Annotated in this window: 49 protein-coding genes and 1 pseudogene (2 of these 50 running past the window's edge); 16 read left to right on the plus strand and 34 right to left on the minus strand. The window is 67.2% G+C overall.

Annotated elements, in window-relative coordinates:
* Nucleotides 1-156 carry the end of a cardiolipin synthase gene (cls, locus tag ACTWJ5_RS31665; protein ID WP_444437214.1) on the plus strand. 1269 nt of this gene lie to the left of the window's left edge, so only the last 156 of its 1425 coding nucleotides appear in the window; its start codon lies beyond the left edge, outside the window; it ends in the stop codon at nt 154-156.
* Between the two features lie 424 nt (nt 157-580).
* Here the strand turns inward: cls and ahpF are convergent, their stop codons facing one another.
* The 5 genes from ahpF to ACTWJ5_RS31690 all read right to left on the minus strand — a co-directional run bounded on the left by ahpF (nt 581) and on the right by ACTWJ5_RS31690 (nt 6879).
* The gene (gene ahpF / locus ACTWJ5_RS31670) at nt 581-2146 is read right to left on the minus strand and encodes an alkyl hydroperoxide reductase subunit F (protein WP_444437215.1); all 1566 of its coding nucleotides are present in this window, start codon (nt 2144-2146) and stop codon (nt 581-583) included.
* A 135-nt stretch (nt 2147-2281) separates the two neighbouring features.
* A complete protein-coding gene (ahpC, locus tag ACTWJ5_RS31675; protein WP_037016170.1) occupies nt 2282-2845 on the minus strand; it encodes an alkyl hydroperoxide reductase subunit C in 564 nt (187 codons plus the stop codon).
* 213 nt (nt 2846-3058) lie between these two features.
* Complete coding sequence (locus ACTWJ5_RS31680) at nt 3059-3985, minus strand: ABC transporter permease (RefSeq protein ID WP_116425806.1); 927 nt, start codon at nt 3983-3985, stop codon at nt 3059-3061.
* Nucleotides 3986-4235: 250 nt separating this feature from the next.
* Nucleotides 4236-5339 (minus strand): ABC transporter permease, encoded by a 1104-nt coding sequence (locus ACTWJ5_RS31685; protein WP_253407569.1) that lies wholly within the window; start codon nt 5337-5339, stop codon nt 4236-4238.
* Nucleotides 5340-5349: 10 nt separating this feature from the next.
* Entirely contained in the window at nt 5350-6879 is a 1530-nt protein-coding gene (locus ACTWJ5_RS31690; protein ID WP_444437216.1) for an ABC transporter ATP-binding protein, read from the minus strand.
* A 212-nt stretch (nt 6880-7091) separates the two neighbouring features.
* Here ACTWJ5_RS31690 and xdhA point away from each other — a divergent pair, with 212 nt between their 5' ends.
* The 5 genes and pseudogenes from xdhA to ACTWJ5_RS31715 all read left to right on the plus strand — a co-directional run bounded on the left by xdhA (nt 7092) and on the right by ACTWJ5_RS31715 (nt 14000).
* Nucleotides 7092-8516, plus strand: coding sequence for a xanthine dehydrogenase small subunit (gene xdhA / locus ACTWJ5_RS31695; RefSeq protein WP_444437217.1), 1425 nt, complete (start codon nt 7092-7094; stop codon nt 8514-8516).
* The gene (gene xdhB, locus ACTWJ5_RS31700; RefSeq protein ID WP_444437218.1) at nt 8509-11097 is read left to right on the plus strand and encodes a xanthine dehydrogenase molybdopterin binding subunit; all 2589 of its coding nucleotides are present in this window, start codon (nt 8509-8511) and stop codon (nt 11095-11097) included. Before xdhA ends, xdhB begins: the two co-directional genes overlap by 8 nt.
* Nucleotides 11094-11960 carry a xanthine dehydrogenase accessory protein XdhC gene (gene xdhC / locus ACTWJ5_RS31705; RefSeq protein ID WP_301501839.1) on the plus strand — a complete coding sequence of 289 codons (867 nt, stop codon included), beginning with the start codon at nt 11094-11096 and terminating at the stop codon, nt 11958-11960. Before xdhB ends, xdhC begins: the two co-directional genes overlap by 4 nt.
* A 150-nt stretch (nt 11961-12110) precedes the next feature.
* Nucleotides 12111-13085, plus strand: a pseudogene (locus ACTWJ5_RS31710) (cache domain-containing protein); the annotation flags it as partial.
* Nucleotides 13086-13295: 210 nt separating this feature from the next.
* Nucleotides 13296-14000: a methyl-accepting chemotaxis protein gene (locus ACTWJ5_RS31715; protein ID WP_444439695.1), complete on the plus strand. Its 705-nt coding sequence runs from the start codon at nt 13296-13298 to the stop codon at nt 13998-14000.
* An 808-nt stretch (nt 14001-14808) separates the two neighbouring features.
* On the opposite strand, the gene ACTWJ5_RS31720 is transcribed toward ACTWJ5_RS31715, so the two are convergent.
* On the minus strand, nt 14809-15399 hold the full coding sequence (locus ACTWJ5_RS31720; RefSeq protein ID WP_301501842.1) for an IMPACT family protein: 591 nt from the start codon (nt 15397-15399) through the stop codon (nt 14809-14811).
* Nucleotides 15396-16064 carry a TetR/AcrR family transcriptional regulator gene (locus ACTWJ5_RS31725; protein ID WP_249918322.1) on the minus strand — a complete coding sequence of 223 codons (669 nt, stop codon included), beginning with the start codon at nt 16062-16064 and terminating at the stop codon, nt 15396-15398. Before ACTWJ5_RS31725 ends, ACTWJ5_RS31720 begins: the two co-directional genes overlap by 4 nt.
* Nucleotides 16065-16513: 449 nt before the next feature.
* On the opposite strand from ACTWJ5_RS31725, the gene ACTWJ5_RS31730 reads away from it, so the two are divergent.
* Nucleotides 16514-17818 carry a CitMHS family transporter gene (locus tag ACTWJ5_RS31730; RefSeq protein ID WP_074980739.1) on the plus strand — a complete coding sequence of 435 codons (1305 nt, stop codon included), beginning with the start codon at nt 16514-16516 and terminating at the stop codon, nt 17816-17818.
* Between the two features lie 18 nt (nt 17819-17836).
* The gene (locus ACTWJ5_RS31735; RefSeq protein WP_043316039.1) at nt 17837-18598 is read left to right on the plus strand and encodes a TerC family protein; all 762 of its coding nucleotides are present in this window, start codon (nt 17837-17839) and stop codon (nt 18596-18598) included.
* Between the two features lie 4 nt (nt 18599-18602).
* Here ACTWJ5_RS31735 and ACTWJ5_RS31740 read toward each other — a convergent pair whose 3' ends face one another.
* On the minus strand, nt 18603-19094 hold the full coding sequence (locus tag ACTWJ5_RS31740; RefSeq protein ID WP_043270180.1) for an LEA type 2 family protein: 492 nt from the start codon (nt 19092-19094) through the stop codon (nt 18603-18605).
* A 581-nt stretch (nt 19095-19675) separates the two neighbouring features.
* On the opposite strand from ACTWJ5_RS31740, the gene ACTWJ5_RS31745 reads away from it, so the two are divergent.
* The 4 genes from ACTWJ5_RS31745 to ACTWJ5_RS31760 all read left to right on the plus strand — a co-directional run bounded on the left by ACTWJ5_RS31745 (nt 19676) and on the right by ACTWJ5_RS31760 (nt 25722).
* Nucleotides 19676-21391: a Na/Pi cotransporter family protein gene (locus tag ACTWJ5_RS31745; protein WP_043316042.1), complete on the plus strand. Its 1716-nt coding sequence runs from the start codon at nt 19676-19678 to the stop codon at nt 21389-21391.
* 114 nt (nt 21392-21505) lie between these two features.
* Nucleotides 21506-21829 carry a hypothetical protein gene (locus ACTWJ5_RS31750; RefSeq protein ID WP_061563167.1) on the plus strand — a complete coding sequence of 108 codons (324 nt, stop codon included), beginning with the start codon at nt 21506-21508 and terminating at the stop codon, nt 21827-21829.
* Between the two features lie 153 nt (nt 21830-21982).
* Nucleotides 21983-24163: a putative bifunctional diguanylate cyclase/phosphodiesterase gene (locus tag ACTWJ5_RS31755; protein ID WP_444437219.1), complete on the plus strand. Its 2181-nt coding sequence runs from the start codon at nt 21983-21985 to the stop codon at nt 24161-24163.
* Complete coding sequence (locus ACTWJ5_RS31760) at nt 24160-25722, plus strand: methyl-accepting chemotaxis protein (protein WP_444437220.1); 1563 nt, start codon at nt 24160-24162, stop codon at nt 25720-25722. Before ACTWJ5_RS31755 ends, ACTWJ5_RS31760 begins: the two co-directional genes overlap by 4 nt.
* Before the next feature lie 333 nt (nt 25723-26055).
* Here the strand turns inward: ACTWJ5_RS31760 and ACTWJ5_RS31765 are convergent, their stop codons facing one another.
* Nucleotides 26056-27015 carry an NAD-dependent epimerase/dehydratase family protein gene (locus ACTWJ5_RS31765; RefSeq protein WP_444437221.1) on the minus strand — a complete coding sequence of 320 codons (960 nt, stop codon included), beginning with the start codon at nt 27013-27015 and terminating at the stop codon, nt 26056-26058.
* 196 nt (nt 27016-27211) lie between these two features.
* Between ACTWJ5_RS31765 and ACTWJ5_RS31770 the strand changes: the two genes are divergently transcribed.
* Nucleotides 27212-28594: a M16 family metallopeptidase gene (locus ACTWJ5_RS31770; protein WP_116425815.1), complete on the plus strand. Its 1383-nt coding sequence runs from the start codon at nt 27212-27214 to the stop codon at nt 28592-28594.
* A gap of 3 nt (nt 28595-28597) precedes the next feature.
* On the opposite strand, the gene ACTWJ5_RS31775 is transcribed toward ACTWJ5_RS31770, so the two are convergent.
* The 8 genes from ACTWJ5_RS31775 to ACTWJ5_RS31810 form a co-directional block, all read right to left on the minus strand.
* Nucleotides 28598-29149 carry a GNAT family N-acetyltransferase gene (locus ACTWJ5_RS31775; RefSeq protein ID WP_074980745.1) on the minus strand — a complete coding sequence of 184 codons (552 nt, stop codon included), beginning with the start codon at nt 29147-29149 and terminating at the stop codon, nt 28598-28600.
* 122 nt (nt 29150-29271) lie between these two features.
* Nucleotides 29272-30564: an MFS transporter gene (locus tag ACTWJ5_RS31780; RefSeq protein ID WP_253390949.1), complete on the minus strand. Its 1293-nt coding sequence runs from the start codon at nt 30562-30564 to the stop codon at nt 29272-29274.
* A 222-nt stretch (nt 30565-30786) separates the two neighbouring features.
* Entirely contained in the window at nt 30787-31458 is a 672-nt protein-coding gene (locus ACTWJ5_RS31785) for a S1C family serine protease (protein WP_253390950.1), read from the minus strand.
* Between the two features lie 191 nt (nt 31459-31649).
* Nucleotides 31650-32879 (minus strand): nucleoside recognition domain-containing protein, encoded by a 1230-nt coding sequence (locus tag ACTWJ5_RS31790; RefSeq protein ID WP_249918315.1) that lies wholly within the window; start codon nt 32877-32879, stop codon nt 31650-31652.
* A gap of 188 nt (nt 32880-33067) precedes the next feature.
* The gene (gene gltP / locus ACTWJ5_RS31795) at nt 33068-34402 is read right to left on the minus strand and encodes a glutamate/aspartate:proton symporter GltP (protein ID WP_069862885.1); all 1335 of its coding nucleotides are present in this window, start codon (nt 34400-34402) and stop codon (nt 33068-33070) included.
* Between the two features lie 784 nt (nt 34403-35186).
* Nucleotides 35187-35669 carry an inhibitor of vertebrate lysozyme family protein gene (locus ACTWJ5_RS31800; RefSeq protein ID WP_444437222.1) on the minus strand — a complete coding sequence of 161 codons (483 nt, stop codon included), beginning with the start codon at nt 35667-35669 and terminating at the stop codon, nt 35187-35189.
* Nucleotides 35662-35823: a DUF1328 domain-containing protein gene (locus ACTWJ5_RS31805; RefSeq protein ID WP_009614390.1), complete on the minus strand. Its 162-nt coding sequence runs from the start codon at nt 35821-35823 to the stop codon at nt 35662-35664. Before ACTWJ5_RS31805 ends, ACTWJ5_RS31800 begins: the two co-directional genes overlap by 8 nt.
* 39 nt (nt 35824-35862) lie before the next feature.
* Nucleotides 35863-36111: a hypothetical protein gene (locus ACTWJ5_RS31810; protein ID WP_116425821.1), complete on the minus strand. Its 249-nt coding sequence runs from the start codon at nt 36109-36111 to the stop codon at nt 35863-35865.
* A gap of 351 nt (nt 36112-36462) precedes the next feature.
* On the opposite strand from ACTWJ5_RS31810, the gene algB reads away from it, so the two are divergent.
* Nucleotides 36463-37812: a sigma-54-dependent response regulator transcription factor AlgB gene (algB, locus tag ACTWJ5_RS31815; RefSeq protein ID WP_444437223.1), complete on the plus strand. Its 1350-nt coding sequence runs from the start codon at nt 36463-36465 to the stop codon at nt 37810-37812.
* Nucleotides 37809-39599, plus strand: coding sequence for an ATP-binding protein (locus tag ACTWJ5_RS31820; protein ID WP_261747292.1), 1791 nt, complete (start codon nt 37809-37811; stop codon nt 39597-39599). The genes algB and ACTWJ5_RS31820 overlap by 4 nt, the downstream gene beginning before the upstream one ends.
* Here ACTWJ5_RS31820 and ACTWJ5_RS31825 read toward each other — a convergent pair.
* The 16 genes from ACTWJ5_RS31825 to mnmG form a co-directional block, all read right to left on the minus strand.
* Complete coding sequence (locus ACTWJ5_RS31825; protein ID WP_444437224.1) at nt 39578-40393, minus strand: N-acetylmuramoyl-L-alanine amidase; 816 nt, start codon at nt 40391-40393, stop codon at nt 39578-39580. The genes ACTWJ5_RS31820 and ACTWJ5_RS31825 overlap by 22 nt on opposite strands.
* Before the next feature lie 13 nt (nt 40394-40406).
* Nucleotides 40407-41000: a MarC family protein gene (locus tag ACTWJ5_RS31830; protein ID WP_444439697.1), complete on the minus strand. Its 594-nt coding sequence runs from the start codon at nt 40998-41000 to the stop codon at nt 40407-40409.
* Between the two features lie 150 nt (nt 41001-41150).
* Complete coding sequence (glmU, locus tag ACTWJ5_RS31835) at nt 41151-42518, minus strand: bifunctional UDP-N-acetylglucosamine diphosphorylase/glucosamine-1-phosphate N-acetyltransferase GlmU (RefSeq protein ID WP_043270156.1); 1368 nt, start codon at nt 42516-42518, stop codon at nt 41151-41153.
* 137 nt (nt 42519-42655) lie between these two features.
* Complete coding sequence (locus tag ACTWJ5_RS31840; protein WP_444437225.1) at nt 42656-43081, minus strand: F0F1 ATP synthase subunit epsilon; 426 nt, start codon at nt 43079-43081, stop codon at nt 42656-42658.
* Nucleotides 43082-43121: 40 nt separating this feature from the next.
* On the minus strand, nt 43122-44498 hold the full coding sequence (gene atpD, locus ACTWJ5_RS31845) for a F0F1 ATP synthase subunit beta (RefSeq protein WP_074980753.1): 1377 nt from the start codon (nt 44496-44498) through the stop codon (nt 43122-43124).
* Between the two features lie 30 nt (nt 44499-44528).
* Complete coding sequence (atpG, locus tag ACTWJ5_RS31850) at nt 44529-45389, minus strand: F0F1 ATP synthase subunit gamma (protein WP_009614400.1); 861 nt, start codon at nt 45387-45389, stop codon at nt 44529-44531.
* Nucleotides 45390-45441: 52 nt separating this feature from the next.
* Complete coding sequence (gene atpA / locus ACTWJ5_RS31855; RefSeq protein ID WP_043270154.1) at nt 45442-46986, minus strand: F0F1 ATP synthase subunit alpha; 1545 nt, start codon at nt 46984-46986, stop codon at nt 45442-45444.
* Between the two features lie 18 nt (nt 46987-47004).
* On the minus strand, nt 47005-47541 hold the full coding sequence (locus ACTWJ5_RS31860) for a F0F1 ATP synthase subunit delta (RefSeq protein ID WP_009614408.1): 537 nt from the start codon (nt 47539-47541) through the stop codon (nt 47005-47007).
* Nucleotides 47542-47552: 11 nt separating this feature from the next.
* Entirely contained in the window at nt 47553-48023 is a 471-nt protein-coding gene (locus ACTWJ5_RS31865) for a F0F1 ATP synthase subunit B (protein WP_009614410.1), read from the minus strand.
* 51 nt (nt 48024-48074) lie between these two features.
* The gene (gene atpE / locus ACTWJ5_RS31870) at nt 48075-48332 is read right to left on the minus strand and encodes a F0F1 ATP synthase subunit C (protein ID WP_043256731.1); all 258 of its coding nucleotides are present in this window, start codon (nt 48330-48332) and stop codon (nt 48075-48077) included.
* Between the two features lie 109 nt (nt 48333-48441).
* Nucleotides 48442-49311, minus strand: a complete 870-nt coding sequence (gene atpB, locus ACTWJ5_RS31875) for a F0F1 ATP synthase subunit A (protein WP_009614414.1) — start codon at nt 49309-49311, stop codon at nt 48442-48444.
* 16 nt (nt 49312-49327) lie between these two features.
* Nucleotides 49328-49735, minus strand: a complete 408-nt coding sequence (locus tag ACTWJ5_RS31880) for a F0F1 ATP synthase subunit I (protein ID WP_009614423.1) — start codon at nt 49733-49735, stop codon at nt 49328-49330.
* A gap of 149 nt (nt 49736-49884) precedes the next feature.
* On the minus strand, nt 49885-50757 hold the full coding sequence (locus ACTWJ5_RS31885; protein WP_074980754.1) for a ParB/RepB/Spo0J family partition protein: 873 nt from the start codon (nt 50755-50757) through the stop codon (nt 49885-49887).
* A 17-nt stretch (nt 50758-50774) separates the two neighbouring features.
* Entirely contained in the window at nt 50775-51563 is a 789-nt protein-coding gene (locus tag ACTWJ5_RS31890) for a ParA family protein (RefSeq protein WP_009614427.1), read from the minus strand.
* A complete protein-coding gene (rsmG, locus tag ACTWJ5_RS31895) occupies nt 51556-52230 on the minus strand; it encodes a 16S rRNA (guanine(527)-N(7))-methyltransferase RsmG (RefSeq protein WP_256513537.1) in 675 nt (224 codons plus the stop codon). The genes ACTWJ5_RS31890 and rsmG overlap by 8 nt, the downstream gene beginning before the upstream one ends.
* Nucleotides 52230-54122: a tRNA uridine-5-carboxymethylaminomethyl(34) synthesis enzyme MnmG gene (gene mnmG, locus ACTWJ5_RS31900; RefSeq protein WP_444437226.1), complete on the minus strand. Its 1893-nt coding sequence runs from the start codon at nt 54120-54122 to the stop codon at nt 52230-52232. Before mnmG ends, rsmG begins: the two co-directional genes overlap by 1 nt.
* A gap of 670 nt (nt 54123-54792) precedes the next feature.
* On the opposite strand from mnmG, the gene ACTWJ5_RS31905 reads away from it, so the two are divergent.
* Nucleotides 54793-55461 carry a hypothetical protein gene (locus ACTWJ5_RS31905; protein ID WP_052267674.1) on the plus strand — a complete coding sequence of 223 codons (669 nt, stop codon included), beginning with the start codon at nt 54793-54795 and terminating at the stop codon, nt 55459-55461.
* Between the two features lie 298 nt (nt 55462-55759).
* On the opposite strand, the gene ACTWJ5_RS31910 is transcribed toward ACTWJ5_RS31905, so the two are convergent.
* Nucleotides 55760-56123 carry the 3' portion of a virulence RhuM family protein gene (locus ACTWJ5_RS31910; protein WP_444437227.1) on the minus strand. 680 nt of this gene lie beyond the right edge of the window, so 364 of the gene's 1044 nt are visible here — the last part of the coding sequence; the start codon falls outside the window, past its right edge; it ends in the stop codon at nt 55760-55762.

Consider the following 56123-nt stretch of genomic DNA (forward strand, 5'->3'; position numbering starts at 1 on the left):
ATCATGCTGGTAACGGTGGACGAAGCCTTCGCCCGCGACGTGGAGAGCATGCTGCTGGCGGATTTCGAGCAGGCGGTGGAGCTGGGTACGGAGCGCAGCGGGCAATTGCAGCAGTTGGGGATGCGGGTGGCGCGGTTGGTTTCGCCGATTCTTTGAAGATTACGGGCTTGAGGCTGGAGGCTTTTCGTAGGAGCGAGCTTGCTCGCGAACCTGTCGGGGCCCGGTGCCAAGCCGTTCGCGAGCAAGCTCGCTCCTACGAGGAGAAGGTGTTCGCCGGTGGTTGCTGGTGTGGTGGGGATACCGCTGCCCTCTCCCTAACCCTCTCCCTGAAGGGAGAGGGGACCGTTCGGAGTGCGCTGATGTTTCGGCGTTAGCCGGCTTGCACCGAGCACCCGGCTGACAGCAAATCCCCTCTCGGCACGGACAAGCCCCCTCTCCCTTCAGGGCGGGGCGCGCAGCCGAGGGCTGGGGAGAGGGAACCCAACTCCCCCCGAACCCCATCGACCCCCGGCAAAACACCCACAAAGAAAAACGCCCAGCTCACTCAAGTGAACCGGGCGCCTTCACCAGCACTAGCCCATCAAGCCGGCGCAGAACTACGGATCAGGTGATCGAAGGCCGACAACGAAGCCTTCGCCCCCTCACCCACCGCAATCACGATCTGCTTGTACGGCACCGTGGTCACGTCACCGGCAGCGAAGATACCCGGCAGCGAAGTCTCGCCGCGCGCATCGACGATGATCTCGCCGCGCGGGGTCAGCTCGACGCTGCCCTTGAGCCACTCGGTGTTCGGCAGCAGGCCGATCTGCACGAAGATGCCTTCCAGCTCCACCGACTTGAACTCTTCCGAGTTGCGGTCCTTGTAGACCAGGCCGGTGACCTTCTGGCCGTCGCCCTTCACTTCGCTGGTCAGCGCGCTGGTGATCACGTCCACGTTGGGCAGGCTGTACAGCTTGCGTTGCAGCACGGCGTCGGCGCGCAGCTTGCTGTCGAACTCCAGCAGGGTCACGTGGGCGACGATGCCGGCCAGGTCGATGGCCGCCTCGACGCCGGAGTTGCCGCCGCCGATCACCGCCACGCGCTTGCCCTTGAACAGCGGGCCGTCGCAGTGCGGGCAGAAGCACACGCCCTTGGCCTTGTATTCCTGCTCGCCGGGCACGCCCATCTCGCGCCAGCGGGCGCCGGTGGCGAGGATCACGGTCTTGGCCTTGAGGCTGCCGCCGCCCTCGAACTTCACTTCGTGCAGCTCGCCGGCATTCTTCGCCGGGACCAGCGCGCTGGCGCGCTGCAGGTTCATGATGTCGACCTCGTACTGCTTCACGTGCTCTTCCAGCGCGCGGGCCAGTTTCGGGCCTTCGGTCTCTTTCACCGAGATGAAGTTCTCGATGGCCATGGTGTCCAGCACCTGGCCGCCGAAGCGCTCGGCGGCGACGCCGGTGCGGATGCCTTTACGCGCGGCGTAGATGGCCGCCGAGGCGCCGGCCGGACCACCGCCTACCACCAGCACGTCGAAGGCGGCCTTGGCGGCCAGCTTCTCGGCTTCGCGAGCGGCGGCGCCGGTGTCGATCTTGGCGAGGATTTCTTCCACGCCCATGCGGCCCGCGCCGAAGACTTCGCCGTTCAGGTAGATGCTCGGCACCGACATGACCTGGCGCTTCTCCACCTCGTTCTGGAACAGCGCGCCGTCGATGGCGACGTGGCGGATGTTGGGGTTGAGCACCGCCATCAGGTTCAGCGCCTGGACCACGTCCGGGCAGTTCTGGCAGGACAGCGAGAAGTAGGTTTCGAACTCGAACTTGCCCTGGATGCCCTTGACCTGCTCGATGACTTCGGGCTCGAGCTTAGACGGGTGGCCGCCGACCTGCAGCAGGGCCAGCACCAGGGAAGTGAACTCGTGGCCCATGGGGATACCGGCGAAACGCAGGCCGATGTCCGCACCCGGGCGGTTCAGCGAGAAGGACGGCTTGCGTTCGTCGCCGCCGTCTTCGCGCAGGGTGATCTTGTCGGTCAGGCCGACGATGTCGTGCAGCAGTTCGCTCAGCTCGCGGGATTTGTCGCTGTCATCGAGGGACGCGACTATCTCGAACGGCTGGGTGACCTTTTCCAGGTAGGCCTTCAACTGGGTCTTAAGATTGGCGTCCAACATGAATTCAGCTCCTACGAAATTCGGGCAAAAGGGTTCCCGCGGCGGACGCTGTGCGTCCGCCCTGCACGCTTGCGGGTAGGCTTTGGGCAGGGCGGGCGGCCCTTGTGGGGGCCGTCCGCCGGGGGAGGGTGTTACTTAGATCTTGCCAACCAGGTCCAGGGACGGAGCCAGGGTCTTCTCGCCTTCTTTCCACTTGGCCGGGCAGACTTCGCCCGGGTGAGCGGCGGTGTACTGGGCGGCTTTCAGCTTGCGCAGGGTCTCGCCGACGTCACGAGCGATCTCGTTGCTGTGGATTTCGACGGTCTTGATCACGCCTTCCGGGTTGATCACGAAAGTGCCGCGCAGGGCCAGGCCTTCTTCCGGGATGTGCACGCCGAAAGCGTTGGTCAGCTGGTGGGTCGGGTCGCCGATCAGCGGGAACTGGGCCTTGCCCACGGCCGGGGAGGTTTCGTGCCAGACCTTGTGGGAGAAGTGGGTGTCGGTGGTGACGATGTAGACTTCGGTGCCAGCGTCGCGGAAAGCGGCGTAGTTGTTGGCGGCGTCTTCGATCTCGGTCGGGCAGTTGAAGGTGAAGGCTGCCGGCATGAAGATCAGGACCGACCACTTGCCCTTCAGGGACTGCTCGGTGACTTCGATGAACTTGCCGTTGTGGAAGGCGTTGACCTTGAACGGTTGGACTTGGGTGTTGATCAGGTTCATTCGGCATTCCTCGTAGAGATGGGTTGATCGAATTGGTTATGAAATTCGACGTGGGCAAGATTATCCGCTATTAGCCTGGATGGCCCATTGATTTAGGCCATCAAATAAATTGGCTTTCTCTATCAGCGGACTTATAAAAGGAAGAGCACCGCTATCGATGAGCGATGCCATCCTCCATCCTGCACAACCGACACGACCACCTCGTGACAGCCCTCAGTGCCCGGCCTTCCACGGCTGCCCCAGGGACACCGGGGCGAACAGGCGGGTGCGCAACCCATCGCGGGAGAGCAGCACCAGGACCACGATAGTGGCCACGTAGGGCAGCATCGCCAGCAGGTTGGCCGGGATGCTCAGGCCGACGCCCTGGGCAACCAGATGCAGGATGCTCGCCAGGCCGAACAGCCAGGCGCCGAGCAGCACCCGGAACACCCGCCAGCTGGCGAACACCACCAGCGCCAGGGCAATCCAGCCGCGGCCCGCGCTCATGTTCTCGGCCCACATCGGGGTGTAGGCCAGGGACAGGTAGGCCCCGGCCAGGCCGGCCATGGCGCCGCCGAAAAGCACCGCCATGGTGCGCACGCGCACCACCGGCAGGCCCAGGGCGGCGGCCGCGTCGGGGTTCTCGCCGACCGCCTGGAGCACCAGCCCGGCGCGGCTTTTCAGCAGCAGCCAGGCGACGCCGGCGAACAGCGCGAACGTCAGGTAGACCAGCGCATCCTGGGCGAAGAGCATCTTCCCGACCAGCGGCAGGCCGGCCAGCCCAGGCACGGCGATGGGCGCGAAGCCCGCCAGCGGCTTGCCCACCCAGGCCGCCCCGACGAAGGACGACAGCCCCACGCCGAAGATGGTCAGCGCCAGGCCGCAAGCCACCTGGTTGGCGTTCAGGCCCAGGGCCACCGCGGCGAACAGGCTGGCCAGCAGCACCCCGGCGAGCACCGCCAGCAACACCCCCAGCCACAGGCTGCCGCTGGCGAAGGCGGCCATGAAGCCGACCACCGCGCCGAACAGCATCATCCCTTCCTGGCCGAGGTTGAGCACCCCGGACTTCTCGCACACCAACTCGCCCAGGGCCACCAGCAGCAACGGCGTGCCGGTGCGGACCATGGCGTAGAGCACGTTGTTCAGTAGATCGATGTCCATCGTGATTCTCCGATCAATCCCTGTAGGAGCGAGCTTGCTCGCGAACCCACCCCGCAGCGGGGCCTCCTACAGCGTTTCTGGATCCCCGCGTTCGCGGGGATGACGGGAGTGGGATTACGCGTCCCTCTCCAACCCGTCATTCCCGCGAACGCGGGACGCGGCTCCATCGCGAACAGCGCTTGCGCTGGCCCGAAGGGGAATAACCCAGTGCCTCAAATCCGGAGCAGGCAGGCCCGCTCCATTCGAAAACTCACACCGCGGCGCTCCGCCTGAGGCCTGTAGCCTGCAGCCTGAAGCCCCGCGCGAAGCGCGGCCGATAACCGATCAACACATCGCAGGCCAGCAGGAAGAACAGCATCATTCCCTGGAACAGCCCGGTCAGCGCCAGGGGCAGGTTCAGGCTCATCTGCGCCGTCTCGCCGCCCAGGTAGAGCAGCGCCATCAGCAGGCTGGCGAAGAGGATGCCGAGCGGGTTCAGGCGGCCGAGGAAGGCCACGGTGATGGCCGCGTAGCCGTAGCCGGGCGACACCTGCGGCACCAGCTGGCCGATCGGCCCGGTCACCTCGCAGACGCCGGCCAGCCCGGCCAGCGCCCCGGACAGCAGCAGCGCCAGCCACACCAGGCGCTTCTCGCGAAAGCCGACGAAGCCGGCGGCGCGGCGGTCCAGGCCCAGCACCCGGATCTGGAAGCCGACGAAGCTGCGCTGCGCCAGCACCCACACCGCCACCAGCGCCAGCAGGGCGAAGAGCGCGCCCAGGTGCACGCGGCTGCCATCGAACAGCGCCGGCAGCAGGGCCGACTCGGCGAACATCGCCGACTGCGGGAAGTTGAAGCCCTGCGGGTCCTTCAGCGGGCCGTGCACGCAGAACAGCAGCAGGTTCAGGGCGATGTAGTTGAGCATGATGCTGGTGAGGATTTCGTTGGCGTTGAAGCGCGTGCGCAGCCAGGCCACCAGGCCCGCCCAGGCGGCGCCGCCGGCGACCCCGGCGAGCAGCGTCCAGGCCAGCGCCCAGCGGCTCTCCCAGCCCAGCAGCTGCAGGGCCATGGCGCTGCCGGCCAGGGCGCCCATGAGTAGTTGGCCCTCGGCGCCGATGTTCCAGATGCGCGCCTGGTAGGCCAGCGCCAGGCCCAGGGCGCAGAGCAGGATGGGCGTGGCCTTCACCAGCAGCTCGCCGACGCCGTACCAGTCCTGCACCGGCTCGATCAGCAGGGTGTGCAGGGTGGCCAACGGCGGGTGGCCGAGGGCGGCGAACAGCGCCGCGCCGCACAGCAGGGTGAGCAGGCCGGCCAGCAGCGGCGAGACCAGCAGCATCAGGCGCGACTGCTGGCCGCGTGGTTCCAGGGAAAACAGCATGTTCGGCTCCTCAGGCGGCGTGGTCGAACTGCCCGGCCATCCAGCGGCCGACGGCGAGGGGATCGGTGGCGGCGGTGTCCACCAGCGGCGACAGCCGGCCGGCGCAGAGCGCGCCGATGCGGTCGCTGAGCAGGAACAGCTCGTCGAGGTCCTCGGACACCACCAGGATGGCCGCGCCGGCGTCGCGCAGGGCGATCAGCGCCCTGTGGATAACCGCGCCGGCGCCGACGTCCACGCCCCAGGTCGGGTGCGCCGCCACCAGCAGGCGCGGCTGCTGGAGAATCTCGCGGCCGAGGATGAACTTCTGCAGGTTGCCGCCGGACAGGCTGCGGGCCACGGCCTGGGTGCCCGTGGCCTTCACCGCGAAGCGCTGGATGATCGCCTCGGCGAAGGCGCGCACCTTGCCCTGGCGCACCAGGCCGTGACGCACCAGGCCCTGCTGGAAGCCGGTGAGCAGGGCGTTGTCGGCCAGGCTCAGCTCCGGCACCGCGCCATGGCCCAGGCGCTCGGCCGGGACGAAGGCCAGGCCGCGGGCGCGGCGGGCATCCGGGGGCAGGTGGGCGGCGGGCTCGCCGGCCATGCGCAACTGCTCGGCGTGCGCCCGCGGCAGGCGCTGCTCGCCGCTGAGCAGGGCGAGCAGTTCGTCCTGGCCGTTGCCGGCGACCCCGGCGATGCCGACGATCTCGCCGGCGCGCACCTCCAGGTCGAGCCCGGCGAAGGACACGCCGAAGGGGTCGGCGCTGCGCCAGTGCAGGCCGCTCAGCTGCAGCAGCGGCTCGCCGCCGCGTGCCTTGGGATAGCGCGCGGCCAGGCCCTCGGCGTCGCCGACCATCAGGCGCGCCAGCTCCAGGTCCGAGCACTGCGCCGGCGCGCAGTCGCCGGAAACGCGCCCGCCGCGCAGCACCGTGGCGCGTTCGCAGAGCGCGCGCACCTCGCCCAGCTTGTGGCTGATGAACAGGATGCTGCAGCCCTCGGCGGCCAGGCGCCGGAGCACGGCGAACAGCTCCTCGGCCTCCTGCGGGGTGAGCACCGAGGTCGGCTCGTCGAGGATCAGCAGGCGGATGTCCTGCATCAGGCAGCGGACGATCTCCACCCGCTGCCGCTCGCCGATGGACAGCCCGTGCACCAGGCGCTCCGGCTCCAGCGGCATGCCGTAGCGCCGCGACACCTCGCGGATGCGCGGCGTCAGCTGCCGAGGGGTGCCGGCAGTGGCGCCCAGGGCCAGGGCGATGTTCTCCGCCACGCTCAGCGTCTCGAACAGCGAGAAGTGCTGGAACACCATGCCGATGCCCAGGGCGCGGGCCTGGGCCGGGTCCTTCACACTCACCGCGCGACCGTCCCAGAGCAGCTCGCCGCTGTCCGGGCGGGTGACGCCGTAGATGATCTTCATCAGGGTGCTCTTGCCGGCGCCGTTCTCGCCGAGCAGGGCGTGGATCTCGCCGGGGAGGATGCTCAGGTCGACGCGGTCGTTGGCCAGGCAGCCCGGGTAGCGCTTGCTGATGGCGCGCAGTTCCAGGCGGGGGATGGGGGCTGTGGGCATGGGTGGGCTCGGTCGGGGATTCACCAGTGGCGGGGGCCGAAGCAATTTCCTGGCCAGCTGGTCAAAAAGCGCTGCAAGCCTATGCTTTGCTTATGGAGCCGGCCCTTTCGGCTGGCAGAGTTCGTGCATTACCTGACCATATGGACAGCTTTGCCGCCGCGTCAGGCCCGCTCCCCGGCGGGCAGCGCGAACGCGCTCCAGCGAGGTTACGCATGATCCAGTTCCTGCTCGACGACGAGCTGCGCCAGGTGGACGGCCTGGCACCGGAAACGAGCCTGCTCGACTACCTGCGCACCCAACTGGGGCGCACCGGCACCAAGGAGGGCTGCGCCTCCGGCGACTGCGGCGCTTGCACCCTGGTGCTCGCCGAGCCCGATGGCGAGGGCCTGCGCTACCGCGCGGTGAACGCCTGCATCACCCCATTGGGTTCGCTGCACGGCCGCCAGTTGCTGACGGTGGAAAGCCTCGCCGAGGGCGAACGCCTGCACCCGGTGCAGCAGGCCATGGTCGACTGCCATGGCGCGCAGTGCGGCTTCTGCACCCCGGGCATCGTCATGTCGTTGTTCGCCTGGCGCCATGCGGCCTGCAAGCACGACCGCGAGAGCGCGTTGACCGCGCTTTCCGGCAACCTGTGCCGCTGCACCGGCTACCGGCCGATCCTCGACGCCGCCCGGCACATCGCCGGCGAAGCCAGCACCGATCGCTTCGACGCCTCGGCCCGCGCCACCGCCGAACGCCTGCGCGCCCTGCCCGCCGGCGCCAGCCTGGACGACGGTGAGCAGCACGCCTGGCTGCCCACCTCGTTGGAAGAGCTGGACACCCTGTTGATGAACTATCCACAGGCACGCCTGGTGGCCGGCGCCACCGACCTGGCCCTGGAAGCGACCCAGGCATTGAAGCGCTTCCCGCAACTGATCCACCTGGAGCGCGTGGCCGAGCTGCGGCGCCAGGAGGAACACCCCGATCACCTGCTGATCGGCGCCGCGCGGCCCTATGCCGACTGCCTGGAAGCCCTGCATGCCTTCCCCGGCGTGCCCGAGCTGCTGGAGCGCCTGGGCTCGCTGCAGATCCGCCAGCGCGGCACCCTCGGCGGCAACATCGCCAACGCCTCGCCCATCGGCGACATGCCGCCGGTGCTGTTGGCCCTGGATGCGCGGCTGCGCCTGCGCCGCGCCGGGCAGGCGCGCGAGGTGCCCATCGACGGCTTCTTCACCGGCTACCGGCAAAGCGTGCTGCAGCCGGGCGAATACATCGAGGCGGTAGTTATCCCCAGGCTGGTCGATGGCCAGCTGTACCGTGTGGACAAAGTCTCCAAGCGCCGCGACGACGACATCTCCGCCGTATGCCTGGCCCTGCGCCTGGACTTCGACGACCAGGGCCTGGTGCGCGACGCGCGCCTGGCCTGCGGCGGCATGGCCGCCACTCCGCTGCGCGGCCGCCGCAGCGAGGCCGCGCTGAGCGGCCGGGCGTTCGACGCCGCCGCCGTGGCCGCGGCCCAGGCCGCCCTGGCCGAGGACTTCCAGCCCATCGACGACCTGCGCGCCAGCGCCGCCTATCGCCTGAAGGTGGCGCAGAACCTGCTGCAACGCGCATTAGTGGAATACACGGCAACCCCTGCGGAGGTGCGCCATGCGTAGCCTGCCTCCCCTGGCCGCCAACGGCGGCGCCAGCGAAACCCGCAGCGCCGGCCAGGCCCGGCCCCACGACAGCGCCGAGCTGCACGTCAGCGGCGCGGCGCGCTACGTCGACGACATCAAGGAACCGCGCGAGCTGCTGCACGCCGCCGTCGGCCTCACGGACATCGCCTGCGGGGTTATCCACAAGCTGGACCTGGAGGCTGTGCGCAACGCCCCCGGCGTGGTCGCCGTGCTGACCCTGGACGACGTGCCCGGCCACACCGACATCGGCCCGGTGTTCCCCGGCGACCCGCTGCTGGCCGGCGAGCGGGTGAAGTACCACGGCCAGGCGTTGTTCGCCGTGGCCGCGCAAACCCAGCTGCAGGCCCGCCGCGCCGTGCGCCTGGCCAAGGTGGAATACGCCGAGGAGCAGCCGCTGCTGGACCCGCTGCGGGCCAAGGCCGAGGAACGCTTCGTGCGCCCGCCGCACTTCATGCGCCGCGGCGACGTCGAGCACGGCCTGGCCGCCGCACCCTACGTACTGCAGGCCAGCCAGTTCGTCGGCGGCCAGGAGCACTTCTACCTGGAAGGCCAGGTGTCCATGGCACAGCCCACGGACGACGGCGGCATGTTCGTGTTCACCTCCAGCCAGCACCCCAGCGAGGTGCAGAAGCTGGTGGCCGAGGTGCTGGCCATCCCCCTGGCCAAGGTCACCGTGGAAGTGCGGCGCATGGGCGGCGGCTTCGGCGGCAAGGAAACCCAGGCGGCGCCCTGGGCCTGCCTGGCCGCGCTGCTGGCGCGCAAGACCGCGCGCGCGGTGAAGCTGCGCCTGCCGCGCGCCGACGACATGCGCGCCACCGGCAAGCGCCACCCCTTCCACAACCGTTACCGCGTGGGCTTCGACGCCGAGGGCCGGCTGCTCGCCGCGCAGCTGGAAGTGGTGGGCGACTGCGGCCACTCGCCGGACCTCTCCGACGCCATCGTCGACCGCGCCATGTTCCATGCCGACAACGCCTACTTCATCCCCGACGTGGCCGTGGCCGGCTACCGCAGCTTCACCAACATCGTTTCGCACACCGCCTTCCGCGGCTTCGGCGGGCCCCAGGGGATGATGCTGATCGAACGCGCCATGGACGACATCGCCCGCGCCGTCGGCCAGGACCCGCTGGACGTGCGCAAGCTCAACCTCTACGGCGGCAGCGGCCGCGACCTCACGCCCTACCACCAGCGCGTGGAACACAACCTGCTGGGCGAGCTGATCGAACGCCTGGAAGCCAGCAGCGACTACCGCGCCCGCCGCGCCGCCATCACTGCCTATAACGCAGGCAGCCCGGTGCTCAAGCGCGGCCTGGCGCTGACCCCGGTGAAGTTCGGCATCAGTTTCACCGCCCAGCACCTGAACCAGGCCGGCGCGCTCATCCACCTGTACACCGACGGCAGCATCCAGCTGAACCACGGCGGCACCGAGATGGGCCAGGGCCTGAACGTCAAGGTAGCGCAGATAGTCGCCGAGGAATTCCAGGTGCCGCTGGAGCGCGTGGCGATCACCGCCACGCGCACCGACAAGGTGCCCAACACCTCGCCCACCGCGGCCTCCAGCGGCACCGACCTGAACGGCATGGCCGCCCGCGACGCGGCCCGCACGCTGAAGGCGCGGCTGGCGGAATTCCTCGCCGCGCGCGAGGGCGTGACGCCCCAGGAAGTGCGCTTCGCCCACGGCCAGGTGCAAGTCCGGGACAAGGCGCTGGACTTCGCCGAGGTGGTACAGGCCGCCTACTTCGCGCGGGTGCAGCTGTCGGCCACCGGCTTCTACCGCACGCCGAAGATCCACTACGACCGCGAGACCGGCCAGGGCCATCCGTTCTTCTACTTCGCCTATGGCGCGGCGGTGTCCGAGGTGGAAGTGGACAGCCTGACCGGCGAATACCGCCTGCTGCGGGTGGACATCCTCCACGACGTGGGCCGCAGCCTGAACCCGGCCATCGACATCGGCCAGATCGAGGGCGGCTTCGTCCAGGGCATGGGCTGGCTGACCAGCGAGGAACTGAAGTGGGACGCCAAGGGCCGCCTGCTCACCACGGGGCCGGCGACCTACAAGATCCCGGCGGTGAGCGACGTGCCGGAAGACTTCCGCGTGGCGCTGTTCGACCGGCCCAACGAGGAAGACAGTGTGTACCTGTCCAAGGCCGTGGGTGAGCCGCCGTTCATGCTGGCCATCTCGGTGTGGTCGGCCCTGCGCGACGCCATCGCCAGCCTGGCGGACTACCGGGTGAGCCCGGCGCTGGATACGCCGGCTACGCCGGAGCGGGTGTTGTGGGCGTGCGAGGGGTTGAAGGGGTGGGCTGTGGATAGTTCGCTGGAAGACGCGGCATGCCCTCACCCTAGCCCTCTCCCGGAGGGAGAGGGGACCGTCCTGAGCGGGGCTCAGCAACGGAGTCAGCCGGAAACTGTGGATAAATCTCCAGCGCCATTACTTTCCCGCCACACCGAAGCAGCCCCCTCTCCATTCAGGGAGAGGGCTGGGGAGAGGGAACCCAACTCACCGCCAGCACAGAAACACCCAACCAACACCAGCAACCCACCCCAGGAGCCCACCCCATGACCCCCACCTGGATGGACGCCATCGCCCGCCTGCGCGACGGCGCCGAGCCCTACGTGCTGGTCACCGTCATCGGCGTGCAGGGCTCCACCCCGCGCGAGGCCGGCTGCAAGATGCTGGTCACCGCCGACGCCTGCTACGACACCATCGGCGGCGGCCACCTGGAACTGGCCGCCACCGAGCACGCCCGCCAGTTGCTGCTGGCCGGCAAGGACGCGCAGAGCCTGGAGCACTTTCCCCTCGGCGCGCGCCTGGGCCAGTGCTGCGGCGGCCGCGCCAGCCTGCTGTTCGAATGCTTCGCGGTGCGCGGGCCGCAGGTGCTGCTGTTCGGCGCCGGGCACGTCGGCCGCGCCCTGGCGCCGCTGCTGGCCGGGCTGCCGCTGCGCCTGGAATGGGTGGACAGCCGCGCCGCGGAATTTCCCGCCGAGTTACCCACAGGGGTGCGCTGCAACCTGCTGGATGATCCGCTGGAGGCTGTGGATAAAGCCGCGCCGGGCAGCTACTACCTGATCATGACCCACAACCACCCGCTGGACTACGCCCTGGCCGAGGCCGTACTCAAGCGCGGCGACGCCGGCTTCCTCGGCATGATCGGCTCGCGCACCAAGGCCCAGCGCTTCCACATGCGCCTGGAGCAGCGCGGCTTTTCCCCAGCCGCCATCGACTCCATGCACTGCCCCATCGGCCTGCCCGAGGTGCCCGGCAAGCGCCCGCTGGAAGTGGCCATCGCCGTGGCCGCCCAGGTCATCGCCCGCTATCACCAGGACGCCCCGCCACGCACCACGCGCAGCGGCGTCGAATGGAAGGCGCTGTGCAGCGAGGCGGGGATCGAACCTGATCCGCCCCGCACCGCCGAAAAAACCTGACCGACGGGACAACAGTTTTTCCCGTACCCGCCGATAACCCCTTCGGCCCCTTCCCTACGCCCGTCTCCCACCGCGAACGGATTCGCCGCGTGCCAAGAGGACAAGAAGAACATGCGCCTTCGCAGCATCCAGACCCAACTCATCCTCAGCATGGGCAGCGCCCTGCTGCTCAGCCTGCTCATCGTGCTCGGCCTCTACGCCGTGCTGGTCAACCGCCTGAGCGAGCGCTACCTGCTCGAACAGGCGCTGCCGGCGAGCATCCAGGCCATCGCCAACGACTTCGAGCGCCAGCTCACCGGCCCGCTCACCGCCGCCGCCGGCATCGCCGACAACAGCCTGGTGCAGGACTGGCTGGCCGCCGGCGAGGACCCGGCGCGGCAGGCCGATTTCGTCCGCTACCTGGGCGGCATCCGCAGCTCGCAGCGGGCCTTCGCCGCGCTCATCGCCAGCCAGGCCAGCGACGCCTACTACAGCGACAAGGGCAAGGAACGCACCCTGTCCCGCGACAACCCGCAGGACGCCTGGTACTTCCGCTTCGTCGACAGCGGCCGGCCGCAGGTGCTGAACATCGACACCGACGTCGGCAGCGGCGAACTGACGTTGTTCATCGACCGCCGCGTCGAGCGCGACGGCAAGCTGCTGGGCATCGCCGGCCTGGGCCTGCGCATGGACGAGCTGTCGAAGCTGATCCGCGACTTCCGCTTCGGCCAGTCCGGCCATGTGTACCTGGTGAAGAACGACGGCCAGGTGCAGATCCACCCCGACCCGGCCCGGGCCCGCGGCAAGGCCCTGGCCGACCTGGTGGGCAGCGACGCGGCGCAGGCGCTGCTCGGCCATCCGGGCTTCCAGAGCAGCCGCTTCGAGCGCGACGGCGAAACCTACCTGGCCGCCAGCCTGCCGCTGCGCGACCTGGGCTGGACGCTGGTCAGCGAGGTGCCGGAAGCCGAGGTCTATGCCGATGCGCGCCAGGCCCTGCGCCTGTCCGGCCTGGCCGGCGCGGCGGTGGCGCTGCTCTGCCTGGGCCTGGTGGTGCTGCTGGCCCGCGGCCTGGTGCGGCCGATCCGCCAGGTGACCGCCGCGCTGCTGGACATCGGCGCCGGCGGCGGCGACCTGACCCGTCGCCTGGACGATTCCCGCGCCGACGAACTGGGCGACCTGGCCCGCGGCTTCAACCGCTTCCTCGAAGGCCAGCGCCAGCTGATCGGCGCCGTGCTCGCCACCAGCCAGCAACTGCAGCGCAGCGTGGCCGAGGTGGCGCGGGTTGTGGATAACACCGCGGAACACGCCAGCCGCCAGCAGGAGATGACCGACATGGTGGCCACGGCGGTGAACGAGATGGGCAGCACCGTGCAGGAGATCGCGCGCAACGCCGAGCAGGCCGCCAGCGCCTCGCAGCAGGCCCGTGGCGAAGCCGGCCAGGCGCGCCAGGTGGTGGGCGGCGCGCTGCAGCATGGCGAGCGCATGTCCGCCGAGATCGGCCAGGCCGCGGAGGCCGTGGGTGACCTCGCGGCCCAGGTGGCGACCATCGACCAGGTGCTGGCGGTGATCCGCGGCATTTCCGAGCAGACCAACCTGCTGGCGCTCAACGCCGCCATCGAGGCCGCCCGCGCCGGCGAGCTGGGCCGCGGCTTCGCCGTGGTGGCCGACGAGGTGCGCACCCTGGCCGGGCGCACCCAGGGTTCCACCGACGAGATCCAGGCGATGATCCAGCGCCTCAAGCAGGGCGCCGAGCAAGCGGTCGGCTCCATGCAGTCCGGCCAGGCGGCCACCGGCGAAGGCCTGGCCGCCAGCCAGCGCGCCGGCGCCTCGCTGGGCGCCATCGCCGACCAGGTGGAGCGCATCAGCGACATCAACCACCAGGTCGCCGCCGCCACCGAGGAACAGAGCGCGGTCACCGAGGAAATCAACCGCAACGTCCAGGGCATCGCCGACCTGGCCCGCGCCACCACCGGCGAAGTGCACCAGGGCCGCGAACAATGCCAGGCCCTGCGCGGCCTGGCCGACGACCTGCAGCGGCAGATGGGGCAGTTCCGCTTGTGACGGGTGGGGGGTTCGCGAGCAAGCTCGCTCCTACAGGTCGGCACCGTACCGGCTCTTCGTAGGAGCGAGCTTGCTCGCGAACCGCCGACGTCCCGATCGGGCTCGGTTATCCACGGTTGAAAAGCGGTTTTCGCTGTCCACAGGCGGCGGGCTTCCACAGGGAGGCTCCATAGGCGCTTTTTTGCCTCTTCGATTTGTGGATACCCTTCTGCAGCCCAGCAATTCCGGGGCTTTTTGCTCAAATAACGTACAGTTTTCGCCAGCCGGCGGCGGTTCTGGCATGGGAAGTTTTCCCCAGAGGATATCCACAGCACTGTCCACGGCCTCTGTGAGCAATCCACCCACCCGGCCGGGGAAAACCCCGATTCCACCGGCTTCTCCCCGCTCCTTCCCCAGCCCTGCATAAGTACCGCCCATGGCACAGTTTTCCACCAGGATATTCACAGCTTGCCAAGGGCTTATACCGGACTTGTACAGGCCCCTTTTCCGAGGCTTCAAGACCTGGCCTAAGCCCTTGACTGGCGCGGCTTTCAGCCCGTGACAGAACAAAAAACGTACAGCCTCTCGCAAGCCCCGGAATGCCTGCTCCCGGAGCCTTCATCGACAGTTTTTCCACAGCCTTGCCCACGCTATCCGGGGATAGCCGCAGACGGCCTTTTCCGTCGTTTGCGCAAATTCTGCGCAATGCTATGCAGGCCACGGCTGGCATGGCCTGGAAAGGAGGGGACACAGTTTGTCCACAGGATGCCGCACAGGAACCGGGGACAAAAACCCGCGTCCGCTGGAAAAGCCCTGGGGATAATTGCCTTCAGTCGTCGAGGCGGGCGGCCTGGATGCGGCCGCGGCTGAGGTCGCCGAGCAGGCGTTGCAGCTCCTCGACCTTCGCATCGGCCAGGCTCAGGCGGATATCCACACCCTCGGCGCCGTAGGCCTCGTCCTCGATGCTGGCGCCCAGGGCGAGGATGCGCGCCTTGAGCAGCGCGTGCTCGGCGAAGCCGCAGGCGAAGGCCAGGCGGGTGCTGGGCACCAGTTCGATGCGCGCGGCGTCCTGCAGGCACTTGGCCGCGCAGCCGCCGTAGGCGCGGGCCAGGCCGCCGGTGCCGAGCTTGATGCCGCCGAACCAGCGGCTGACCAGCACCACCACGCGGTCCATGGCCTGGCCCTCGATGGCCGCGAGCATCGGCCGCCCGGCGGTGCCGCCGGGTTCGCCGTCGTCGCTGAAGCGGTATTGCGCGCCGAGCTTCCAGGCCCAGCAGTTGTGCCCGGCGCTGGCGTCGCGGTGGGCGGCGAGGAAGGCCTGGGCCTCGGCCTCGCTGGCGATGGGCGCGGCCAGGCAGGTGAAGCGGCTCTTGCGGATTTCCTCGGCGTAGCTGACCGGGCCGGCGAGGGTGAAGCTCATGCCGTGGCCGGCGGCGTCAGCCCGCAGCCCTTGAGGATGATGTGGATCAGCTGGTCGGCGGCATCGCCGAAGTCCTGCCGGGACATGCGCTTGCGCCCGGTGACGAAGGCGATCTGGGTGGCGAAGTCGGCGTAGTGCTGGGTGCTGCCCCAGAGCAGGAAGATCAGGTTGACCGGGTCCACCGGGTCCATCTTGCCGGCGGCGATCCAGGCCTCGAACACCGCCGCGCGGCCGCGGAACCAGGCGCGGTAGTCCTGGTTGAAGTGGCTGCTCAGGCACTGCCCGCCGCTGATGATCTCCATGGCGAAGATGCGCGAGGCCAGCGGGTGGCGGCGGGAGAACTCCATCTTGGCGCGGATGTAGCCGGCCAGGGCGGTGGCCGGGTCGTCCTCGGCGGACAGGTGGTTGAAGGTGCTGTCCCAGAGGTCGAGGATGTTGCCCAGCACCGCGGTGTAGAGCCCCAGCTTGTTGCTGAAGTAGTAGTGCAGGTTGGCCTTGGGCAGGTCGGCGCGCAGGGCGATGGCGTTCATGCTGGTGCCCTTGAAGCCGTGGCGGGCGAACTCTTCTTCGGCGGCGGCGAGGATGACTTCCTCGTTCTTCTGGCGAATGCGGCCGGCGGGCTTGTCGGCGCCTTCGGCAAGGTGGGCTGGCACTGGGAAAGTCATACGGCGTATCCATGGCTTCAGCGAAAGGGCGAAGCATGGATAACCCAGGCGGGGCGGGGGATTCAAGCGAATCCGGCGTTTTTCCCGCGGTGCACCGCAACGGGGCGGGGGAATGCCCCGAGAGCGCCCTTTCCTGTAGGAGCGAGCTTGCTCGCGAACCGCATGGCACCGCAGCCGCCGGGAAATCCCCGTTCGCGAGCAAGCTCGCTCCTACGAAAAGCCCGTTCTGAAATATCCGGAAACACCAGCTCTTCGCCGACGATCGCCGGTTTTTCCCAAGAAAGGCTGCTGAAAGCTTGAGCCCCTAGCATCCGCCCTCCCCTCCGCTGCCCGGCGGCAGGTTATCCACACAAGAACAACACGGGTGATGCCATGACACGCTTGAACCGCCGACCCGCCCCGTCCCTGCCCGGCCACCCGCCGCGCTGAACCCGACGGAGGCCTTCCCGATGCTGACCCTGCTCGCCTTCGCCATGGTGGCGACCTTCATGCTCCTGATCATGACGCGGCGCCTCTCGGCGCTCATCGCGCTGATCCTGGTGCCCATCGCCTTCGCCCTGCTCGGCGGCTTCGCCGCGGGCCTGGGGCCGATGATGCTCGACGGCATCCGCACCCTGGCGCCGACCGGGGTGATGCTGATGTTCGCCATCCTCTACTTCGCCATCATGATCGACTCGGGGCTGTTCGACCCGGCGGTGCGCAAGATCCTCCGGCTGGTCAAGGGCGACCCGCTGAAGGTGTCGATGGGCACCGCCGCGCTGGCGATGATCGTCTCCCTGGATGGCGACGGCTCCACCACCTACATGATCTGCGTGGCCGCGGTGCTGCCGCTGTACCAGCGCCTGGGCATGAGCCCGCTGCTGATGGCCTGCCTGATCATGCTCTCCAGCGGCGTGCTCAACATGACCCCCTGGGGCGGCCCCACCGCCCGCGCCGCCAGCGCCCTGCACGTGGACCCGGCGGACATCTTCGTGCCGATGATCCCGGCGATGGTCGCGGGCCTGGCCACGGTGTTCGGCATCGCCTGGGCCTACGGCAAGCGCGAGCGCGCGCGCCTGGGCCAGCTGCACCTGCCCGGCGAGCACCTGGACGCGGCCGAGGTCAGCGTCTCGCAATACCCCGAGGCGCGGCGGCCGAAGCTCCTGTGGTTCAACGGCGCGCTGACGCTGGTGCTGATGGGCACGCTGATCGCCGGGCTGCTGCCGATGCCGGTGCTGTTCATGATCGCCTTCGGCATCGCCATGATCGTCAACTACCCGTGCATCCTCGAGCAGAAGAAGCGCATCGGCGCCCACGCCGAGAACGTCCTGGCGGTGGTCTCGCTGATCTTCGCCGCCGGCGTGTTCACCGGCATCCTCTCCGGAACCGGGATGGTCGAGGCCATGTCGAAGAGCCTGCTGGCGGTGATCCCGCCGGCGCTGGGGCCGTATCTTGCGACCATCACCGCGCTGGTCAGCCTGCCGTTCACCTTCTTCATGTCCAACGACGCCTTCTACTACGGCGTGCTGCCGGTGCTGACCCAGGCCGCCGCGCAGTACGGCATCACCCCGGTGGAAATGGCCCGCGCCTCGATCGTCGGCCAGCCGGTGCACCTGCTCAGCCCGCTGGTGCCCTCCACCTACCTGCTGGTGGGCCTGGCCAAGGTGGACTTCGGCGACCACCAGCGCTTCACCCTGCGCTGGGCAGTGCTGGTCTGTCTCGCTATCCTCGCCGCCGCCCTGCTGCTGGGGCTGTTCCCCCTGTTCAACGACTGACGACTGGTAAAACCGTAAATGGAATGGCTGACCAACCCGGAAATCTGGGTCGCGCTCCTCACCCTGACCGCCCTGGAGATCGTCCTGGGCATCGACAACATCATCATGATCTCCATCCTGGTGGGGCGCATGCCCAAGGCCCTGCAGGCGCGCACGCGGCTGTTCGGCCTGGCCCTGGCGATGGTCACGCGCATCCTCCTGCTGCTGTCGATCACCTGGGTGATGCGCCTGACCGCCGACCTCTTCACGGTGTTCGAGCAGGGCATTTCCGGGCGTGACCTGATCCTGTTCTTCGGCGGCCTGTTCCTGCTGTGGAAGAGCAGCAGCGAGATCTACCACGGCCTGGAAGGCGAGGACGAGACCGAACAGCAGCCCAAGAGCCTGCTCGGCGGCTTCCTCGGCACCATCGTGCAGATCGCCATCATCGACATCGTGTTCTCGCTGGACTCGGTGATCACCGCGGTGGGCATGGTCTCCAACGTGCCGGTGATGGTCGCCGCCATCGTCGTCGCGGTGCTGGTGATGATGCTCGCCTCCGGCGCCATCAGCGACTTCATCGACAAGCACCCGTCGCTGAAGATGCTGGCGCTGTCGTTCCTCATCGTGGTCGGCACCGTGCTCATCGCCGAAGCCTTCGAGGTCCACGTGCCCAAGGGCTACGTCTACTTCGCCATGGCCTTCTCGCTGGCGGTGGAAGCGCTGAACATCCGCATGCGCACGGCACGCGGGCGCAAGCCGGTCGAGCCGGTGCAGCTGCGCCGGGACATTCCCGGCCAGTAGCGCCCTAGAGCGTCGGCAAGGGCGCCCCGGCCGGCCACTCCAGGGTGCCCTTGTCGCTGAAGCGCACGGTGCCGAACAGGCCGCCGCCGAGCTTGCCGCTGATTTCGTAGGGCATGCCCTGGCGCGGCGGCGCGTTGCCCAGGCCCCAGGCCTGGCGCACCAGGCGGAAGGCGGAGATGCTCACCGGCACGCTGAGCAGCGCTTCGCCGAAGCGCGGCACCTGCCCGCGCTGGTCGCTGACGCCGCTGGCCAGCGGGCGGCCGTTGACGCTCAGGTCCAGGGCCACGCCGTCGTAGTCGATGTCGCGGTCGTTGGGGTTCTGCACCCGCAGCTTGACCGCGAAGCGCGCTTCCATGCCCTGCCCGGCCAGGGGCTCCAGGCCCACCAGATCGATCTTCAGCGGGTCGTTGCCGAACAGGCTGGCACAGGCGCCCAGGCCCAGGATCAGGCCGAGGGCGAGGAACAGGCGCAGGGTGGCGAGAAGGCGCTTGGGCATCGGGGGTTTCCGCTAGCGGTGGTGTCCGGGGCAGTCTAGCCCGCGGGGGTGATCGGGAGAAACCACGGTTCGGATACCCCTTGTAGGAGCGGGCCCTGCCCGCGATTCGCGCGCAGGGCGCGCTCCTACAGGGGAATGGCGCCGACACCGCTGGCTATCGCGGGCAAGGTCCTACGCTGTTTCTGGGTTCCCGCGTTCGCGGGAATGACGTTGGAAAACACGACTCTCAACCCGTCATTCCCGCGAAAGCGGGAATCCAATAGACAGTTGCACCTACGCATTCCGGCAAACACAACGCCCGTAGGATGGGTTACCCATCGTCACCGCCATGGTCCGGCGTGGCCAGCAAATTCAATCGCGGACAGAGTCCGCTCCTACGTCCGAGATTCCCTGCAAAAACTCCCCCGGGTTACGCCCCAACGGCTTTACTCAAGGTAAACACCCCGACGAATCAGCATCTTGTCGAACCCTCGCGGGACTGCGAGGGTCTACCATGACAATTAGATGACAGAAAAATCGGCCAGAGTCGTCCCACAGCGTAGTCACGCCTGGGCGGCCATGCAGTAACGAGGGGGGCCGCCATGCTGACACTGCTCAACCTGCTTTCCGCCGTCGCCTTGCTGGTGTGGGGCACGCATATCGTGCGCACCGGCATCCTCCGGGTGTACGGCAGCGACCTGCGGCGCATTCTCAGCCGCAGCGTGCAGAAACGGCCGCTGGCCTTCGCCGCCGGCATCGGCGTCACCGCACTGGTGCAGAGCAGCAACGCCACCGCGCTGCTGGCTACCTCCTTCGTCGCCAGCGGCCTGATGGCGCTGGCCCCGGCGCTGGCGATCATGCTCGGCGCCGACGTCGGGACGGCGCTGATGGCGCGGGTGCTGACCCTCGACCTGTCGTGGCTGTCGCCGCTGCTGATCTTCTTCGGGGTGATCTTCTTCCTCACCCGCAAGCAGACGCGCCTGGGCCAGCTGGGCCGGGTGTTCATCGGCCTGGGCCTGATCATCCTGGCGTTGCAGCTGATCGTCGAGGCCGCGGAACCCATGACCCAGGCCAAGGGCGTGAAGGTGCTGTTCTCCAGCCTCACCGGCGACGTCATGCTCGACGCCCTGACCGGCGCGCTGTTCGCCATGATCTCCTACTCCAGCCTGGCCGCCGTGCTGCTCACCGCGACCCTCGCCACCTCCAAGGTGATCTCGCTGAAGGTCGCGCTGTGCCTGGTGGTGGGCGCCAACCTGGGCACCGGCATCCTCGCCCTGATCGGCTCCAGCTCGCAGAACGCCGCCGGCCGCCGGGTGGCCCTGGGCAGCCTGTTGTTCAAGGTCGCCGGCTGCGTGCTGGTACTGCCGCTGATCGGCCCGCTGGCGCAGTGGGTGGACGGCTGGCCGTTCCGCACCCAGGAGCTGGTGATCGCCTTCCATGTGCTCTACAACTCGGTGCGCTGCCTCGCCTGCCTGCCGCTGACCACCCAGATGGCCGCCTTCTGCACGCGCATCATGCCCGACCGCGCGGCCCCCGAGGACCGCGTGCGCCCGCGCCACCTCGACCCGGCGGCGCTGGACACGCCGAGCCTGGCGCTGGTCAACGCGGTGCGCGAGACGCTGCGCATGGGCGACATCGTCGAGCAGATGCTGATCAACCTGCTGCAGGTGACCCGCGGCGGCGACCCGCTGCTGGGCAAGGAGATCCGCAAGCTCGACGACGACGTCGACGCGCTCTACACGGCGATCAAGCTGTACCTGGCGCGCATGCCCCGCGAGGATTTGAGCGAGCGCGACAGCCGGCGCTGGGCCGAGGTCATCGAACTGGCCATCAACCTGGAGCAGGCCGGCGACATCATCGAGCACATGCTCAGCGCCGTGCAGGACAAGAAGACCTCGCGCAGCCGCTCCTTCTCCGACAACGGCCTGGCCGAGATCACCGCGCTGCACAGCCAGCTGCTGGTCAACCTGCGCCTGAGCCTGTCGGTGTTCCTCAACGGCGACCAGGAAGGCGCGCGGCGCCTGCGCCGGGCCAAGCAGCGCTTCCGCCTGCAGGAACGCCGCTACGCCCACTCCCACGTCGACCGCCTGCGCCAGCAGGTGGTGCAGAGCATCGAGACCAGCTCGCTGCACCTGGACCTGATCGCCGACATGAAGCGCCTGAACTCGCTGTTCTGCGCCATCGCCTACGCCGTCCTCGACAATCCCGAGGCCGGCAGCGGCGAGGAGGCCGAGGACGACTACGTCGAGCAGGCCCTGGAAGATGCCGCCCAACCGCCGGGCCACGGCGTGCCGCCGGGATCCAGCGCGGCCGGCTGAGGGCCCGGCCGGCAGACGGCGTGTGGCAGCTCGCCGCGGGACTGATCCGCGTCAATGCCCGGGCATGGCGTTCGGCTAGGGTGGTGGCCCTTTGCCAGCCACGAGCATGACGCCATGACCCTTAGCCGGCTTCCGGCCCAGTTATTGGTGACCTCCCAGGACGAGAGCGTGGCGCGCCAGGTGCGCGCCCTGCTCACGGTCTACCAGGTGCCCTGCGCGGTACTCGCCGGCCCCGGCGACTGCGAGCAGGCCCCGCTGTGCCGCTGGTTCAAGGATGCCGCGCTGAGCGATACCGCGCGCCTGCACGCCTTGCTGGCCGACGCCGTCGGCGTGCTCGAACGCAGCCGACACGCCTTCCGCTCGCGCGAGCTGGGGCAACTGCGGCGGCGCCTGGAGGCCGCATTGCGGGAGTTGTCCGCCTCCCCGCCGATGGTGTAAAAAACCCCGACCAACGTTCCGCCACCGCGGAAGCCGGCTTTGCCGGGCAGGACGCCAAGGGCCTGCAAGACAAAGCGCCGCGCCTGTCGCCGAATTCATCGTGCGACGGGCGCGGCGCTTTTTTCATGCCCGCAGAAAAACAAGGAGGCAAGCATGGGCCTGGGACCGAAGCTCGACCACATGCTCGACCGCATCGGCCTGTCGCCGGCGGAGATCGACCAGCGCCTGCGCTACCTGCACTGGCAGCAAGCCGACGAGCAGCGCCTGCAGCAGGCCGCCGCCGAGCGCGGCGACAGCCACGCGCGCTTCATCGAACAGCTCTACGCGCACCTCGGCCAGTTCCCGCCGCTGGCGGCCATCCTCTCCGAACCGGCCACCCTGCAGCGCCTCAAGCGCAGCCAGGCGCAGTACTACGAGCAGCTCTGGGAGGCCCCGCAGGACGGCGGCTACGTGCGCGACCGCCTGCGCATCGGCCTGGTCCACCAGCAGGTGGGGGTGGAGCTGAAGTGGTACCTGGGCGCCTACCGCCTGTACCTGCAGCACATGCTCGACGAGCTGCTCGGCGACGCGCCGCAGGCAGCGACCTTCGCCAGCCTGCTCAAGCGGGTGTTCTTCGACATGTCGCTGGCCATCGACACCTACGGCGCCGCCCAGCGCCAGGCCCTGGAGGACAGCGAGGCGCGCTTCGCCCGGGCCCTGCGCGGGGCCAACGACGGCATCTGGGACTGGGACCTGGCCAACGACCGGCTGTACGTTTCCGAACGCTGGACACGCATGCTCGGCCTGAGCCGCGACAGCCTCGGCGAGGGCAGCGCCAGCTGGTTCGCCCGCGTGCACCCCGACGACCTGCCCGGCCTGCGCCAGGCCATCGACGCCCACCTGCGCGGCAGCGCCGCCCTGCTCAACCACGAGTACCGCATCCGCCAGCGCGACGGCGGCTACCTCTGGGTGCAGGCCCGCGGGGTGATCACCGACGGGCGCATGGCCGGCTCGCAGAGCGACATCAGCCAGCGCAAGGCCAGCGAGCACCAGCTCAGCCACGCCGCGCGCCACGACCCGCTGACCGGCCTGGCCAACCGCCTGCGCCTGGACGAGCTGCTGCAGCAGGCCCTGCAACGCCAGAGCCGCCCCGGCGCGCGCGAGGCCGGCTTGCTGTTCATCGACCTGGACCGCTTCAAGCTGATCAACGACAGCCTCGGCCACGCCGTCGGCGACCGCGTGCTGGTGGAGGTGGCCCAGCGCCTGCTGCGCTGCCTGCGCCCCGGCGACCACCTGGCGCGCTTCGGCGGCGACGAGTTCGTGGTGCTGCTGGACGACATGGCCAACCTGGCCGACGCCGAACAGGTCGCCCAGCGCATGCTCGACTGCCTGCACCAGCCGCTGCACCTGGACGGCCGCACCCTGGTGGTCAGCGCCAGCATCGGCATCACCGGGCTGATCGCCGAGGGCCAGGCGATCGACACCCTGCAGGCCGCGGACCTGGCCCTGTACCGCGCCAAGGAGGCCGGCAAGGCGCAGTACGCGCGCTTCTCCAGCGAGCTGCAGGCCGCCGCGCAGCGCCGCCTGGAGCTGGAGAGCGCGCTGGGCCAGGCGCTGGAGCGCGGTGAATTCAGCCTGCACTACCAGCCGATCCTGCGCATCGACGTCGACCCGCCGCGGCCCATCGCGGTGGAAGTGCTGCTGCGCTGGCAGCGCGACGGCCAGCCGGTGTCGCCGCTGCAGTTCATCCCGGCGCTGGAGGAGTCCGGCGAGATCGTCCGCGTCGGCGACTGGGTGCTGCGCGAGGCCTGCCGCCAGACCCGCGCCTGGCAGCGCGACGGCCAGGGCTGGCTGTACTGCTCGGTGAATCTGTCCATCCGCCAGCTGCAGCAGCCGGGCTTCGCCGAGCGGGTGCGGCAGATCCTCGCCGAGACCGGCCTGGCGCCGCAGAGCCTGGTGCTGGAGATCACCGAGAGCCTGATGATGCAGGACGGCGCCGAGACCCTCGCCTGCCTGCGCGAGCTGGCCGCCCACGGCGTGCGCCTGGCGCTGGACGACTTCGGCACCGGCTACTCGTCGCTGGGCTACCTCAAGCGCTTCCCGCTGGACCTGTTGAAGGTCGACCGCAGCTTCATCGGCAAGGTCCCCGACGACCCCGAGCTGAGCGCCATCTGCCGCGCCATCGTCGGCCTGGGCCGCAGCCTCGGCCTGGAGGTGGTGGCCGAGGGCGTCGAGCACCCCGAGCACCTGGAATTCCTGCGCAAGGAAGGCTGCCGCTTCGCCCAGGGCTTCCTGTTCAGCCCGCCACTGCCACCCGACGTCCTGCACCCCGCGGCCATGGAGACCCACCGATGAAGCTCAACCTGCCGGTCAGCGGGCGCCAGGTCGAGGTGCCGGCCAGCGCCAACATCCTCTCCACCACCGACCTCAAGGGCGCGGTCAGCCACGTCAACCCGGACTTCCTGGCCATCAGCGGCTTCAGCGCCGAGGAGCTGCTGGGGTACAACCACAACCGCGTGCGCCACCCGGACATGCCGCCGGCCGCCTTCGCCCACCTGTGGCGGACGCTGCAGGCCGGGCGCAGCTGGATGGGCCTGGTGAAGAACCGCTGCAAGAACGGCGACCACTACTGGGTGAGCGCCTTCGTCACGCCGATCCGCCACGGCGGCAAGGTGGTGGAGTACCAGTCGGTGCGCACCCGCGCCAGCGTCGCCGAGGTCGAGGCCGCCGAGCAGCTGTACGCGCGCATGCGCGCCGGCTGGCTGCCGCGCCGGCCACGCCTGGGCCTGCTGCCGCGGCTGCTCGCCGGCCTGGGCCTGGCGCAGGCCATGGGCGCGCTGCTGGCATATCTGGCGCCCGCGCCCTTGGCCTTCGGCCTCGCCCTGCTGCTTTCCGGCGCCTGGCTGGCGCACCAGTTGCAGCCGCTGCGGCCCCTGCTGGCGCGCGCCCGGCAGGTCGCCGACAACCCGCTGAGCCAGCGCCTGTACAGCGGCCGCATCGATGAATTCGGCGAGCTGGACTTCGCCCTGCGCATGCTCGAAGCCGAGACCGGCGCGGTGGTCGGGCGCATGGCCGAGGCCTCGCGCCAGCTCGCCGAACACGCCGGGCAGCTGGCCGGCACCGTGGCCGACAGCAGCGCCGGCACGCGCCGCCAGCAGCAGGAGACCGACCAAGTGGCCAGCGCCATGCAGCAGTTGGCGCAGAGCGTCCAGGAAGTGGCGCGCCACGCCCAGCACAGCGCGGTGGCGGCGCAGTGCAGCGAGCGGGTGACCCAGGCCGGCCAGGGCGAGGTGCAGGCCACCCGCGGCCAGCTCGCCGCCCTGGAGGACGCGGTGCGCCGCGCCAGCGAGGCGGTGGAGCAACTGCACGGGCACAGCGAGGGCATCTCGCGGATGCTGCAGGTGATCCAGGAAGTCGCCGGGCAGACCAACCTGCTGGCGCTCAACGCCGCCATCGAGGCAGCCCGCGCCGGCGAGGCCGGGCGCGGCTTCGCCGTGGTGGCCGACGAAGTCCGCGCACTGGCCTCGCGCACCGCCGACTCGGCATTGGATATCCACAGGCTGGTGGGCGACCTGCAACGCGGCGCCGGCGCCTCGGTGCAGGCCCTGCGCCACAGCTGCGAACAGGCCCACACCAGCCTAGACCAGGCCGGCCGAGCCGCCGGCGCGCTGGAGGAGATCGCCGGGCAGGTCTCGGCGATCCAGCGCATGAGCCTGGAGATCGCCGGGGCCATCGAGGAACAGGGCTGCGCCAGCGAGGAGATCGAACGCAGCCTGTTGGCCATTCGTGAGTCGGCCGACGGCAATGCCGCCAGTGCGAGCCATAGCCAGGCCAGTGCGGCGCGGGTGGCGGAGTTGGCGGCGGGGTTGAGGATGATGGCGGGGCATTTCTGGGAGGGGCGGCGCAACGCTTGAATGAAGGGCGCGGCTCTTCGTAGGAGCGAGCTTGCTCGCGAACAGTGCCCAGCTGTGACTTCGGTGTTTTGGCTTGGCTCCGTTCCCTCTCCCCAGCCCTCTCCCTGAAGGGAGAGGGGGCTTGTCCGTGCCGAGAGAAGTGATGGTTTCAGTCTGAAACCTTCGGTGTTGCCGGCTAACTCAGGAATACCCATGCACTCCGAACGGTCCCCTCTCCCTTCAGGGAGAGGGTTAGGGAGAGGGCGCTCTGAACCCCAACACCCGCAGCTCCCAGGAAACACCATTCGCGAGCAAGCTCGCTCCTACGAAAAGCCCCCAGCAGCACAGTTCCCCCTACCCCGCCCGCAACCCCCGCGCCGCGATGAACGCCAGAAACGCCTCCCGGCTCGAATACCGCGGCTGATACCCGAACTCCCGCTTCAACCTCGCATTGTCCAGCACCGGCCGGTAGCGCATGAAATCCACCTGCTCCGGGCCGAAGGGCGCCAGGCCCAGCGGCCGCAGCATGGCCAGCACGCCGCGCAGCAGCGGCGCCGGCAGGGTGCGGTAGGGTTTGCGCAGCAGCCCGGCGATCTCGCGCAGGCTCAGCGCGCCGTCGCCGGCCAGGTTGTAGATGCCCTCGCTGCCCTGCTCCAGGCCCTGGCGGATGATGTTCACCACGTCCTGGTCCCAGATGAACACGAAGCGGCTGCAGCGGCCACTTATCCCCAGCACCGAACGCCCCATGAACAGGTCGGTGACCGGGTTATGCACACCCCGGCCGAGGATGGTGCCGGGGCGCAGCACCAGCTGGCGCAGCTGTGGACAACTCTGCCGCAGGCCGGCCAGCAGCTGTTCGATCTCGTGCTTGTGGCGGGCGTAGAGGAACTGCGACTGGCCGCGCAGGGGCTGGTTCTCGTCGATCAGCTCGGCGTTGTCCGGGTGGAAACCGTAGGCCGCGGCGGAACTGGCCACCACCAGTTGGCCCACCTCGTGCTCCACCGCCGCCTCGAACAGCGCGCGGCTGCCGCCGACCTCGATGGTGTGCAGGCGGGTGGCGGACATCTGCGGCGGCGGATTGACCACCGAGGCCAGGTGCACGATGGCCTGCGGGCGCCACTGCCGCACGCACTCGCGGACCTGCCTGGGGTGGCCTATGTCCAGCTGCACCGGCTCGATGTTCGGCCGCAGGTGCTGCGTCGGCAGGCTGCGCACGTCGGCGGCCACCAGCGTCCAGTCAGCATGCTGGACCGCCAGTTCGTTGAGCAGGTTCTGGCCGATGTGGCCAGCCGCGCCGGTGATCAGGACGCGCATGGGTGCGGCCTCCGCGTTGGGCGATGCGGCAGGGCGTTGCCGCTAGCGAAAGGCCATCAATCACCCATCGCGCCACGCCTGATGATAGACCGGGCCCGGGCAGGTCGCAGCCCGTCGCCACGGGTGCCGCCCATGGGTAGGTGGATCAGCGGCAATCCGCTATTCTCCTGGCTTTGCTTTTTTCCAGGCTTGGCCCATGCGTTGGTTGTTCCTCCCCCTCCTGTTCCTGCTCGGCGGCGGCTGGTCGTTGGCCGATTCGCGCTCGACCGTGGAGGGCTACCAGCTGCAGAACGGCATGGGCGTGCTGTTCAAGCCGACCAGCCAGCGCGGCTCGGTGTCCATCCGCCTGGTGGTGGGCGTCGGCTTCTCCGACTTCACCTGCCATGACCGGCAACTGCCGCACCTGCTGGAACACCTGTTCTTCAGCGGCCTGGACGGCGGCGACGAGGCCGACCTGGAAGCGCGCATGCAGGCCCTGGGCGGCCAGTGGAACGCCTACACCAGCGAGGGCGACACCACCTTCGTCATCGAGGCGCCGGCGGCCACCCAGCGCCAGGTGCTCGACCTGCTGCTGGAAGTGCTCACCCGCACGCAACTGGACAAGGCCAAGGTAGAGGCCACCAAGCAGGTGCTGATCCGCGAGGACGGCGGCCACTACTCGCACCTGCAGCGCTTCCTCGACCACCAGAACACCAGCCGCCCGGGCCAGGAACAGCTGGCCGTGGAACTCGGCCTGGCCTGCGCCGAGCGCCCGCAGGTGGCGCACCTGACCCAGGCCCAGTTGGAGAAGCTGCGCAGCGACTGGTACGTGCCGGCCAACATGACGCTGATCGTGGTCGGCGACCTCGACCCGCGCCTGCCCGCCTACCTCAGCCACACCTTCGGCAGCCTGCCCGACCGGACCACGCCGGAACGCCGCGAACTGCCGGAAATGCAGGGCCCGGCGACGCGCCAGCGGACGCTGGACAGCGGCCTGTTCGGCGAGGGCGCGGTGGTGCACTGGATCTTCCCCGAGCCGGCCGAGGCCGACGGCGCCGCCCTCGACCTGCTGCAGGCCTACCTGAGCGACGCGCTCTATGCCGACCTGCGGGTCCATCGCGAGCTGTCCTACGGGCCCTGGAGCGAGCGCACGTCCTACGCCAACCAGGGCTTCCTCAGCCTCAACGCGGACATCGCCCGGGAAGATGAGGACGCCACCCTGAAGGCCCTGCGCGAGGTGGTGGAGAACATCCGCCAGCACGGCCTGGACGCCCAGCGTTTCGCCCGCATCCAGCGGGTGCAGCGGGCGCAGCTGGCCTGGAGCACGCCGAGCAACGCCAGCCTCGCCGACTACTACTGGGGCGCGCTGGGCGACTACGACGGCAGCCAGTTCCCCAACGAGGACCGGCGCCTGGCCAAGGTCAGCCTGCAACGGGCCAACGACACGGCGCGCCAGCTGTTCAAGGACGAAGGCTACCTGCGCATCGAGAAGCCGCTGCTGGACGACGACATGGTCTACCCGCTGGCCGCCGGCGCGGTGCTGTTGGTGCTGCTGCCGCCGGCGGCACTGTGGCTGTGGTGCCGCCGGCGCAAGCGCTGAGTCTTACAGCGCCAGGCGGCGGATCACCCGGGTGGCGTCGTCCGGGTCGCGCTGGGCGCGGAAGCCCAGTTCCACGGCGAGGTCGCGCATGTCGCGGTCGATGGCCTGGTCGATGCTGTACATCTGGACGAAGCCGTTGCGCCGCGCCACGTCGATCAGGTGGCGCATCAGCGCCTTGCCCAGGCCCCGGCGCTTCCAGTCGTCGGCGGTGGTCAGGGCGCATTCGCACTGGTTCGCGTCCACCTTGGCGTAGCGGCTGATGCCGATTTCGCGCAGTTCGCCGTCGTCGTGCACCAGGGCGACGAACGCCATGTTGTCCTGGTAATCCACGTCCATCAGGCTGTCGAGCAGCGCGTCGCTGATCTTCACTTCGCCGTGGAAACGCAGCTTGCGCGTCATCGGCGACAGGCGTTCGAGGAAGTTGCGCTCCAGTTCGCGGTCTTCCGCGCGCAGCGGGCGAATCAGCACGTGGCTGCCGTCGTCGAGCGTCTCGATCCAGTGGTCATGGCCGCCGGCGGCGAGCGCCGCGGCTTGCTGGTGCAGGGGGGTGGGCATGGCGTTGTCTCCGAGGAGAAGAAGGAAATGTCATTGACCTATCCTTCTCCTGCCGCCCCTGGCCACCCTTGACCGAGGTCAAGGCCGGCCGGGGTTGGCCAGTGGCAAAGCGCCGCAGGCCCTCAGACGCCAGCCAGCGCGCCGCCGGAAGTGGCCGCGCGGCCGCGGCGGCGGAACAGCACCAGGGTGGCGACCAGGCCCAGCAGCGCCGCGCCGCTCAGCCACAGGCCGGGGGCGGCCTTGTTGTCCAGGGCGTGGATGAGCCAGGTGCAGGCCGCCGGGGTGAAGCCGCCGAAGGTGGCGGTGGCCAGGCTGTAGGCCAGGGAGAAGCCGGTGGTGCGCACGTCCGCCGGCATCACCTCGGTCAGCGCCACCACCATGGCGCCGTTGTAGCTGCCGTAGAGGAACGACAGCCACAGCTCCACCGTCAGCAGGCGGGCGAAGCTGGGCTCGGCCACCAGCCAGGACAGCGTCGGGTAGGCGGTCAGCAGCGCCAGCACGGTGGCGGCGAGCAACAGCGGGCGGCGGCCGATGCGGTCGGACAGCGCGCCCATCACCGGCAGCCAGAAGAAGTTCGACAGGCCGATGCACATGGTCACCAGCAGGGCGTCGAAGTCCGACAGGTGCAGCTCGTTCTTGCCGAAGGTCGGGGTGTAGGCGGTGATCAGGTAGAAGGACACAGTGGTCATCACCACCATGGCGGTGCCGGCCAGCACCAGGCCGAAGTTCTGCCCGATGGAGCGCAGCACCTCGCCCAGGCGCGGGTGGTGCTTGCGCTGCTGGAAGGCCTCGGTCTCCTCCAGGGAGCGGCGGATGACGAACAGCGCCGGGACGATCATGCAGCCGACGAAGAAAGGCACGCGCCAGCCCCACTCGCCCATCTCCGCGGGGCTCAGCCAGTGGTTGAGGATGACCCCCAGCAGCCCGGCGAAGACCACCGCCACCTGCTGGCTGGCGGACTGCCAGCTGACGAAGAAGCCACGTTTGCCGGGGGTGGCGATCTCCGCCAGGTACACCGACACGCCGCCCAGCTCGACACCGGCGGAGAAGCCCTGCAGCAGGCGGCCGAGCAGCACCAGCAGCGGCGCCAGCGCGCCAAGGGTGGAATAGCCGGGGACGAAGGCGATCAGCAGGGTGCCCATGGCCATCAGCGCCAGGGTGATGATCAGGCCCTGGCGGCGGCCGTGGCGGTCGATGTAGGCGCCGAGGAAGATGGCCCCCAATGGGCGCATCAGGAAGCCGGCGCCGAAGGTGGCCAGCGACAGCATCAGCGAGGCGAAGGGGTCGTCGCCGGGAAAGAAGGTCTTGGCGATGGCGGTGGCGTAGAAGCCATACACCATGAAGTCGTACATCTCGAGGAAGTTGCCGCTGACCACGCGGAACACGGCCTTGGCCTTGGAATTCTTGGAAGCCATGGGAAACACCATTCTGACGATCACGGGGCCCTTCCCGGATGCGAGCAGGCAGGCAGCGGCCAGGAAGATATTTGTAACCCTATGTGTAAAAACTGCCCGAGATCAAATGAAAAATGGCTGAAAGGCCCGAATTACAAGGGTTTGAAAGGCTGGTGAAAGCTTCGTGACAGCTCGTCGGAAAATTCACAAAAAATCAGCAGACATGGCAAACGCCATTCCTGCCTAGGGATTGCTCGCCTGCAACCGGCGCCCCATTTCCGCTTCCCGTTCCCGCGCCAGCTTCACCTGGAACAGCTTCCATTCGCGCTCGATCACCGCGTAGGGCACGAACACGCTGATGCGCTTGGCGCCCTTGAGCCCCGGGTGCTGCACGCCGCCCCAGGCCGTGCCCTTGTAGCCGATGTTCATGCCCAGCACGCTGCCGTCGGCCGCCACCAGCGGCCCGCCGGACATCCCCTGGGCCAGGGCCGCGTCATGGATGCCGTACAGCTCTTCGTTGGGCTCGTTGAGGTTTCGGTAGGGCACCGGCCACACCCGCCCGCGGGAGCTCACCGGCAGCAGCAGGGTGCTGCTGCCCAGCGCCGTCACCACCTCGCCGTTGCGCGGCGCGCGCCAGTGCGGCAGCGGCCCGTCGGCCTTGCGGCGGATGAACACCAGGTCGCAGCGGGTGCTGCAGGAATAGGCCAGGTCCGACAGATAGGGCACGTGGGCCGCGGTCACCGCATAGTCGGCATTCCACTGCACCGCCGAAGCCACCATCAGCCCCGGCGCCGGCAGGCCGGACAACACGGTGAAATAACGCGAATTGAGCTGGCCATCGACTTCCGGCTTCACCCAGCCGTTGCAGCCGGCCAGCAGGGCGCACAGCGCCAGGCAGCTAACTTTCCCTCTCATTGCGATTTTCCTTAATTTGATTTGAGGAAAATCTAATTTCGATTAAAGGAAAGTTCTTATGGAAAATTAACCCTGTTAAGTGGCGCGAATCCTTAATTAAAAATCCAATTACCTAATTGTTTCTGAAAGAAACTTCAGAAGAATAAGGATATTCAAATATTTTCCGCTTTTGTTAATTAAACGGCCGGGCTTCAGCCGAAGAACCAGTAGCACACGCCGATGGACGCCAGCACCCCGGCAAGGTCCGCCAGCAGGGCGCAACCCACGGCGTGGCGGGCGCGCTGGATGCCCACCGAGCCGAAGTACACCGCCAGCACGTAGAAGGTGGTCTCGGTGCTGCCCTGCACGGTGGCCGCCAGGCGCGCGGCGAAGCTGTCCACGCCCTGGCTCTGCATGGTCTCCAGCAGCATGGCGCGCGCCGCGCTGCCGGAGAACGGCTTGACCAGCGCGGTGGGCAGGGCGTCGACGAAGCGAGTGTCCCAGCCCAGCTGCAGCACGCTCCAGCGGATGCCGCCGAGCACCAGCTCCAGGGCCCCGGAGGCGCGCAGCACGCCGACGGCGCAGAGCATCGCCACCAGGTAGGGCAGCAGGTTCTTGGCCACGTCGAAGCCTTCCTTCGCGCCTTCGACGAAGGTTTCGTACACCGGCACCTTCTTCAGCCAGCCGAGCACCAGGAACGCCACGATCAGGCCGAACAGGGTGAGGTTGCCCAGCAGCGAGGAGAGCTGCGCCAGCGCCGTGGCGGAAAGCCCGGCCAGCAGCGCCATGAAGGCGCCCAGGGCGAGGGCGCCGGGGATCAGGTAGGCGAGCACCAGCGGGTCCCACAGGCGCAGGCGCTGCATGACCGCCACCGAGAGCAGGCCGACCAGGGTCGAGGCGCTGGTGGCCAGGAGGATCGGCAGGAACACCAGGGTCGGGTCGGCCGCGCCCTGCTGCGCGCGGTACATGAAGATGGTCACCGGCAACAGCGTCAGCGACGAGGCGTTGAGCACCAGGAAGAGGATCTGCGCGTTGCTTGCCGTGGTGCTGCTGGGGTTGAGTTCCTGCAGCGCCTTCATCGCCTTGAGGCCGATGGGGGTGGCGGCGTTGTCCAGGCCCAGGCCGTTGGCGGCGAAGTTCAGGGTGATCAGGCCGATGGCCGGGTGCCCGGCCGGCACCTCGGGCATCAGCCGGCGGAACAGCGGGCCCAGCAGCCACGCCAGGCGCTCCACCAGGCCGGCCTTCTCGGCGATGCGCAGGAAGCCCAGCCAGAGCGTCAGGGTGCCGAACAGCAGGACCATGACCTCCACCGACAGCTTGGCCATGGCGAACAGGCTCTCGACCATGGCGGCGAACACGTCGGCCTGGCCGCCGAGCAGCCAGCGCGACAGCGCGGTGACCGCCGCGACCAGGAAAAAGCCGAGCCAGAGGCCGTTGAGCATGGGTATCCCCCCAAGGACGTTGGCCGCGATGATAACGGCGCGCGTCCATCGCTGCCAGAAACGCCAAGGCCCCGGACAGCGCCGGGGCCTTGCTGGTACGGCTTTTCGTAGGAGCGAGCTTGCTCGCGAACGGCTCCGCGGCGGGGCGGGTTCGCGAGCAAGCTCGCTCCTACAGGGGCGGCACAGAGTTAGTGCGCGGTGCTCTGCCGGGCGTCGCTCAGCAGCTCTTCGCCGCGGCCCTGTTCCACCGCCTGCCAGTAGAGCGCGCCCTGCTTGCCGTCGTAGATGCCTTCCCACTTGGAGATCACCAGCACCGCCAGGGCGTTGCCGATGACGTTCAGCGCGGTGCGCGCCATGTCCATGATGCGGTCGACGCCGGCGATGAAGGCCAGGCCTTCCAGGGGAATGCCGACGCTGCCCAGGGTGGCCAGCAGCACCACGAAGGACACGCCCGGCACGCCGGCGATGCCCTTGGAGGTGACCATCAGCGTCAGCACCAGCATCAGCTGCTGGCCGATGGACAGGTCGATGCCGTAGAGCTGGGCGATGAAAATCGCCGCGATGCTCTGGTACAGCGTCGAGCCGTCGAGGTTGAAGGAGTAGCCGGTGGGCACCACGAAGCTGCTCACCGCCTTGGGCGCGCCGTAGGCTTCCATCTTCTCGATGATGCGCGGCAGCACGGTCTCGGAGCTGGCGGTGGAATAGGCCAGGACCAGTTCGTCCTTGAAGATGCGCATCAGCTTGATGATCGAGAAGCCGAACAGCCGCGCCACCAGGCCCAGCACCATGAAGGCGAAGAAGGCGATGGCGAAGTACACCAGCAGCACCAGCTTGGCCAGCGGCAGCAGCGAAGCGAAGCCGAAGCTGGCGACGGTCACGGCGATCAGCGCGAACACCCCGACCGGCGCGTAGAGCATGATCATGTGGGTGACGCGGAACATGGCCTCGGCCACGCCCTGGAACATCTTCACCAGCGGCTCGCGGGTGGGCGCCGGCAGCGACGACAGGCCCAGGCCGAACATCACCGAGAAGAAGATGATCGGCAGCATCTCGCCGCGGGCCATGGCGGCGAAGATGTTCGACGGGATCAGGTTGAGGATGGTCTCGATGAACGCGTGGTGGTGTTCCACTTCCTTGGCGGTCTGCGCGTACTTGGAGATATCCACCGTGCCCAGGGTGCTCATGTCGATGCCGGCGCCGGGCTGGAACAGGTTGGCCAGCACCAGGCCGACGACGATGGCCACCGTGGTGATGATCTCGAAGTAGACGATGGTCTTCAGGCCGATGCGCCCGAGCTTCTTGGCGTCGCCCATGCCGGCGATGCCGACGATCAGCGAGGAGATGACGATCGGTACCACGATCATCTTGATCAGGCGGATGAAGATGTCGCCCGCCGGCTGCAGGATGTTGCTGATCCACCAGGCCTTCTCCGCGCTGAAGTGGTTCAGCACGGTACCCATGGCGATGCCCAGTGCCAGACCGATGACGATCTGCCAGGCGAGGCTGAGCTTGGCTTTGCCCATAGTGTGTTCACCCTTGGTTCTTGTGGAAGTCGGGGGTTTCGCCCGCCGCCGGGATGGCCGGGGTGGCGAAAAAAAGGGCGCATGATTCCCACCCCCCTTCTTCGCGTCTAATGCCGGAAACGGCTACCCCATGCACAATCGGCATGGGGAAAAGCAAATGGAACGGGTGTTCCAGGCCCGCGGGCCATTGCTTTTTTGCATGGGATTGGGCTGAAAAGACCGTGGCGGCCGCTTTTTTCGAACCCTGTGGATGGCAAGCGAGGCCCGGGGAGGCATTCGCTTTCCCTGCCGCGGGTGCGCTGCCGTGACGCAGGCGTGGGGACCTGCAGTTCGCGATGGATGGTCGTCCGGGTGACCAGGCGCGGCGGGGATATTTTAGGGGGCCAGGGGGGTGGGTCGGGGTTGATTGATATCAGGGAAGTTGGAGGTGGGGGGATGGGGCCTTAAGAGCGCCCTCTCCCTAACCCTCTCCCTGAAGGGAGAGGGGACCGTTCGGTGTGCTTGGATGTTCAGGAGTCAGTCGGCAACACCGAAGGTTTCCATTTGAAACCTTCCTTGTCTCGGCACGGACTGCCCCCTCTCCCTTCAGGGCGGGGCGCGCAGCCGAGGGCTGGGGAGAGGGGCCCTTCAAGCTCCACAAGCTCCATAACTGCCACAAGCTCCACAGAAGCCATCGAAGCTCCCCCTCGCAGCCTCACACCCGACCCGGCCCTCATCGGAGGCACTCCCTGTACCCCTGGGTCGCTGCGGGCTCACCACTCCCCCCAGCATCCCGGCCCCCTGGTCATGCGCCATTGCCGGCGCGGATTTCAGTACCAGTTCGCTGCTCGTCGAGCAACTGCTGCATGCCGGCGTCCGGCTCGCCCAGCCAGCGGAAGCTGGCGTGGCGGCTGGGCGACTTGTCCGGCGGCAGGTTTTCCGGCACCTGCACGTAGAGCGCGTAGGCGTCCTTCTTGTTCCAGCTGAAGGCCACGTAGAGGCGGTTGGCCGCGCAGTCGTGGGCCTTGCACAACTCGCCCACCAGGTATTTGTCGCCGTCCTCCTCTTCTACCTGCATGGGGGTGGCGGTGCCGTCCAGGTTCATCACCCAGTCGGGCAGCCGTTCTTCCTTCTTCACCAGGTCCTGCCAGGTCTCGCGGTACTGCAGGTCGCTGTCCAGCAGCTCGTTGAGGCGGTAGATGGCATCGTTGTCGGCCGCCCACCCCTGCCCGGCCGCCAGCAGCGGCAGCGCGAGCAGGAACCGACGCAGCGGGCGCGGCTCAGCCACGGCGCCGCCCGACGAAGAAGGAGATGACGAAGAGCACCAGGAACAGCACGAAGAGAATCTTGGCGATACTGGTCGCGGCGCCGGCGATGCCACCGAAGCCGAGTACCCCGGCGATGATGGCGATGATCAGGAATGTGAGAGCCCAGCTCAGCATGGAATGTCTCCTCTGTCATGGAAAGGCGGTGCGCGCCCCTCAGAACACCCAGCTCACCCGCGAGGTCTGGCGGACCACCGCGGTGCTGGCGGCCTCTTCCGTGATGGCCATTGGTCCGTCCTGCAGCCTGGATGGCTGTCCGAGGAAAGCGCTGGACACAGGTTCCTGCACCGGCGCGGCGGAAGGCTGTGGAGCGACCGGATACCAACGGTCCAGCAGTACGACCACGGCGACGGCCAGCAACAGCAGCCGCCCCAGCGAATCCCCCTTGGCTCCATCAGCGTTCATCGACGTGCTCCTCCCGAAGGACTGGTGATCGGCCGGTGCGGGTGCACCGGGCCTCCCGCAACCTGTCTCGCACGCCGCGTGCCAGGTCGATGACTTTGACTAATCCTTTTGAAAACAACGGCTTGTAAAAATCAGCGGGCCGCCGGCAGCGCGCATCCTGCACGACAGGCCGGTTCCGGCCGTGCGTTTTGCACGGGACCCGGCAGGCCGTTCCCCTTCCCACCCGCTTTCCTTCGCCAGAGGCGCCGATGTCCTTCAGAGATGCGTCTAACTTTCATTGCAACTTGCAAGAAATTTCCTGGACTAAAAGACGCATACGCGAAAGGAATTTCCTACTACGAGGCACCTCGAATGGACCCCATTCCGGAGACGCTTGGCCGAATCCTGCTGGTCGACGACGAACCCGCCATCCTGCGCACCTTCCGCTATTGCCTGGAGGACCAGGGCTACAGCGTGGCCACCGCATCCAGCGCGGCCCAGGCCGAGGCCCTGCTGCAACGCCAGGTCTTCGACCTGTGCTTGCTCGACCTGCGCCTGGGCGAGGACAACGGCCTGGACGTGCTGGCCCAGATGCGCCTGCAGGCGCCCTGGATGCGCGTGGTGATCGTCACCGCGCATTCCGCCGTGGACACCGCCGTGGACGCCATGCAGGCCGGCGCCGCCGACTACCTGGTCAAGCCCTGCAGCCCCGAGCAGCTGCGCCTGGCCGCGGCCAAGCAGCTGGAGGTGCGCCAGCTCACCGCGCGCCTGGAGGCCCTGGAGGGCGCCCAGGCCAGCCAGGCCGAGCAGCTCGAATCCCACAGCCCGGCGATGACCGCGGTGCTGGAGACCGCGCGCCAGGTGGCCGCCACCGACGCCAACATCCTCATCCTCGGCGAATCCGGCTCCGGCAAGGGCGAGCTGGCCCGCGCCATCCACGCCTGGAGCAAGCGCGCGAAGAAATCCTGCGTGACCATCAACTGCCCGTCGCTGAACGCCGAGCTGATGGAAAGCGAGCTGTTCGGCCACAACCGCGGGGCCTTCACCGGCGCCAGCGAGAGCACCCAGGGGCGGATCAGCCAGGCCGATGGCGGCACCCTGTTCCTCGACGAGATCGGCGACTTCCCGCTGCCGCTGCAGGCCAAGCTGCTGCGCTTCATCCAGGACAAGGAATACGAGCGCGTCGGCGACCCGGTGACGCGCCGCGCCGACGTGCGCATCCTCGCCGCCACCAACCGCGACCTGGCCGGCATGGTGGCCCAGGGGGCGTTCCGCGAGGACCTGCTGTACCGCCTCAACGTCATCGTCCTCAACCTGCCGCCGCTGCGCGAGCGCGCCGAGGACATCCAGGGCCTGGCCGAGCGCTTCCTCGCCCGCTTCGTCAAGGACTACGGGCGCCCGGCCCGCGGCTTCAGCCCGGCCTCGGCCGCGCTGCTGCGGCAGTACGCCTGGCCGGGCAACGTGCGCGAGCTGCGCAACGTGATCGAGCGCGTCAGCATCATCTGCAACCAGGAACTGGTGGAGCCCGAGCACCTGGGGCTCGGCGAGCAGAGCGGCGCCGCCGTCGTGCCGCGGGTCGGCGAGGCGCTGAGCCTGGAGGAGCTGGAGAAGGCCCACATCGCCTCGGTGATGGCCAGCGCCCCGACCCTCGACCAGGCGGCGAAGATCCTCGGCATCGACGCCTCCACCCTGTACCGCAAGCGCAAGCAGTACAACCTGTGAGGCGCGCGCTGACCCTGCGCTCGCGGATGTTCCTGAGCATCTCGGCGCTGATCACCCTGGCCCTGATCGGCCTGCTGCTGGGGGTGTTCAGCGTGATGCTGATGGGCCGCGAGCAGGAACGGCTGATCTCGCACAACTTCGCCACCATCGCCAGCAGCCAGCAGTTGCGCCAGTCCCTGGACGACCAGCTGGCCCAACTGCTCAGCGACAGCCCCGACGCGCAGCGCCTGGTGCTGCTGCGCGAGCAGTTCGACCGCTACCTCGCCGAAGGCCGGGCGAAAGCCGCCAGCGACGTCGAACGCACCCTCTACGAGCGCATCGACCAGGCCAACCAGGAGTTCCAGGGCCAGGTCAGCTCCTCCGGCAGCAACCGCTGGAGCCTGGTGGTGGAGAGCGACTTCAGCCGCACCTTCACCTCCCTGCACCAGTACCTGCTGGCGCTGCACAACCACGCCATCCAGACCATCAGCGACGCGGAGCGCAGCTCGCGCCGCCACGCCTGGCTGATCGCCAGCCTGCTGGGGCTGGTGGGCGTGGCCATGCTGGTGATCGGCTTCGTCACCGCCCACGGCATCGCCCGCCGCTTCGGCGCGCCCATCGAGGCCCTGGCGCAGGCCGCCGACCGCATCGGCAAGGGCGACTTCGAGGTCAGCCTGCCGGTCTCGCGGGAAGCCGAGATGGCCTCGCTGAGCCGGCGTTTCGGCCTGATGGCCCAGGCCCTGGCCGAGTACAAGGCGACCAACATCGAGGCGGTGCTGGCCGGCCAGCGGCGCCTGCAGGCAGTGCTCGACAGCATCGACGACGGCCTGGTGATCATCGACCGGCGCAGCCGCATCGAGCACGCCAACCCGGTGGCCAGCCGCCAGCTGTTCTCCCAGGCCGACCCCCATGGCCAGCTGCTGGGCGAGCTGATCGACAACCAGGAGCTGCTGCAGGCCACCGGCCTGGTGCTGCAGGGCGAGTCGATGGGCGACGATACGCCCCAGGACCTGCAGGTCGAGATCGGCGGCGAGAACCGCCTGCTGGCCTGGACCCTGGCCCCGGTCACCCACGACGACGGGCGCAGCATGGGCGCGGTGCTGGTGCTGCGCGACGTCACCGAACTGCGCGCCTTCGAGCGGGTGCGCAGCGAATTCGTGCTGCGCGCGTCCCACGAGCTGCGCACCCCGGTCACCGGCCTGCACATGGCCTTCGCCCTGCTGCGCGAACGCCTGGCGCTGCCCGAGGGCAGCCGCGAGCGCGAGCTGGCCGATACCGTGGACGAGGAAATGCGGCGCCTGGTGCGGCTGATCGACGACCTGCTGAACTTCTCCCGCTACCAGGACGGCCAGCAGAAGCTCGACCGCCAGCCCTGTGCGGTGGACGAACTGCTGGAGCAGGCGCGCCAGCGCTTCCTCGCCCGCGCCCAGGCCGAGGGCATCGGCCTGGGGATGGTGCTGGAGGACCAGTTGCCGGTCCTCAGCGTCGACCGCCTGCGCCTGGAGCGCGTGCTGGACAACCTGCTGGGCAACGCCCTGCGCCACACCCCGAAGGGCGGCAGCGTGCAGCTGCTCGCCCAGCGCCAGAGCCAATGGGTGATGCTGGCGGTGGAGGACTCCGGCGAGGGCATCGCCTACAGCCAGCAGGCGCGCATCTTCGAGCCCTTCGTGCAGGTGGGCCGGCGCAGCGGCGGCGCCGGCCTGGGCCTGGCCCTGTGCAAGGAAATCGTGCAACTGCATGGCGGGCGCATCGGCGTGCGCTCGCAGCCCGGCCAGGGCACGCGCATCTACATGCTGCTGCCGGTCTGAACCTTCGGCGCAACCATGGAGGTGGGCACCGCCAGCAGCAGCGCGGCGGTCTCCAGGTCCGGCACGCCGTCGAAGCGCGCCGGCCGGTAGCGCATCTGGAAGGCGGCGATGACGTTGCGCGTCGCTTCGTCCAGCTGGCCATCGAGCGGCACCGCGTAGCCATGCCGCGCCAACTGCTGCTGGAACCAGCCGGGCGCCGGCAGCTGGCCGTTCAGCTCGGCCAGGCGATGCGCCAGGTCGCCGGGCTGCGGCCAGGGGATCAGGCCGGCGTCGGCCAGGCGCTTCCAGGGGAAGGCCGGGCCCGGGTCGACCTTGCGCTGCGGGGCGATGTCGCTGTGCCCGAGGATGTGCTCGGCGGTGATGCCCTGGCGCTTGACGATGTCCTTCAGCAGCAGGATGAGAGCGTCGATCTGGCCCTGTGGATAAGGTGCCCACACCCGCCCTTCGGGGGTTTCGCGGTAGCCCGGGTTGACCAGCTCGATGCCGATCGAGGTGGAGTTCAGCCAGGTCCGTCCCTGCCACTCGCTCTGCCCGGCGTGCCAGGCGCGGCGGTTCTCGTCCACCAGCTGGTAGATGGTCGGCGGGTTGGCGCCGATCAGGTAGTGGGCGCTGACCTCGCCGCGGGTGAGCAGCTGCAGCGAGCGCGGAAGGTCGGCCGAGGTGTAGTGGATGATGACGTACTGGACACGGCTGTCCTGGTTGCGCGAGGGGTGCTCGCGGTCGATTTCCAGGCCGCCCCGGCCGGCGCAGGCGGCCAGCAGCAGGGTGGCGAACATCAGGCACAGGTGGCGCATGGTGGCTCCACGGTCATCCGACGATGTGCAGCACGCTACGCAGGTTCTGCAGCAGCATGTTGACGCTGAGCATGATCAGCAGCATGCCGGCCAGGCGCTCCACGGCGGTGAGCCCGCGCGGGCCGAGGAAGCGCTGCAGCAAGGAAGCCTGCAGCAGGATCAGCGCGGTCGCGGCCCAGGCCAGGATCACCGCCAGGTACAGCTCCCATAGCGGACCAGTGTAGGTGGTGCGCAGGGTGATCAGCATGGCCAGCGCCGAGGGCCCGGCCACCGCCGGGGTGGCCAGGGGCACCAGCAGCGGCTCGCTGTCGGGCATGTCGCCGAGCACGCCCTGGGGCGTGGGGAAGATCAGGCGCATGGCGACCACGAAGAGGATGATGCCGCCGGCGATCCCGGTGGCCTCCTTCGACAGGCCCAGGCCGGTGAGGATGTGCTCGCCCAGGGTGAGGAACAGCAGCAGCAGGCCGAGGGCGAACAGCAGTTCGCGCAGCGCCACCTTGAGCCGACGTTCGGCCGGCACCGACTTGAGGGCGGCGAGGAACACCGCGATGTTGCCGAAGGGGTCGGTGATCAGGAAGATCAGGACGGCGACGCCGAGCATGTGGATAACTCCAGGACAGAACGACCGGCGCCTGGACGCCGGGCAGAAAGCCGTCCCTGTGGATGAATCAGCCGGGGACGCGACGGCCGTGGGCGCCTGTGCATAACTTCACGGCAGGCGCCGCGCGGGTGTGGATGTTGGTTTATCCACAGTCCCTCAGGACTTCTTGATCTTCTCCGGGCGCTTCCAGCCCTCGATCACCCGCTGCTTGGCGCGGCCGACCGCGAGGGTCTGCGCCGGGACCTCGGCGGTGATGGTGGAACCCGCGCCGGTCGTGGCGCCGGCGCCGATATCCACAGGCGCCACCAGGGAGTTGTTGGAGCCGATGAACACGTCCTCGCCGATCACCGTGCGCCATTTGTTGGCGCCGTCGTAGTTGCAGGTGATGGTGCCGGCGCCGATGTTGGTGCGCGCGCCGACCTCGCTGTCGCCCAGGTAGGTCAGGTGGCCGACCTTTACGCCCTCGTGCAGGTGGGCGTTCTTCAGTTCGACGAAGTTACCCACATGCACCTGGCTCTCCAGCACGCTGCCGGGGCGCAGGCGGGCGAACGGGCCGACGTCGCTGCCGGGGCCGACGTCGGCGCCTTCCAGGTGGCTGTTGGCCTTGATGATGGCGCCGCGGCGCAGGACGCTGTTGCGGATCGTGCAGTTCGGGCCGATCTGTACTTCGTCCTCGATGTCCACGCGGCCTTCCAGCACCACATTGACGTCGATCTGCACGTCGCGGCCGGCGTTGACCTCGCCGCGCACGTCGAAGCGCGCCGGGTCCAGCAGGGTCACGCCCTGGGCCATCAGGCGGCGGGCGATGCGCAGCTGGTAGAAGCGCTCCAGCTCGGCCAGCTGCAGGCGGTCGTTGGCGCCCTGCACTTCCATGGCCGCCTGGGGTTGCGCGGTGGCCACGCGCAGGCCGTCGGCCACCGCCATGGCGATGACGTCGGTGAGGTAGTACTCGCCCTGGGCGTTGGCGTTGGACAGCCGGCCCAGCCAGCCTTCCAGGCGCTGGCGCGGCACGCAGAGGATGCCGGTGTTGCCCTCGCGGATGGCGCGCTGCTCGGCGCTTGCGTCCTTCTGCTCGACGATGGCCTTCACCTCGCCGTCCTGGCCGCGGATGATCCGGCCGTAGCCGGTGGGGTCGTCCAGCTCCACGGTGAGCAGCGCCAGTTGCTCGGCGCTGGCCTGCTGCAGCAGGCGTTCGAGGGTCGGCAGCTCGATCAGCGGCACGTCGCCGTAGAGGATCAGCACGCGCTCGGCGCTCAGGTAGGGCGCGGCCTGGGCCACGGCGTGGCCGGTGCCCAGCTGTTGTTCCTGGACCACGAAATTCAGGTCATCGGCCTGCAGGCGCTCGCGCACCCGTTCGGCGCCATGCCCGATCACCACGTGGATGCGCTGCGGGGCGAGGCCACGGGCGGTATCGATCACGTGGGCCAGCATGGGTTTGCCGGCGACCGGATGGAGGACTTTCGGCAGGGCCGAGCGCATGCGCGTGCCCTGGCCGGCGGCGAGGATGACGATTTCGAGGGACATGAAGTTGGACCGTCCTGGTAACGCTGGATGTAGAAAAAGAAAAAGGGTAGCCAAGGCTACCCTTTTCCCCTAGGTCGCTAAAGCCCGGGCCCCGGATTCGTCGCCGACTCCGAAAGCCCTGGCCGTTGCGAGCCGGCTCAGCCGCCGAACTTCTTGCGAACCTGCTGGACCGTGCGCAGTTGCGCTGCGGCTTCGGCCAGGCGGGCTGCAGCGGAGCTGTAGTCGAACTCGGCACCTTTGGCGTGCAGAGCCTTCTCAGCTTCCTTCAGCGCGGTCTGAGCGGCCGCTTCGTCGAGGTCGCTCGCGCGGATCACGGTGTCGGCCAGGACCTTCACCATGTTCGGCTGGACTTCGAGGAAACCGCCGGAGATGTAGTACACCTCCTGCTCGCCACCCTGCTTGACCACGCGGATCGGACCCGGCTTGAGCTCGGTGATCAGCGGCGCGTGGCCCGGGGCGATACCCAGATCGCCGAGGGAACCGTGCGCAACGACCATCTCGACCAGACCGGAGAAGATCTCCGCTTCGGCGCTGACGATGTCGCAGTGGACAGTAATAGCCATACCCTTGCCTCACGTAAGCGCCCGTTGCCGGGCGCACGGATTACAGCTTCTTCGCTTTCTCGATGGCTTCTTCGATGCCGCCGACCATGTAGAACGCCTGCTCCGGCAGGTGGTCGTAGTCGCCGTTGAGGATGCCTTTGAAGCCAGCGATGGTGTCCTTCAGGGAGACGTACTTGCCCGGCGAGCCGGTGAAGACTTCTGCCACGAAGAACGGCTGGGACAGGAAGCGCTGGATCTTACGAGCACGGGCCACCAGCAGCTTGTCGGACTCGGACAGTTCGTCCATGCCGAGGATCGCGATGATGTCCTTCAGCTCCTTGTAGCGCTGCAGGATGTACTGCACGCCACGAGCGGTGTCGTAGTGCTCCTGGCCGATGACCAGCGGGTCCAGCTGACGGGAGGTGGAGTCCAGCGGGTCGACGGCCGGGTAGATACCCAGCGAGGCGATGTCACGGGACAGTACCACGGTGGCGTCGAGGTGGGCGAAGGTGGTCGCCGGGCTCGGGTCGGTCAGGTCGTCCGCGGGAACGTAGACGGCCTGGATCGAGGTGATCGAGCCTTGCTTGGTGGAGGTGATGCGCTCTTGCAGCACGCCCATTTCCTCGGCCAGGGTCGGCTGGTAGCCCACTGCGGAAGGCATACGGCCCAGCAGTGCGGATACTTCGGTACCGGCGAGGGTGTAACGGTAGATGTTGTCGATGAACAGCAGTACGTCACGGCCTTCGTCACGGAACTTCTCGGCCATGGTCAGGCCGGTCAGCGCCACGCGCAGACGGTTGCCCGGCGGCTCGTTCATCTGGCCGTAGACCAGGGCTACCTTGTCGAGAACGTTGGAGTCCTTCATCTCGTGGTAGAAGTCGTTGCCCTCACGGGTACGCTCGCCCACGCCAGCGAACACGGAGTAACCGCTGTGCTCGATGGCGATGTTGCGGATCAACTCCATCATGTTCACGGTCTTGCCGACGCCGGCGCCACCGAACAGGCCTACCTTGCCGCCCTTGGCGAACGGGCAGACCAGGTCGATCACCTTGATGCCGGTTTCCAGCAGCTCGTTGCCGCCAGCCTGGTCAGCGTAGGAGGGAGCCTCGCGGTGGATACCCCAGCGCTCTTCCTCGCCGATGGGGCCGGCTTCGTCGATCGGGTTGCCCAGCACGTCCATGATGCGGCCCAGGGTCGCTTTACCGACCGGGACGGAGATGGCTGCGCCGGTGCTTTCCACGTTCAGGCCACGCTTGAGGCCTTCGGTGGAACCCATCGCAATGGAACGGACCACGCCGTCGCCCAGCTGCTGCTGGACTTCCAGGGTGGTGTCGACGCCCTGAACCTTCAGGGCCTCGTAGATGCTCGGCACGGCATCGCGCGGGAATTCCACGTCGATCACGGCGCCGATGATTTGAACGATACGTCCGCTACTCATGTCTGGTTCCTCTGAATTTTGAACCTGTTCTTACACCGCGGCAGCGCCGCCGACGATTTCCGAGATTTCCTGGGTGATCGCCGCCTGACGCGCCTTGTTGTAGACCAGCTGCAGTTCGCTGATCAGGTCACCGGCGTTGTCGGTAGCGTTCTTCATTGCAATCATCCGGGCCGCCTGCTCACAGGCGTTGTTCTCAACCACCGCCTGGTACACCTGGGATTCCACGTAGCGCACCAGCAGGCCGTCGAGCAGGGCCTTGGCATCGGGCTCGTAGAGGTAGTCCCAGTGGTGTTTCAGGTCTTCGTTGTCCTCGGCCACCAGCGGAACCAGCTGTTCCACGGTCGGCTTCTGGGTCATGGTGTTGACGAACTTGTTGGAAACCACGTACAGGCGATCGATACGCCCGTCCAGGTAGGCATCCAGCATGACCTTGACGCTGCCGATCAGATCGTTGATCGACGGCTCTTCGCCCAGGTGACTGATGGCTGCGACCACGTTGCCGCCATAGTTCTTGAAGAAGGATGCGCCCTTGGCACCGATCACGCACAGGTCGATCTCCGCGCCGGCTTCACGCTGGGCGGACATGTCCTTGACGAGCGCCTTGAACAGGTTGATGTTCAGGCCGCCGGCCAGGCCGCGATCGGAGCTCACCACGATGTAACCGACGCGCTTGACGGGGCGCTCGATCATGAACGGGTGACGGTACTCCGGGTTGGCGTTGGCCAGATGGCCGATCACCTGGCGAATGCGCTCCGCGTAGGGACGGCCGGCCGCCATGCGCATTTGTGCCTTGCGCATCTTGCTCACCGCCACCTTTTCCATGGCATTGGTGATTTTCTGCGTGCTTTTGATGCTCGCAATCTTGCTGCGAATCTCTTTTGCGCCTGCCATTTCACACCTATCGGGTTAGCAGGCGGGGGCCATTACCGGCCCCCGCTGCGGCTTACCAGGTTTGGGTGGCCTTGAACTTCTCGATGCCGGCCTTGATGCCCGCGTCGATTTCGTCGTTGAAGTCACCCTTCTCGTTGATCTTCGCCAGCAGAGCGGCATGCTCGCGCTGGAAGTAAGCGATCAACGCCTGTTCGAAGGCGCCCACCTTGGCGATCTCGACGTCCTGCAGGAAGCCACGCTCGGCGGCGTACAGGGACAGCGACATCTCGGCGATGGACATCGGCGCATACTGCTTCTGCTTCATCAGCTCGGTAACGCGCTGACCGTGCTCGAGCTGCTTGCGGGTGGCGTCGTCCAGGTCGGAAGCGAACTGGGCGAAGGCCGCGAGTTCGCGGTACTGCGCCAGTGCGGTACGGATACCGCCGGAGAGCTTCTTGATGATCTTGGTCTGGGCCGCGCCACCAACACGGGATACCGAGATACCGGCGTTGACCGCCGGACGGATGCCCGAGTTGAACATCGAGGTTTCCAGGAAGATCTGACCGTCGGTGATGGAGATCACGTTGGTCGGAACGAACGCGGACACGTCGCCAGCCTGGGTTTCGATGATCGGCAGAGCGGTCAGGGAACCGGTCTTGCCAGTCACGGCGCCATTGGTGAACTTCTCGACGTATTCCTCGGAAACGCGGGAAGCGCGCTCCAGCAGGCGGCTGTGGAGATAGAACACGTCGCCCGGGTAGGCTTCACGGCCCGGCGGACGGCGCAGCAGCAGGGAGATCTGGCGGTAGGCAACGGCCTGCTTGGACAGGTCGTCGTACACGATCAGGGCGTCTTCACCGCGGTCGCGGAAGTATTCGCCCATGGTGCAGCCGGAGTACGGCGCCAGGTACTGCAGAGCAGCGGATTCGGAAGCGCTGGCAACCACCACGATGGTGTTGGCCAGGGCGCCGTTCTCTTCCAGCTTGCGTACGACGTTGGCGATGGTCGATTGCTTCTGACCGATGGCCACGTAGACGCAGCGGATGCCGCTGTCTTTCTGGTTGATGATGGCGTCGACGGCCAGGGCGGTCTTGCCGATCTGACGGTCGCCGATGATCAGCTCGCGCTGGCCACGGCCTACCGGGATCATGGCGTCGACCGACTTGTAGCCGGTCTGTACCGGCTGGTCTACCGACTTACGCCAGATCACGCCCGGTGCCACTTTCTCGACGGCGTCGGTCAGCTTGGCATCGATCGGGCCTTTGCCGTCGATCGGGTTGCCCAGCGCGTCGACCACGCGGCCCAGCAGTTCCGGACCGACCGGAACTTCCAGGATGCGGCCGGTGCACTTGGCGTTCATGCCTTCTTTGAGGTCCTGGTATTCACCCAGTACCACGGCGCCGACGGAGTCTTGCTCCAGGTTCAGCGCCATACCGTAGACGCCGCCCGGGAATTCGATCATCTCGCCGTACATGACGTCGGCCAGACCGAAGATGCGCACGATGCCATCGGATACGGAAACGATGGTGCCTTCGTTGCGCGCTTGCGAGGCGACATCGAGTTTCTCGATGCGCCCCTTGATGATTTCACTAATTTCGGAAGGATTGAGTTGCTGCATGCCGCTGCCCCTTCAAACTCAAGATTTCAACGCTTCAGCCAGTTTCGCGATCTTGCCGCGCACCGAGCCATCGATTACCAAGTCACCGGCGCGGATCACCACGCCGCCGATCAGGCTCGCGTCTTCCGACGCATGGAGTCGCACTTCGCGACTGAGCCGGGCGCTGAGAGCCTTGGCGAGTTTGTCCTGCTGTTCCTGGTCCAGGGCGAAGGCGCTCACGACTTCTACCTCGACCAGCTTTTCCTGCTCGGCCTTGAGCTGCTCGAACATCTCGGAGATGGTCGGCAGCAAGTCCAGGCGCTTGTTTTCAGCCACGGTCCGCACGAAGTTCTGGGCCGGAGCATTGAGCTTGTCGCCACAGACGTCGATCAGGGCATCGGCCTTGGCCGCCGCGGTCAGCTGAGGCTCCTTGAGCAGCTGGCGCACGGTGTCGTCCTGCGACACTGCAGCCAGCACACCCAGAGCAGCGGACCAATCGGCCAATTGCTGATGAGCCTGGGCGTACTCGAAAGCCGCCTTCGCGTAAGGACGAGCCAACGTGGTCAGTTCTGCCATATCGCCCTCGCTTAGATCTCGGCGGCCAGTTGATCAACCAGCTGCTTTTGCGCGTTGGCATCGATCGAAGCACCCAGGATCTTCTCGGCGCCGGACACGGCCAGGGCACCCACTTGGGCACGCAGGGCATCCTTGACGCTGTTCAGTTCCTGTTCGATCTGGGCCTTGGCCTGGGCGATCATGCGATCGCCTTCGGCACGGGCCTGCTCACGGGCTTCATCAACGATCTGATTGGCGCTTTTCTTCGCCTGCTCGATGATTTCGGCCGCCTGAGCCTTGGCCTCGCGCAGTTGCTGGCCCGCTTTCTCGTGGGCCAGTTCCAGGTCACGAGCAGCACGGTTGGCTGCGTCCAGACCGTCGGCGATCTTCTTCTGACGCTCGTGCAGAGCCGCGATGACCGGAGGCCATACGAACTTCATGCAGAAGATGACGAAGATGGCGAACGCAATGGCCTGGCCGATCAGAGTTGCATTAATGTTCACGCCAACACCTCGCTCGTTCGTTGTCAGTCACGGATTTCCGGAGGCCGGAAATTAGTGGGCTACCTGAGCAATGAACGGGTTAGCGAAGGTGAAGAACAGTGCGATACCAACACCGATCATGGTCACGGCGTCGAGCAGACCGGCGACGATGAACATTTTCACCTGCAGCATCGGAACCATTTCCGGCTGGCGAGCAGCGCCTTCCAGGAATTTACCGCCCAGCAGGCCGAAACCGATGGCGGTACCCAGGGCACCCAGACCGATCAGCAGAGCAACGGCGATAGCAGTGAGTCCAACTACAGTTTCCATTTTTCCTCCCGACTTTCTGTCGTGTTGGTTAAGTTTTGAAGCAAGTTAAGGTGGTGAAACTTCCCTTCCGCCCCCGCCGACGTGGCGGGGAGCGGTCAGAATCTTTGGATCAGTGGCTGTCTTCGTGGGCCATCGACAGGTAGACGATGGTCAGCATCATGAAGATGAAGGCCTGCAGGGTGATGATCAGGATGTGGAACACCGCCCACGCCCAGTTCAGCACCACGCCCATGCCGCCCAGCCAGAGAATGCCGGAGCCGAACATGACGGCGATGAGGATGAAGATCAGCTCGCCGGCGTACATGTTGCCGAACAGACGCAGGGCCAGGGAAACCGGCTTGGCGATCAGGGTGACGAACTCCAGCAGGAAGTTCACCGGGATCAGGATGATCTGCACCAGCATGTTGCTGCTGTGGAACGGGTGCAGGGTCAGCTCGCCGAGGAAGCCGCCGATGCCCTTGACCTTGATGCTGTAGAAGATGATCAGGGCGAACACCGCGATGGACATGCCGAAGGTGGCGTTCGGGTCGGTGGTGGCCACAGCGCGGAAGAACAGGTGCTCGTTGCCGGTGATCTTCGCGGCGGCCAGCGGCAGGAAGTCCACCGGCACCAGGTCGATCAGGTTCATCAGGAAGATCCACACGAACACGGTCAGCGCCAGCGGTGCGATCAGCGGGTTACGGCCGTGGAAGGTGTCCTTCACGCTGCCGTCGACGAACTCGACCATGACCTCGACGAAGTTCTGCAGGCCACCCGGAATACCGCTGGTGGCCTTCTTGGCCGCCATGCGGAAGATCAGGATGAACACCAGGCCGAGGAATACCGACCAGCCCAGGGTGTCGATGTGGAATGCCCAAAAGCCCATTTCCTTGGCTTGTTCGGCTGTGTGGGCGAACCCCCAGCCACCTTCCGGCAGACGACCGAAGGTCAGGTTCTGCAAGTGGTGCTGGATGTAACCCGAAGCGCTTTCTGCTGCCATGTTTGCCTCAATCGCTCTAAGGTCTTGTAAATGTGTGTCCCATCAGCAGGGGTGCGCACCAGCTGACCATCAGAGTCAGCAGGTAGAGGCCGAACAGAGCCAGGGGCTCCAGCGGCTTCACGCCTGCGAACGCCAGTGCGAAGAGCACTGCCGTCAAAACCAGCTTCCCGGCCTCGCCCGCATAGAAGGAGCGGACGATCATCTGAGCCGAGCGCGCTCCGCTATAGCGGAACGCCTTGTATGCGAAATAAACGTTCGGCAGCCAGGCGATCAGTCCGCCGAGCAGACCAGAATAGCCGGCAACCACGCCCCGGGAGAAAAACAGGACGGCAGCCCCCAGAAGCACCACGGCCAGCTGGACGAGCAACAGGCGCAAGGCCGGTTGGCGATGGAAGGGCAGGCGGTTCGGCTTGCTGGGTTCCATCTGTCTCAAAGTCCTCTGGCGTCGGCTTCGCAAATCAACAACTTGGCATACTTTGTGCCGACAAAATTGCGCGCAGAGTATAGGGGGCCGGGCATACCCATTCAACAGCCGGGTAGTGATTTCCGACTATCGCTACACAGACGATGGTCTTAGCGGATGTGGGCCAGAACCCCTTGCAACTCGTCCAGCGAGTTGTAGCGGATCACCAGTTGCCCCTTGCCCTTCTGGCCGTGGCGAATCTGCACCGGAGCGCCCAGGCGCTCGGCCAGGCGCTGTTCCAGGCGGCTGATGTCGGGGTCGGACTTGACCACCTTGGCAGGTTCGCTGGGGGCGTTGAGCCAGTGGCGCACCAGTGCCTCGGTCTGGCGCACGGTGAGGCCGCGTGCGACAACATGTCGCGCACCTTCCACCTGCCGCGCCTCGGGCAGACCGAGCAGCGCGCGGGCATGGCCCATCTCCAGGTCGCCGTGGGAAAGCAGCGTCTTGATCTCCTCGGGCAGGGCGATCAGGCGCAGCAGGTTGGCCACGCTGACGCGGGACTTGCCGACGGCGTCGGCGACCTGCTGCTGGGTCAGCTGGAACTCCTGCTGCAGGCGTTGCAGCGCGACGGCTTCCTCGAGGGGGTTGAGGTCCTCGCGCTGGATGTTCTCGATCAGCGCCATGGCGATGGCGGCTTCGTCCGGCACCTCGCGCACCAGCGCCGGGATGGTGTCCAGGCCGGCCTGCTGGGTGGCGCGCCAGCGGCGCTCGCCGGCGATGATCTCGTAGCGGCCCTTGTCGACGGGGCGCACCACGATGGGTTGCATCACCCCCTGGGCCTTGATGGACAGGGCCAGCTCTTCCAGAGCCTGGGGGTCCATGTCGCGGCGCGGCTGGTACTTGCCGCGCTGGATCAGGTCCAGCGGCAGGTGCTGCAGTTCCTTGCGGTCCGCCTGGACGGCTTCTTCCTGCAGGGTGGCGGCGCTGGAGCCACTGAGCAGGGCGTCCAGCCCGCGTCCGAGACCTCGTTTCTTAACGGCCATGCGGGTTCCTTAATGGGTCATGCGGTGGCGGCTTTGCGGGCGGCGCGCTGTCGGCGCGAGAGTTCGCCGGCCAGCGCCAGGTAGGCCATGGCCCCGCGCGATTGCTTGTCGTAGACCAGCGCCGGCATGCCGAAGCTGGGTGCCTCGGCCAGTCGCACGTTGCGCGGGATCACGGTGGTGTAGAGCTTGTCGCCGAAGTGTTCCTGCAACTGCGCGCTGACGTCGTTGGTCAGGCTGATGCGCGGATCGTACATGGTCCGCAGCAGGCCCTCGATGTTCAGCGTCGGATTCAGACGCTCGGCGATGCGCTGGATGCTGTTCATCAGGTCGGTCAGGCCTTCCAGCGCGTAGTACTCGCACTGCATGGGAATGATCACGCCGTCGGCGGCGGAGAGGGCGTTGACCGTGAGCATCGACAGCGACGGCGGGCAGTCGATGAGGATGTAGTCGTAGTTCTCGCGCACCGGGGCCAGGGCCTGGCGCAGGCGGTGCTCCTTCATGTCCATCTCCAGCAGCACCACTTCCGCGGCGGTGAGGTCGCGGTTGGCCGGGAGGATCTGGTAGCCGCCGTGCTCGGAGAACTGCATGGCCTGGGCCAGGTCGGCCTCGCCGGTGAGCACGTCGTAGATGGAATATTCCAGGGACAACTTATCCACACCGCTGCCGGTGGTGGCGTTGCCCTGTGGATCGAGGTCGATCAGCAGCACGCGGCGCTTGGTGGCGACCAGCGAGGCGGCGAGGTTGATGCAGGTGGTGGTCTTGCCGACACCGCCCTTCTGGTTGGCGATCGCGAATACCTTAGCCATGGTTTTCCCCCGTCCCCGTCATGCTCCGGCGCAGTATCAGCAGATGCCGCTGGCCTTGGCAACCCGGCACGCTGAGGGCGTGCTCGGCTTCGACCCGGAAATCTTCCGGGAGTGCCGTCAGCTCCTGCTCCGGGTGCACGCCTTTCATCGCCAGCCAGCGGGTCTCGCCGTCGCCGAGGTGGCGGGTCCAGTTGCAGAAGTCTTCCAGGCTGCTGAAGGCCCGGGAGACGATGCCGTTGAATGCCCGGTCCGGCTGGTAGGCCTCGACCCGGCTGTGGATAACTTCCAGGTTGTGCAGCTTCAGTTCCAGCTTCACCTGGGTGAGGAAGCGGGTCTTCTTGCCGTTGCTGTCGAGCAGCGTCAGGCGCTTGTCCGGGAACAGGATCGCCAGCGGGATGCCGGGCATGCCGCCGCCGCTGCCGACGTCCAGCCAGTTGTCGCCGCCGGCGGCGACGAAGTGCGGGACGACGCTGAGGCTGTCGAGCAGGTGGCGCGAAACCATCTCGTCGATGTCGCGCACCGCGGTGAGGTTGTAGGCCTTGTTCCACTTCGCCAGCAGGGCGAGGTAGGCGAGCAGGCCCTGGCGGCCGGCTTCGTCGAGTTCGACGCCGAGCGCCGCGGCGCCACGCACGAGCTCGTCGGCGTGGGCTTGGGTGACCTGGGACATCAGGCGCTCTGCTCCAGTTGGCGGCCGCTGGCGCGTTTCTTCAGGTGGATCAGCAGCAGCGAGATGGCCGCCGGGGTGACACCGGGGATGCGCCCGGCCTGGCCGAGTGTCTCGGGGCGGGCCTGGCCGAGCTTGTTCTGGATTTCCTTGGACAGCCCGGAGATGCCCGTGTAGTCGATATCCACAGGCAGGCGGGTGTCCTCGCTGGCGCGCAGGCGGGCGATCTCTTCCTGCTGGCGGTCGATGTAGCCGGCGTACTTGGTGCGGATCTCCACCTGCTCGGCGACCTGCGGGTCCTCGGCGCCGGCGCCGGTCACTTCGGCCAGGCTGGCGTAGTCGATTTCCGGGCGGGCCAGCAGGTTGAGCAGGTTGTACTCGTGGGCCAGCGGGGTGCCGAAGCGCTCGGCGATGGCATCGCCCTGCGGGGTGTTCGGCCGCACCCAGGTGCTTTTCAGGCGCTGTTCTTCGCGCTCGATGCCTTCGCGCTTGGCCTCGAAGGCCGCCCAGCGGCGGTCGTCGACCAGGCCCAGCTCGCGGCCTTTCTCGGTCAGGCGCAGGTCGGCGTTGTCCTCGCGCAGGATCAGCCGGTATTCGGCGCGCGAAGTGAACATGCGGTACGGCTCCTGGGTGCCCAGGGTGATCAGGTCGTCCACCAGCACGCCGATGTACGCCTCGTCGCGGCGCGGGCACCAGGCCTCGCGGCCCCGGGCGCGCAGCGCGGCGTTGGCGCCGGCGAGCAGGCCCTGGGCGCCGGCCTCTTCGTAGCCGGTGGTGCCGTTGATCTGGCCGGCGAAGAACAGGCCGCCGATGACTTTCGTCTCCAGGCTGTACTTCAGGTCGCGCGGGTCGAAGTAGTCGTACTCGATGGCGTAGCCCGGGCGCACGATGTGGGCGTTTTCCATGCCGCGGATCGAACGCACGATCTGCAGCTGCACGTCGAACGGCAGCGAGGTGGAGATGCCGTTGGGGTACAGCTCGTGGGTGGTCAGGCCCTCGGGCTCGAGGAATACCTGGTGGCTGTCCTTGTCGGCGAAGCGATGGATCTTGTCCTCGATCGATGGACAGTAGCGCGGGCCGATGCCTTCGATAACGCCGGAGTACATCGGCGAGCGGTCGAGGTTGGCGGCGATGATCTCGTGGGTGCGCGCGTTGGTGTGGGTGATCCAGCAGCTGACCTGGGCCGGGTGCTCTTCCTTGCTGCCGAGGAAGGACATCACCGGGATCGGGGTGTCGCCGGGCTGCTCGGTCATCACCGAGAAGTCCACGCTGCGGCCATCGATGCGCGGAGGCGTGCCGGTCTTCAGGCGGCCGACGCGCAGCGGCAGTTCGCGCAGGCGCTTGGCCAGGGCGATGGCCGGCGGATCACCGGCGCGGCCGCCGGAGTAGTTCTGCAGGCCGATGTGGATAAGTCCGCCGAGGAAGGTGCCGGCGGTCAGTACCACCTGGTCCGCGTGGAATTTCAGACCCATCTGAGTCACCACGCCGCGCACCTGGTCCTGCTCGACGATCAGGTCGTCGCAGGCCTGCTGGAATATCCACAGGTTCGACTGGTTCTCCAGGATCTCGCGCACCGCGGCCTTGTACAGCACGCGGTCGGCCTGGGCGCGGGTAGCGCGCACGGCTGGGCCCTTGCGGCTGTTGAGCACGCGGAACTGGATGCCGCCCTTGTCGGTGGCATGCGCCATGGCGCCGCCCAGGGCATCGATTTCCTTGACCAGGTGGCTCTTGCCGATACCGCCGATGGCCGGGTTGCAGCTCATCTGGCCCAGGGTTTCCACATTGTGGGTGAGCAGCAGGGTCTTCACGCCCATGCGTGCGGCCGCCAGCGCGGCCTCCGTGCCGGCATGGCCACCGCCGATCACTATCACGTCAAAACGGGAAGGGAAATCCACCACGCACCTCGTGCCTGTCGATCAGGGAAAGAAAAAGAGAGCCGTACAGTATAGGGGCTTAGCCCTGCCGATTGAAGGGACCTGTATGAAAAGTAGCCAATCGGCCTTTCGTGCGTCACACGAGGGAGTGCTTCATTCACAAAAATAAAGAGAGAGGGAATTTTTAAATCTTTTTAGAGCTAGTGATTATGTTTGGTGTGGACAATTTTTGTGGATAAGTACCTTGAGCCCTTCTGCAGCGATATTTACAGCGAAGGATAAACCTGTGCCGAAGGTGTCCGGAAGCGGGGTATTTCCGGTTGAACGCCTGTGTATGGAAAGCAGGGTTATGCACAGGCCGGTTATCCCCCGTTTTGACCACCGGGTTGTCTACGTAGCTATACGGTAGTTTTCCACAGGGTTCGGGGCGGCATGTGAATAGGTTGATCCAGGCCAGATTCCACGGTGGTTTCGTTGTTTACGCCGATAGATCAATCCACAAGCTGCCAGGGATATGGGCAAGGAAAGGGGCTATCCACAGGCCATTTCTTCCTGTGTTCAAACCAAGACGTGGGGAACGGGCACTGCTCTTCGTAGGAGCGAGCTTGCTCGCGAACCCCTGGGAATGAGTTCCTGGACAGAAGCGAGCGTGTACCATCGCCACTCTTCACCCGAACCAAGACAGCCAGTCATGAGTGAATACCAGTACTACGAATTCGCAGCCATCGATCGGCCGCTCACTCCGCAAGAGATGGCCGAACTGCGAGCCAGGTCCGGTCGTGCCGTCATTACTCCGACCGCTTTCACCAACCATTACAACTGGGGTGACCTCAACGGCGACCCGGATGAGTGGATGCGGCGCTATTTCGACGCCTTTGTCTATTTCGCCAGTTTTGCCAGCTGCCGGCTGTCGTTGCGGCTGCCCAGGTCCGCCCTCCCGGCGGAACGGGTATTGCCCTTCGCCATCGCCTCCTTCAGTTTTTCCATCGTCGCCAGCGATTCGCATTGGTGCTTCAACTGGATGCTCGACGAGACCGAGAACTTCGATCGTTTCGCCGTGGACAATGGCACGCAGTGGATGCCGCGCCTGCTGCCATTGCGGGAGGAATTGCAGGGCGGCGACCTGCGCCCGCTCTACCTGGGTTGGCTGGCGGATGCGCCTTTCCTGGAAGCTGAGGATGAGGAACCCGAGGTCCCGCCAGGCCTGACGGAGTTATCCACAGCGCAGCAAGCCCTGGTGGAGTTCCTCGAGATCGACCCGGACCTGCTGGACGCGGCTGCGGAGCCATGCGCTGGGACCGCCAGGCGTCGCGTGGCCGAACTCTGTGAACGCGCGGAGGCGATCGCTTCGGCCCGTTAGCGAAGTCACTGGAGAGTTTGTTTTCAGGCGCAAACCCGATAGGGGCGAGACGCAGGGCTCGAGTCAAGGCTATGGGTTGTTGCGGCAAAGGCTTGGCCGAGATTCTGCTGGAATTGGCGTATCGCTTTAGCGCGGACGCGGATAGCCAATGCTTTGAGCCAAGGCGGCGGGTGGCCTTGGTAAAGTTCAGCTTAGTACCAGCCAGCGATAGAGTGACTAACACGCCCGACAGCAGATCAGCCATGAACTCGGGCATGAAAGGTTGAAAGTGACGTCGATCTATCTGGGAACCTGAGGCTTATCCGTCATCTTGAGCCTTCGGATCACTGGCTGCCAGATTTTTCACTGCCTTGTCGAAGTCACTTTCAAACAGTCGATCCTGCACAATTCTGTACTTCTCAAATTCACTTTCTGCATGTGTCTGGGCAAGTTTCGCAGAAATCTTGCCGCTGTCCTGTAGCACTTCCCGGTCATCAAACTCCAGGAAGGCGTCCAGACGCTTGGACCAGTCTTCCATACTCATGGGGATCTTGCGGCGAGCACGATCCTCGGCCAATTCCAGGTAGGCGTTGACGATACGGCCCAATGAATCCAACTCGTCCTTGGTCAGGTAGTTCTTGGCCACGGCCACATCGGTTTTCAGAATCTTTCCTTCGGGCGCG

Source organism: Pseudomonas sp. A6, from assembly GCF_052367875.1.
Classification (GTDB): Bacteria; Pseudomonadota; Gammaproteobacteria; order Pseudomonadales; family Pseudomonadaceae; genus Pseudomonas; species Pseudomonas citronellolis.

Bases quoted from the DNA above. Each gene is read 5' to 3' on its own strand.
- ACTWJ5_RS31780 (WP_253390949.1), bottom strand. From the start codon at position 30,564: ATGGCTTCCAAGAATTCCAAGGCCAAGGCCGTGTTCCGCGTGGTCAGC.
- ACTWJ5_RS31755 (WP_444437219.1), top strand. From the start codon at position 21,983: ATGGGCCTGGGACCGAAGCTCGACCACATGCTCGACCGCATCGGCCTG.
- ACTWJ5_RS31720 (WP_301501842.1), bottom strand. From the start codon at position 15,399: ATGAGCTTCACCCTCGCCGGCCCGGTCAGCTACGCCGAGGAAATCCGC.
- gltP (WP_069862885.1), bottom strand. From the start codon at position 34,402: ATGGGCAAAGCCAAGCTCAGCCTCGCCTGGCAGATCGTCATCGGTCTG.
- ACTWJ5_RS31735 (WP_043316039.1), top strand. From the start codon at position 17,837: ATGGAATGGCTGACCAACCCGGAAATCTGGGTCGCGCTCCTCACCCTG.
- ACTWJ5_RS31725 (WP_249918322.1), bottom strand. From the start codon at position 16,064: ATGACTTTCCCAGTGCCAGCCCACCTTGCCGAAGGCGCCGACAAGCCC.
- ACTWJ5_RS31745 (WP_043316042.1), top strand. From the start codon at position 19,676: ATGCTGACACTGCTCAACCTGCTTTCCGCCGTCGCCTTGCTGGTGTGG.
- ACTWJ5_RS31825 (WP_444437224.1), bottom strand. From the start codon at position 40,393: ATGCGCCACCTGTGCCTGATGTTCGCCACCCTGCTGCTGGCCGCCTGC.
- atpG (WP_009614400.1), bottom strand. From the start codon at position 45,389: ATGGCAGGCGCAAAAGAGATTCGCAGCAAGATTGCGAGCATCAAAAGC.
- ACTWJ5_RS31775 (WP_074980745.1), bottom strand. From the start codon at position 29,149: ATGCCCACCCCCCTGCACCAGCAAGCCGCGGCGCTCGCCGCCGGCGGC.
- ACTWJ5_RS31685 (WP_253407569.1), bottom strand. From the start codon at position 5,339: ATGCTGTTTTCCCTGGAACCACGCGGCCAGCAGTCGCGCCTGATGCTG.
- xdhC (WP_301501839.1), top strand. From the start codon at position 11,094: ATGACCCCCACCTGGATGGACGCCATCGCCCGCCTGCGCGACGGCGCC.
- ACTWJ5_RS31730 (WP_074980739.1), top strand. From the start codon at position 16,514: ATGCTGACCCTGCTCGCCTTCGCCATGGTGGCGACCTTCATGCTCCTG.
- glmU (WP_043270156.1), bottom strand. From the start codon at position 42,518: ATGTCCCTCGAAATCGTCATCCTCGCCGCCGGCCAGGGCACGCGCATG.
- ACTWJ5_RS31690 (WP_444437216.1), bottom strand. From the start codon at position 6,879: ATGCCCACAGCCCCCATCCCCCGCCTGGAACTGCGCGCCATCAGCAAG.
- ACTWJ5_RS31715 (WP_444439695.1), top strand. From the start codon at position 13,296: ATGGGCAGCACCGTGCAGGAGATCGCGCGCAACGCCGAGCAGGCCGCC.
- ACTWJ5_RS31785 (WP_253390950.1), bottom strand. From the start codon at position 31,458: ATGAGAGGGAAAGTTAGCTGCCTGGCGCTGTGCGCCCTGCTGGCCGGC.
- ACTWJ5_RS31805 (WP_009614390.1), bottom strand. From the start codon at position 35,823: ATGCTGAGCTGGGCTCTCACATTCCTGATCATCGCCATCATCGCCGGG.
- ACTWJ5_RS31740 (WP_043270180.1), bottom strand. From the start codon at position 19,094: ATGCCCAAGCGCCTTCTCGCCACCCTGCGCCTGTTCCTCGCCCTCGGC.
- ACTWJ5_RS31890 (WP_009614427.1), bottom strand. From the start codon at position 51,563: ATGGCTAAGGTATTCGCGATCGCCAACCAGAAGGGCGGTGTCGGCAAG.
- ahpC (WP_037016170.1), bottom strand. From the start codon at position 2,845: ATGAACCTGATCAACACCCAAGTCCAACCGTTCAAGGTCAACGCCTTC.
- xdhB (WP_444437218.1), top strand. From the start codon at position 8,509: ATGCGTAGCCTGCCTCCCCTGGCCGCCAACGGCGGCGCCAGCGAAACC.
- atpA (WP_043270154.1), bottom strand. From the start codon at position 46,986: ATGCAGCAACTCAATCCTTCCGAAATTAGTGAAATCATCAAGGGGCGC.
- ahpF (WP_444437215.1), bottom strand. From the start codon at position 2,146: ATGTTGGACGCCAATCTTAAGACCCAGTTGAAGGCCTACCTGGAAAAG.
- ACTWJ5_RS31810 (WP_116425821.1), bottom strand. From the start codon at position 36,111: ATGAACGCTGATGGAGCCAAGGGGGATTCGCTGGGGCGGCTGCTGTTG.
- ACTWJ5_RS31770 (WP_116425815.1), top strand. From the start codon at position 27,212: ATGCGTTGGTTGTTCCTCCCCCTCCTGTTCCTGCTCGGCGGCGGCTGG.
- ACTWJ5_RS31905 (WP_052267674.1), top strand. From the start codon at position 54,793: ATGAGTGAATACCAGTACTACGAATTCGCAGCCATCGATCGGCCGCTC.
- ACTWJ5_RS31750 (WP_061563167.1), top strand. From the start codon at position 21,506: ATGACCCTTAGCCGGCTTCCGGCCCAGTTATTGGTGACCTCCCAGGAC.
- ACTWJ5_RS31880 (WP_009614423.1), bottom strand. From the start codon at position 49,735: ATGGAACCCAGCAAGCCGAACCGCCTGCCCTTCCATCGCCAACCGGCC.
- rsmG (WP_256513537.1), bottom strand. From the start codon at position 52,230: ATGTCCCAGGTCACCCAAGCCCACGCCGACGAGCTCGTGCGTGGCGCC.
- algB (WP_444437223.1), top strand. From the start codon at position 36,463: ATGGACCCCATTCCGGAGACGCTTGGCCGAATCCTGCTGGTCGACGAC.
- xdhA (WP_444437217.1), top strand. From the start codon at position 7,092: ATGATCCAGTTCCTGCTCGACGACGAGCTGCGCCAGGTGGACGGCCTG.
- ACTWJ5_RS31885 (WP_074980754.1), bottom strand. From the start codon at position 50,757: ATGGCCGTTAAGAAACGAGGTCTCGGACGCGGGCTGGACGCCCTGCTC.
- ACTWJ5_RS31840 (WP_444437225.1), bottom strand. From the start codon at position 43,081: ATGGCTATTACTGTCCACTGCGACATCGTCAGCGCCGAAGCGGAGATC.
- ACTWJ5_RS31860 (WP_009614408.1), bottom strand. From the start codon at position 47,541: ATGGCAGAACTGACCACGTTGGCTCGTCCTTACGCGAAGGCGGCTTTC.
- atpD (WP_074980753.1), bottom strand. From the start codon at position 44,498: ATGAGTAGCGGACGTATCGTTCAAATCATCGGCGCCGTGATCGACGTG.
- atpE (WP_043256731.1), bottom strand. From the start codon at position 48,332: ATGGAAACTGTAGTTGGACTCACTGCTATCGCCGTTGCTCTGCTGATC.
- ACTWJ5_RS31760 (WP_444437220.1), top strand. From the start codon at position 24,160: ATGAAGCTCAACCTGCCGGTCAGCGGGCGCCAGGTCGAGGTGCCGGCC.
- ACTWJ5_RS31680 (WP_116425806.1), bottom strand. From the start codon at position 3,985: ATGGACATCGATCTACTGAACAACGTGCTCTACGCCATGGTCCGCACC.
- atpB (WP_009614414.1), bottom strand. From the start codon at position 49,311: ATGGCAGCAGAAAGCGCTTCGGGTTACATCCAGCACCACTTGCAGAAC.
- ACTWJ5_RS31765 (WP_444437221.1), bottom strand. From the start codon at position 27,015: ATGCGCGTCCTGATCACCGGCGCGGCTGGCCACATCGGCCAGAACCTG.
- ACTWJ5_RS31790 (WP_249918315.1), bottom strand. From the start codon at position 32,879: ATGCTCAACGGCCTCTGGCTCGGCTTTTTCCTGGTCGCGGCGGTCACC.